This window comes from Mesorhizobium sp. L-8-10 (genome assembly GCF_016756635.1).
GTDB lineage: Bacteria > Pseudomonadota > Alphaproteobacteria > Rhizobiales > Rhizobiaceae.
This window is the reverse complement of record NZ_AP023263.1, coordinates 7,033,787-7,089,435: the sequence shown is the minus strand read 5'-3', so window position 1 is coordinate 7,089,435 and position 55,649 is coordinate 7,033,787. Positions and strand designations below refer to the sequence as shown.

At 64.5% G+C, this 55,649-nt stretch carries 52 protein-coding genes, 2 tRNA genes and 1 riboswitch (2 of these 55 running past the window's edge); of the genes, 19 read left to right on the top strand and 35 right to left on the bottom strand.

The window, feature by feature from the left end:
* Together JN280_RS33140 and JN280_RS33135 are read left to right on the top strand one after the other, a co-directional pair.
* Positions 1-519 carry the end of a nucleoid-associated protein gene (locus JN280_RS33140; RefSeq protein WP_202308554.1) on the top strand. 528 nt of this gene lie to the left of the window's left edge, so the window shows 519 of its 1,047 coding nt (coding positions 529-1,047); its start codon lies off the left edge, out of view; the stop codon is at positions 517-519.
* Positions 516-1,502 (top strand): GTP pyrophosphokinase, encoded by a 987-nt coding sequence (locus tag JN280_RS33135; protein WP_202308552.1) that lies wholly within the window; start codon positions 516-518, stop codon positions 1,500-1,502. The genes JN280_RS33140 and JN280_RS33135 overlap by 4 nt, the downstream gene beginning before the upstream one ends.
* Before the next feature lie 507 nt (positions 1,503-2,009).
* On the opposite strand, the gene JN280_RS33130 is transcribed toward JN280_RS33135, so the two are convergent.
* The 11 genes from JN280_RS33130 to JN280_RS33080 form a co-directional block, all read right to left on the bottom strand.
* On the bottom strand, positions 2,010-3,320 hold the full coding sequence (locus tag JN280_RS33130) for a tyrosine-type recombinase/integrase (protein ID WP_096458592.1): 1,311 nt from the start codon (positions 3,318-3,320) through the stop codon (positions 2,010-2,012).
* A 212-nt stretch (positions 3,321-3,532) separates the two neighbouring features.
* Positions 3,533-3,608: transfer RNA gene (locus JN280_RS33125), tRNA-Phe, on the bottom strand.
* A gap of 332 nt (positions 3,609-3,940) precedes the next feature.
* Positions 3,941-4,135 carry a DNA gyrase inhibitor YacG gene (gene yacG / locus JN280_RS33120; RefSeq protein ID WP_202308550.1) on the bottom strand — a complete coding sequence of 65 codons (195 nt, stop codon included), beginning with the start codon at positions 4,133-4,135 and terminating at the stop codon, positions 3,941-3,943.
* 3 nt (positions 4,136-4,138) lie between these two features.
* Positions 4,139-4,768, bottom strand: coding sequence for a Maf-like protein (locus tag JN280_RS33115; RefSeq protein ID WP_202308548.1), 630 nt, complete (start codon positions 4,766-4,768; stop codon positions 4,139-4,141).
* Positions 4,769-4,799: 31 nt separating this feature from the next.
* Positions 4,800-5,018 (bottom strand): translation initiation factor IF-1, encoded by a 219-nt coding sequence (gene infA / locus JN280_RS33110; RefSeq protein WP_149761977.1) that lies wholly within the window; start codon positions 5,016-5,018, stop codon positions 4,800-4,802.
* Positions 5,019-5,222: 204 nt separating this feature from the next.
* Positions 5,223-5,615, bottom strand: a complete 393-nt coding sequence (locus tag JN280_RS33105; RefSeq protein WP_202315203.1) for an arsenate-mycothiol transferase ArsC — start codon at positions 5,613-5,615, stop codon at positions 5,223-5,225.
* 50 nt (positions 5,616-5,665) lie between these two features.
* The gene (locus tag JN280_RS33100) at positions 5,666-6,151 is read right to left on the bottom strand and encodes a UPF0262 family protein (RefSeq protein ID WP_202308546.1); all 486 of its coding nucleotides are present in this window, start codon (positions 6,149-6,151) and stop codon (positions 5,666-5,668) included.
* 9 nt (positions 6,152-6,160) lie between these two features.
* Positions 6,161-7,453 (bottom strand): histidinol dehydrogenase, encoded by a 1,293-nt coding sequence (gene hisD / locus JN280_RS33095; RefSeq protein WP_202308544.1) that lies wholly within the window; start codon positions 7,451-7,453, stop codon positions 6,161-6,163.
* A gap of 9 nt (positions 7,454-7,462) precedes the next feature.
* Positions 7,463-7,897 (bottom strand): DUF2948 family protein, encoded by a 435-nt coding sequence (locus tag JN280_RS33090; RefSeq protein WP_202308542.1) that lies wholly within the window; start codon positions 7,895-7,897, stop codon positions 7,463-7,465.
* A gap of 91 nt (positions 7,898-7,988) precedes the next feature.
* On the bottom strand, positions 7,989-9,275 hold the full coding sequence (gene murA, locus JN280_RS33085; RefSeq protein ID WP_202308540.1) for a UDP-N-acetylglucosamine 1-carboxyvinyltransferase: 1,287 nt from the start codon (positions 9,273-9,275) through the stop codon (positions 7,989-7,991).
* A gap of 101 nt (positions 9,276-9,376) precedes the next feature.
* Positions 9,377-9,583, bottom strand: coding sequence for a hypothetical protein (locus JN280_RS33080; protein ID WP_202308538.1), 207 nt, complete (start codon positions 9,581-9,583; stop codon positions 9,377-9,379).
* Positions 9,584-9,741: 158 nt separating this feature from the next.
* Between JN280_RS33080 and JN280_RS33075 the strand changes: the two genes are divergently transcribed.
* Both JN280_RS33075 and JN280_RS33070 read left to right on the top strand, forming a co-directional pair.
* Positions 9,742-9,816, top strand: a tRNA-Thr gene (locus JN280_RS33075).
* Positions 9,817-10,304: 488 nt separating this feature from the next.
* Positions 10,305-11,225, top strand: coding sequence for a 3'-5' exonuclease (locus tag JN280_RS33070; RefSeq protein WP_202308536.1), 921 nt, complete (start codon positions 10,305-10,307; stop codon positions 11,223-11,225).
* On the opposite strand, the gene JN280_RS33065 is transcribed toward JN280_RS33070, so the two are convergent.
* The 9 genes from JN280_RS33065 to thiC all read right to left on the bottom strand — a co-directional run bounded on the left by JN280_RS33065 (position 11,210) and on the right by thiC (position 20,321).
* Positions 11,210-11,851 carry an SLATT domain-containing protein gene (locus JN280_RS33065; protein ID WP_202308533.1) on the bottom strand — a complete coding sequence of 214 codons (642 nt, stop codon included), beginning with the start codon at positions 11,849-11,851 and terminating at the stop codon, positions 11,210-11,212. The two genes, JN280_RS33070 and JN280_RS33065, sit on opposite strands and share 16 nt — an antisense overlap.
* A gap of 375 nt (positions 11,852-12,226) precedes the next feature.
* The gene (locus JN280_RS33060; protein WP_202304624.1) at positions 12,227-13,141 is read right to left on the bottom strand and encodes an IS5 family transposase; all 915 of its coding nucleotides are present in this window, start codon (positions 13,139-13,141) and stop codon (positions 12,227-12,229) included.
* A gap of 86 nt (positions 13,142-13,227) precedes the next feature.
* Complete coding sequence (locus JN280_RS33055; RefSeq protein ID WP_202308531.1) at positions 13,228-14,562, bottom strand: reverse transcriptase domain-containing protein; 1,335 nt, start codon at positions 14,560-14,562, stop codon at positions 13,228-13,230.
* Positions 14,563-15,224: 662 nt separating this feature from the next.
* Positions 15,225-15,986, bottom strand: coding sequence for a bifunctional hydroxymethylpyrimidine kinase/phosphomethylpyrimidine kinase (gene thiD, locus JN280_RS33050; protein WP_202308529.1), 762 nt, complete (start codon positions 15,984-15,986; stop codon positions 15,225-15,227).
* Positions 15,977-16,582, bottom strand: coding sequence for a thiamine phosphate synthase (locus tag JN280_RS33045; RefSeq protein WP_202308527.1), 606 nt, complete (start codon positions 16,580-16,582; stop codon positions 15,977-15,979). Before JN280_RS33045 ends, thiD begins: the two co-directional genes overlap by 10 nt.
* On the bottom strand, positions 16,579-17,352 hold the full coding sequence (locus tag JN280_RS33040) for a thiazole synthase (protein WP_202308525.1): 774 nt from the start codon (positions 17,350-17,352) through the stop codon (positions 16,579-16,581). The genes JN280_RS33045 and JN280_RS33040 overlap by 4 nt, the downstream gene beginning before the upstream one ends.
* 2 nt (positions 17,353-17,354) lie before the next feature.
* Complete coding sequence (thiS, locus tag JN280_RS33035; protein ID WP_202308523.1) at positions 17,355-17,552, bottom strand: sulfur carrier protein ThiS; 198 nt, start codon at positions 17,550-17,552, stop codon at positions 17,355-17,357.
* Positions 17,536-18,525: a glycine oxidase ThiO gene (thiO, locus tag JN280_RS33030; RefSeq protein ID WP_202308521.1), complete on the bottom strand. Its 990-nt coding sequence runs from the start codon at positions 18,523-18,525 to the stop codon at positions 17,536-17,538. The genes thiS and thiO overlap by 17 nt, the downstream gene beginning before the upstream one ends.
* Positions 18,522-20,321: a phosphomethylpyrimidine synthase ThiC gene (gene thiC / locus JN280_RS33025; protein WP_202308519.1), complete on the bottom strand. Its 1,800-nt coding sequence runs from the start codon at positions 20,319-20,321 to the stop codon at positions 18,522-18,524. Before thiC ends, thiO begins: the two co-directional genes overlap by 4 nt.
* A gap of 119 nt (positions 20,322-20,440) precedes the next feature.
* A riboswitch (TPP riboswitch) is annotated at positions 20,441-20,611 on the bottom strand.
* Between the two features lie 302 nt (positions 20,612-20,913).
* On the opposite strand from thiC, the gene JN280_RS33020 reads away from it, so the two are divergent.
* A complete protein-coding gene (locus JN280_RS33020) occupies positions 20,914-21,987 on the top strand; it encodes a D-alanine--D-alanine ligase family protein (RefSeq protein ID WP_202308517.1) in 1,074 nt (357 codons plus the stop codon).
* Positions 21,988-22,405: 418 nt separating this feature from the next.
* Here the strand turns inward: JN280_RS33020 and JN280_RS33015 are convergent, their stop codons facing one another.
* Positions 22,406-25,894, bottom strand: coding sequence for an indolepyruvate ferredoxin oxidoreductase family protein (locus JN280_RS33015; RefSeq protein WP_202308514.1), 3,489 nt, complete (start codon positions 25,892-25,894; stop codon positions 22,406-22,408).
* A gap of 10 nt (positions 25,895-25,904) precedes the next feature.
* Positions 25,905-27,302 carry an FAD-binding oxidoreductase gene (locus tag JN280_RS33010; RefSeq protein WP_202308512.1) on the bottom strand — a complete coding sequence of 466 codons (1,398 nt, stop codon included), beginning with the start codon at positions 27,300-27,302 and terminating at the stop codon, positions 25,905-25,907.
* Between the two features lie 164 nt (positions 27,303-27,466).
* On the opposite strand from JN280_RS33010, the gene JN280_RS33005 reads away from it, so the two are divergent.
* The 3 genes from JN280_RS33005 to JN280_RS32995 are packed head-to-tail and all read left to right on the top strand — an operon-like array spanning position 27,467 to position 30,076.
* Entirely contained in the window at positions 27,467-28,225 is a 759-nt protein-coding gene (locus JN280_RS33005) for a FadR/GntR family transcriptional regulator (RefSeq protein ID WP_202308510.1), read from the top strand.
* A gap of 37 nt (positions 28,226-28,262) precedes the next feature.
* The gene (locus JN280_RS33000) at positions 28,263-29,255 is read left to right on the top strand and encodes an MDR family oxidoreductase (RefSeq protein WP_202308508.1); all 993 of its coding nucleotides are present in this window, start codon (positions 28,263-28,265) and stop codon (positions 29,253-29,255) included.
* Positions 29,256-29,266: 11 nt separating this feature from the next.
* Complete coding sequence (locus JN280_RS32995) at positions 29,267-30,076, top strand: enoyl-CoA hydratase/isomerase family protein (RefSeq protein WP_202308506.1); 810 nt, start codon at positions 29,267-29,269, stop codon at positions 30,074-30,076.
* A gap of 255 nt (positions 30,077-30,331) precedes the next feature.
* On the opposite strand, the gene JN280_RS32990 is transcribed toward JN280_RS32995, so the two are convergent.
* Positions 30,332-32,032, bottom strand: coding sequence for an AMP-binding protein (locus JN280_RS32990; RefSeq protein WP_202308504.1), 1,701 nt, complete (start codon positions 32,030-32,032; stop codon positions 30,332-30,334).
* The gene (locus JN280_RS32985; protein WP_202308502.1) at positions 32,029-32,802 is read right to left on the bottom strand and encodes a FadR/GntR family transcriptional regulator; all 774 of its coding nucleotides are present in this window, start codon (positions 32,800-32,802) and stop codon (positions 32,029-32,031) included. The genes JN280_RS32990 and JN280_RS32985 overlap by 4 nt, the downstream gene beginning before the upstream one ends.
* A gap of 163 nt (positions 32,803-32,965) precedes the next feature.
* Between JN280_RS32985 and JN280_RS32980 the strand changes: the two genes are divergently transcribed.
* From JN280_RS32980 to JN280_RS32965, 4 genes are all read left to right on the top strand, one after another.
* Positions 32,966-34,000, top strand: a complete 1,035-nt coding sequence (locus JN280_RS32980) for an ABC transporter substrate-binding protein (RefSeq protein ID WP_202308500.1) — start codon at positions 32,966-32,968, stop codon at positions 33,998-34,000.
* Between the two features lie 154 nt (positions 34,001-34,154).
* Entirely contained in the window at positions 34,155-35,237 is a 1,083-nt protein-coding gene (locus JN280_RS32975; RefSeq protein ID WP_202308498.1) for an ABC transporter ATP-binding protein, read from the top strand.
* Entirely contained in the window at positions 35,234-36,115 is an 882-nt protein-coding gene (locus JN280_RS32970; RefSeq protein WP_244742426.1) for an ABC transporter permease, read from the top strand. The genes JN280_RS32975 and JN280_RS32970 overlap by 4 nt, the downstream gene beginning before the upstream one ends.
* Positions 36,112-36,918, top strand: coding sequence for an ABC transporter permease (locus tag JN280_RS32965; RefSeq protein ID WP_202308496.1), 807 nt, complete (start codon positions 36,112-36,114; stop codon positions 36,916-36,918). Before JN280_RS32970 ends, JN280_RS32965 begins: the two co-directional genes overlap by 4 nt.
* Before the next feature lie 261 nt (positions 36,919-37,179).
* Here JN280_RS32965 and JN280_RS32960 read toward each other — a convergent pair whose 3' ends face one another.
* The 6 genes from JN280_RS32960 to JN280_RS32935 all read right to left on the bottom strand — a co-directional run bounded on the left by JN280_RS32960 (position 37,180) and on the right by JN280_RS32935 (position 42,698).
* Entirely contained in the window at positions 37,180-37,932 is a 753-nt protein-coding gene (locus JN280_RS32960; RefSeq protein WP_202315199.1) for an amino acid ABC transporter ATP-binding protein, read from the bottom strand.
* 47 nt (positions 37,933-37,979) lie between these two features.
* A complete protein-coding gene (locus tag JN280_RS32955; protein ID WP_202308494.1) occupies positions 37,980-38,900 on the bottom strand; it encodes an amino acid ABC transporter permease in 921 nt (306 codons plus the stop codon).
* Between the two features lie 58 nt (positions 38,901-38,958).
* Positions 38,959-39,816: an ABC transporter substrate-binding protein gene (locus tag JN280_RS32950; protein ID WP_202308492.1), complete on the bottom strand. Its 858-nt coding sequence runs from the start codon at positions 39,814-39,816 to the stop codon at positions 38,959-38,961.
* A 168-nt stretch (positions 39,817-39,984) separates the two neighbouring features.
* The gene (locus JN280_RS32945; RefSeq protein WP_202308490.1) at positions 39,985-41,097 is read right to left on the bottom strand and encodes a pyridoxal phosphate-dependent aminotransferase; all 1,113 of its coding nucleotides are present in this window, start codon (positions 41,095-41,097) and stop codon (positions 39,985-39,987) included.
* Between the two features lie 24 nt (positions 41,098-41,121).
* Positions 41,122-41,736: a TetR/AcrR family transcriptional regulator gene (locus JN280_RS32940; RefSeq protein WP_202308488.1), complete on the bottom strand. Its 615-nt coding sequence runs from the start codon at positions 41,734-41,736 to the stop codon at positions 41,122-41,124.
* Positions 41,737-41,753: 17 nt separating this feature from the next.
* A complete protein-coding gene (locus tag JN280_RS32935) occupies positions 41,754-42,698 on the bottom strand; it encodes a nucleoside hydrolase (protein WP_202308486.1) in 945 nt (314 codons plus the stop codon).
* 131 nt (positions 42,699-42,829) lie between these two features.
* Here JN280_RS32935 and JN280_RS32930 point away from each other — a divergent pair, with 131 nt between their 5' ends.
* Positions 42,830-44,158, top strand: coding sequence for an NAD(P)/FAD-dependent oxidoreductase (locus JN280_RS32930; protein WP_202308484.1), 1,329 nt, complete (start codon positions 42,830-42,832; stop codon positions 44,156-44,158).
* 241 nt (positions 44,159-44,399) lie between these two features.
* Here JN280_RS32930 and JN280_RS32925 read toward each other — a convergent pair whose 3' ends face one another.
* A complete protein-coding gene (locus tag JN280_RS32925) occupies positions 44,400-46,451 on the bottom strand; it encodes a methyl-accepting chemotaxis protein (protein WP_202308482.1) in 2,052 nt (683 codons plus the stop codon).
* A gap of 246 nt (positions 46,452-46,697) precedes the next feature.
* Here JN280_RS32925 and JN280_RS32920 point away from each other — a divergent pair, with 246 nt between their 5' ends.
* The 3 genes from JN280_RS32920 to JN280_RS32910 all read left to right on the top strand — a co-directional run bounded on the left by JN280_RS32920 (position 46,698) and on the right by JN280_RS32910 (position 48,843).
* Complete coding sequence (locus tag JN280_RS32920) at positions 46,698-48,020, top strand: NAD(P)H-dependent oxidoreductase (RefSeq protein WP_202308480.1); 1,323 nt, start codon at positions 46,698-46,700, stop codon at positions 48,018-48,020.
* Positions 48,021-48,205: 185 nt separating this feature from the next.
* Positions 48,206-48,451, top strand: a complete 246-nt coding sequence (locus JN280_RS32915; RefSeq protein ID WP_202308478.1) for a type II toxin-antitoxin system VapB family antitoxin — start codon at positions 48,206-48,208, stop codon at positions 48,449-48,451.
* Entirely contained in the window at positions 48,451-48,843 is a 393-nt protein-coding gene (locus tag JN280_RS32910; protein ID WP_202308476.1) for a type II toxin-antitoxin system VapC family toxin, read from the top strand. The genes JN280_RS32915 and JN280_RS32910 overlap by 1 nt, the downstream gene beginning before the upstream one ends.
* A 13-nt stretch (positions 48,844-48,856) precedes the next feature.
* Here the strand turns inward: JN280_RS32910 and proC are convergent, their stop codons facing one another.
* Genes proC through JN280_RS32895 form a run of 3 tightly spaced genes read right to left on the bottom strand, consistent with a single transcriptional unit; the run spans position 48,857 to position 52,027 of the window.
* Entirely contained in the window at positions 48,857-49,672 is an 816-nt protein-coding gene (gene proC / locus JN280_RS32905; RefSeq protein ID WP_202308474.1) for a pyrroline-5-carboxylate reductase, read from the bottom strand.
* A gap of 59 nt (positions 49,673-49,731) precedes the next feature.
* The gene (locus tag JN280_RS32900; protein WP_202308472.1) at positions 49,732-51,060 is read right to left on the bottom strand and encodes an O-antigen ligase family protein; all 1,329 of its coding nucleotides are present in this window, start codon (positions 51,058-51,060) and stop codon (positions 49,732-49,734) included.
* Positions 51,029-52,027: a glycosyltransferase family 2 protein gene (locus tag JN280_RS32895; protein ID WP_202308470.1), complete on the bottom strand. Its 999-nt coding sequence runs from the start codon at positions 52,025-52,027 to the stop codon at positions 51,029-51,031. Before JN280_RS32895 ends, JN280_RS32900 begins: the two co-directional genes overlap by 32 nt.
* Before the next feature lie 191 nt (positions 52,028-52,218).
* Here JN280_RS32895 and JN280_RS32890 point away from each other — a divergent pair, with 191 nt between their 5' ends.
* The 3 genes from JN280_RS32890 to JN280_RS32880 are packed head-to-tail and all read left to right on the top strand — an operon-like array spanning position 52,219 to position 55,093.
* Complete coding sequence (locus tag JN280_RS32890) at positions 52,219-53,394, top strand: glycosyltransferase (protein ID WP_202308468.1); 1,176 nt, start codon at positions 52,219-52,221, stop codon at positions 53,392-53,394.
* Entirely contained in the window at positions 53,391-54,173 is a 783-nt protein-coding gene (locus JN280_RS32885; RefSeq protein ID WP_202308466.1) for a WecB/TagA/CpsF family glycosyltransferase, read from the top strand. The genes JN280_RS32890 and JN280_RS32885 overlap by 4 nt, the downstream gene beginning before the upstream one ends.
* Positions 54,170-55,093, top strand: coding sequence for a DUF6492 family protein (locus JN280_RS32880; protein WP_202308464.1), 924 nt, complete (start codon positions 54,170-54,172; stop codon positions 55,091-55,093). Before JN280_RS32885 ends, JN280_RS32880 begins: the two co-directional genes overlap by 4 nt.
* A gap of 5 nt (positions 55,094-55,098) precedes the next feature.
* On the opposite strand, the gene JN280_RS32875 is transcribed toward JN280_RS32880, so the two are convergent.
* Positions 55,099-55,649: the end of a lipopolysaccharide biosynthesis protein gene (locus tag JN280_RS32875; RefSeq protein ID WP_202308462.1), read on the bottom strand. It continues 739 nt past the right edge of the window; only the last 551 of its 1,290 coding nucleotides appear in the window; the start codon falls outside the window, past its right edge; it ends in the stop codon at positions 55,099-55,101.

Genomic DNA, 55,649 nt, shown 5'->3' with positions numbered 1-55,649 from the left:
AGCAATATCACCGCCGCCCGCCGAGAGAACGCGGCCGTATATTTCTACGACGGCTTTCTTGGCTGCGCCTTTCCTGAGAGCGGGAAATATGAAACCGCGAAGTTCTTCGACCTCACGAAGGAATTCGTTCGCACCTCGGTAAATGAGCGAGATCTCCGAAGGGACCTGGGCGACGCGCTGTTCGCCTTCGTCAAGGTAGATCAGGCACCCACGTTCACCTCGCAACAGTTCGGCGACACGTATCTGCCACCCGAATTGCGTGACCCGTTTAACAAGTTCCTCGAAGCCAAGAAATTCCCGACCAATAGAGCTGTGGTTCGGGACATCAGCGAGATGGGTGGAAGGTTGCGGCGCCGGAAGTACAAGTTCGGTCCAGACATCGAGTTCTCTGCGTCCCCGGACGCGATACGGAATGGCACCGTGACAATCGAGGATGTGCCGGCAGGCGATGTTTCCGAAGGTGAGGCTGCAAGCTGGACCAGGATCACGGTCCGCAGGCCAGTCACCGAACAGCTATGACCACCGAGCTCGAGATCCTGCGACGCTGGGAGGCGGAGCAGCAGTACTACGATGCCTGGGGTAGGTTCGTCATCCACGCGGTCATCGAGGGGCTCTCGACCCAAGTGGAGGCGCCGGACCTGTTCTTGCGCCTTCCGGTTAAGCAAAGGCTGAAGGAGAGCAAGTCGCTCATCCAAAAGGCACTCTATCGCGGCAAGGGCTACGCAAGCCCGTATGACGACATCGAGGACAAGGTGGGCATCCGCTTCGTCGTGCTCACATCCGACGAAATACCCGTTGTCGAGAAGGCGATCGCCGAATTCGGCGACAAGTACTGGTTCTGGGAAAAAGCCCGGGACTTCGCCAAGGAGCGAGCCCGAAAGCCTTGGGAGTTCGGATACCAGTCGGTCCACTACGTGGTTCGGGCAAAGGCAGGGGTCGTATTCGAAGGCGTCCCTATACCGCTGGACATTCCGTGCGAGATCCAGGTCCGCACGCTGCTGCAGCATGCCTTCAGCGAAGTCACCCACGACACAATCTACAAGCCGAGCGTCAAATCGACGCCTGAGATGATGCGGGCTGCGGCAAAGGCGATGGCGTTGATCGAAGCGACTGACGACTACTTCCGCCAAGTCGGCAACCTCATCGACGCATCGGTCAAGAGCGTCAAGGCTCTGATCGACGCCTTGTCCGTGTACTACCGAGACAAGATCGGTGTGGACGCGACTGTCACCACTCTCGACGGTGAGTTGATCGACGCGTACCTCCCACTGGCCGGCGAGAGCTCAATTGAAGACATCCTCCTTTGGCTGAACACCAAGGATTTCATCATGGAGCGCATCAAGGGCCGGCGAGAGGCCCAGACCCTGTTCGCCTTGCCCTCGATTTTGTTGCTCTACTTCGTGGTGGGCAATTTTCCGAGCATCGCCACCTCGCCAGGTTTACTGACCGATGAGGAACTCGGGCCGATATACTCCGACCTTGGCTTGGCCCTTCCGCAGTAGGCCACAAAGCAGTCCAAGGCGTCGACGCTCAAGTCAAGAGAGGTTGGCCTTGAGAAAAAATCGTCGCTCAGAACGGAACCTGCGCTGGAGCACCGGCTGATCAGTCGCCCATTTCCCGCTGAGAGACGCTCACCGAAGAGTTGTGTCGACAGAAGTTCGCCAAGCGTGACGTTGACGGGCGGCCACTATCTTGGTTCTCGAATTTGACGGCGAGTAACCACAATGAGGTCGCCTCCAGAACGGCAGCTTATCGCAAATCCTAGCCGAAGCCCGCCAGGCCGGTAACGGCCCTAAACCAGCCACGTTCGTCACGGGTTAATCGACCCTTCTTGTGGGACGACGAGACACCGCAGAGGGAATACTAGTCCTCCTCCTGGTCCTTAGGTTCGCCGGACCACAGGAGAGAATACGAAGGAAATGTGTGGCCAACTTATTGATTTCCTGTGGAAAACGATGACCCTCCGGCATGCAACATTGGTCGCCCAGTTTCGGTGTTTTCGACGGGGTTCAGTGTGATTTTCGGAGGTTGGAGGTTCGTCTCGTCGTTTGGCGAACCGTCGCTGTTGGCTTCCAAACTAGACCCTCGCGAGGATGTATGGACAGCAGGCTTGCCTCGTGTCCCTCGATTGAGATCACCCGCGAGTTTTTGCTCTCGAGTTCATCCAGATAATCGGCCCACCATCGCATCATTCTGACGCGCTCTTCCCAGTGCTCTGCCCGGGCGTAGGCGCGCCGAACGTCGTTGTTCTCAATGTGGGCCAGCTGCCGCTCTACGGCGTCCGGGTGCCACTTGCCGCATTCGTTTAGCAGAGTTGATGCCGTTGCTCGAAAACCGTGCGCGGTAGCTTCTTCCTTGCGGTAGCCCATACGGCGCAGGGCGGCGTTGAGCGTGTTGTCAGAAATCGGGCGCGAACCCGATCGAACACTAGGAAACAACAGCGATCCACCACCAGAGATTTCTCTAAGTGAGGTCAGGACGCTGACGGCCTGCGTGGAAAGAGGTACGCGGTGCGGCCGTCGCATCTTCATGCGTCCTTCAGGGATGCTCCACACCGAGCTTTCGAAATCGAACTCGTCCCATCCGGCCGCGCGCAGCTCGCCGGGGCGGGGAAATAGCAGGGCCATCAGCTTCAGAGCGGCTCGGGTTGTAGGCTGTCCGTCAAATGCATTAATCGCCCTCAGCAAGCCTCCCAAGGCCTTAGGATCGGTAACCGCGGCACGGGGCGTGACCGTCGGACCGACGAGTGCGCCCCTCAGGGCGATCGTCGGATCTACATCGGCGCGTGCGGTTGCGATTGCATATCGAAACACGCTGCCGATGGTGGAGCGCATTCGCCTGGCCGACTCGTATCGACCACGAACCTCCACGCTGCGGAGAGCGGCAAGAATTGTAGCCGGATCGATCTCCCGAACGCTTTTGTCCCCAAACGTTGGATAGGCAAAGTCGAGCAGCCATTTGACCTTGGTGATGGTCCGGTCGGCACGTCCCTCCTTCTTCAGCTTGTCGACATAGTCCTCCGCGATTGAGCGAAAGGTGTCCTCCGCCGAAGCCTTTTGCGACTTACGCTCCTGTGCGGGGTCGATGCCACGTAGGAGGAGACGTTTGGCGGTATCGCGCGCCTCGCGTGCCTCAGCGAGGGAGATGAGGGGATAGCTGCCCAACGCCAGAAGCTTCTGCTTGCCGCCAAAACGATAGGCGAGGCGCCATAGGCGAGATCCGGTAGGCTGCACCCAAAGCTGGAGCCCGCCACCGTCAGACAATTTCACGAGCTTGGAAGCGGGTCGGGCATTACGGCATTTTACGTCGGAAAGAGCCATTTTCGGGACCTCCATTTGGCTGCATCGATACCATCAGGATCTCCAATACCAGCGAAAATACCAGCCCCCCGCCTCGTTGGACCAACTGCGCCGAAATTCCACGAAACCCGACCACCCGCGCTTTGGGAACCGAAATCAGTAAGTATTTCAGCTAGTTGCCGAGACAGAAGCGTAGAGCCTTCGGCGAAAGAGACTGTCGGGAGAAGAGGGGATGGTGCCCAGGGGCGGAATCGAACCACCGACACGCGGATTTTCAGTCCGCTGCTCTACCAACTGAGCTACCTGGGCCTCTCACGGAAGGGGACCTTCCGGGTGTCGTGGGCGGTGGGCACCGCCCCGAAAGCGCGTGGGTTATAGCACGAGATTTCCGCCTGTCCAGCGCTTCGCGGCGAATTAAATGACAGTTTTCCAACGACGCTTGCGAGCTTCCCTGCAGGCGGGTCCGGCGTGCTGCGGCGCGGCCGGATCCAGGGCGGTCGACACCGGCAGCCGGTCGGGATGCAGGTGATGAATCGCCGGTTGCGGCGGACACGAAGAAGGAGATCGTTCGAAAAAGAGCAGTTCGCATTTGGATGACGGCATGCCCTGACGATGCGGGCTGGCGCCACAAAATGCCCGCGTCAGCCTTCCTTGCCGGGATCGGTGTTTTCTTCTTCCTCGGTCACGGGAATTGCGTAGGCTCCCGACAGCCAGCGATTGAGGTCGATATCCTTGCAGCGCTGCGAGCAGAAGGGATAGGTCTCGCGCGCCGAGGGCTTGCCGCATTCGGGGCAGGGGCGCTTCGCCCTCAGGGGGGTGACTTTGCCGCCGGTCATGGCTCAGTGCCTCGGCCCCGACAGCCAGTTGAAATGCACGGGGAAGCCTTCCCCGGTCAAAAGCCCGACCGTCTCGTAGAGCGGCAGGCCGACCACATTGGTGTAGGAGCCCACCAGCTTCACGACGAAGGCCCCGGCGAGCCCCTGGACGGCGTAGCCGCCGGCCTTGCCGCGCCACTCGCCGGAGGCGAGGTAGCTTTCCAGCTCCTGGCGCGACAGCCGCTTGAAGCGCACGCGGGTCTCCACCAGCCGCTGCCGGATCTTGCCGGCGGGGGTGACCAGGCACACGCCGGAATAGACGCGATGCGAACGTCCCGAAAGCAGTCGCAGGCAGTTCGACGCCTCGTCGACCATTTCGGCCTTGGGCAGGATGCGGCGGCCGACGGCCACCACCGTGTCGGCCGCAAGCACGAGCGCGTTCACGGCTTCCGGGTCGTCCTTCAGCGCGGCGGCGGCCTTCTCGGCCTTGGCGCGCGACAGACGCTTGGCGAGCGAGCGCGGATGCTCGGCCCGAAGCGGCGTCTCGTCGACATCGGCCGGAAAAAGCCGGTGCGGCTCTATGCCGGCCTGCTGCAGCAACTCGATCCGCCGGGGCGATCCTGAGGCGAGCACGAGCTTCGGGTAGATGCTCATCGGCGTCCCGTCGGGTTCCGGCGGCGCGGCGCTATTTGAAGCGGTAGGTGATGCGGCCCTTGCTCAGGTCATAGGGCGTCATTTCGACCAGGACCTTGTCGCCCGTGAGCACGCGGATGCGATTCTTGCGCATGCGGCCCGCCGTATGGGCGATGATCTCATGTTCGTTTTCAAGCTTCACCCGGAACATCGCATTGGGGAGCAGTTCCGTCACAATACCCGGAAACTCGAGGACTTCTTCCTTCGGCATTCGATACCTTTGGGTTGATTGGGCCTGGGGCAAGGCCCCGAAATTGCGCGGAACCTATATGATTATGGCGCGCTTGTGAACACGCTTGAACGTCGGTCGCACTGATAGAATCCTGCTGTCGTCCTGTCGATCGGTTTCAGCGTCGGATTCATCCCGAAACCGGAGCCGCTTTCGGCTCCGGTTTCCGCGTGTGCGGGGATGTCGTCAGCCGAATCGTGCCGCGATGCGCCGCTTCAGCCGCTCGCGAACGTCGCGATAGGCCGCCATGATATGGTCGCGCGTGCCGCTGACGATGGTGGGGTCCGGCATCGGCCAGTATTCCACGTCGACGGCCATAGAGCGGGTGAGCTCCAGCGCGGCATGATGCGCCTCGGGCGACAGGGTGACGATCAGGTCGAAATAGTGGTCTTCGAGATCGTCGACTGTGCGCGGCTGCCGCTCATGGAGCGACAGACCTTCCTCGGCCAGCACCATGTCGACGAACGGGTCGCGCTCGCCGGCGCGAATCCCGGCCGAGGCGACGAAGGTCGAGGCCGGCAGCGCGCGTCGCGCCAAGAGTTCGGCCATCGGCGAACGGACCGAATTCATGCCGCACATGAACAGGACCGAACTCGGTGTCGTCGTGGCCGGGCCGCTCACGTTGCCGGTCAGCCGCGCCAGTGCAGCACGCAGACCAGCGTGAACAGCCGGCGCGCGGTGTCGAAATCGATCTCGATCTTGCCGTCGAGCCGGTCCATCAGCGTCTGCGAGCCCTCGTTGTGGAGGCCCCTGCGGCCCATGTCGATCGCTTCGATCTGGCTCGGCGTGGAGGAGCGGATGGCAGCGTAATAGCTTTCGCAGATCAAATAGTAGTCCTTCACGATCCGCCGGAAGGGCGTGAGCGAGAGGATATGGGTCGCCACCGGATCGCCGCTTTCGCGCATGATCGCGAACACCAGGCGCGCATCGACCAGCGAGAGCTTGAGCTTGTAGGGACCGGGCCCGCCGTCGTTGACGGGCGCGAAGCTGTTCTCTTCGATCAGGTCGAAGATGGCGACCGCCCGCTCGTGCTCGACATCCGGGGTCGAGCGGCCGATCGATTCGTCGAGCTCGACGTCGATCAGCCTCTTCGTTCCGGTGGCGGGCCCGTGCATCGCGAAGGCCTACATGTTGAGGCGGATCGCGACGGATCGCCCGTGGGCGTCGAGGCCCTCGGCCTTGGCCAGCGCGATCGCGGCGGGAGCAAGTGCACGGAGTTGCTCGGGCCCGAGCTTCAGGATCGAGGTCCGCTTGACGAAGTCGAGCACCGACAGGCCCGACGAGAAGCGGGCGGATCGGGCCGTGGGCAGCACATGGTTGGAGCCGCCGACATAGTCGCCGATCACCTCGGGCGTGTGCCGGCCGACGAAGACCGCGCCGGCATTGCGGATATTCGCGAGGAACGCTTCCGCATCGTCGATGGCGAGCTCCAGATGTTCGGCCGCGATGCGGTCGACCAGAGGCGGCGCCTGGTCGAAGCTATCGACCAGGATGACGGCGCCGAAGTCGCGCCAGCTCGCTGCCGCCGTTTCCACGCGCGGCAACAGGTTCAACTGGCGCTCGACTGCCGACTCCACAGCGGCGCCGAAAGCCGCGTCGTCGGTGATCAGGATGGATTGGGCAGCCGTGTCGTGCTCGGCCTGGGCCAGCAGGTCGGCCGCGATCCATTCGGGATCGTTCGAGCCGTCCGCCACGACGAGCACCTCGGAGGGGCCAGCGATCATATCGATGCCGACGGTGCCGAACACCTGCCGCTTTGCCGCCGCGACATAGGCGTTGCCGGGACCGACGATCTTGGCGACCGGCCGGATCGTCTGCGTGCCATAGGCAAGGGCGGCGACCGCCTGGGCGCCGCCGACGCGATAGATCTCCGCGATGCCGGCGAGGTCGGCCGCGACCAGCACCAAAGGATTGATCCGGCCGTTGGGCGCCGGCACCACCATGACGATGCGCCCGACGCCGGCTACACGCGCCGGCACGGCATTCATGAGGACGGAACTCGGATAGCTCGCCGTTCCGCCCGGCACATAGAGGCCGACGGATTCGATCGCGGTCCAGCGCGAGCCGAGCTCGACGCCGATCGAGTCGACGTAACGATCGTCGGCCGGACGCTGGCGGGCGTGATGCGCCTCGATGCGGTCGCGGGCGAGTTTCAGGGCTTCGACCGTCGCGGGATCGGCATGGCCGTAGGCCGCCTCGACCTCGGCGCGCGTGACGGTGATGCCTGTTGCGGCGAGGTCGGCCTTGTCGAAACGCAGCGAATAATCGAGCAGCGCCGCGTCGCCTTCGGCGCGGACACGCGCGACGATCTCGCGCACCGTCTCGTCGACATCGACCGAAACCTCGCGCTTGGTGGCGAGGAATGCGGCAAAGCGGTTTTCGAAATCCGGCTCGGAAATTCTGATCGTGATCGCCATCTCTTGCCGTCAGGTCTTGTGGGCGGGACGGGATGATGCCTCCCAGGCGCCGCCGATATCGGTGAGCCGAGCCTCGATGCATTCGACATCGAGACGGATGGCGCCGCCGCCGGAAAAGACCAGCTCGACGACGCCGGCTGGTGCCTCGGCCGGGTCGAAGCGGACGGCCAGCAGCGACAGCACTTCGTCCGGCTTGTCGCGGGCGATGCCTGATGTGCGCACCGCCAACACGCGGTCGAAATGCAGAATGCAGCGCCGCCGCTCGTTGTGATGGCTGAACAGGCCGCCGCTCTCTTCCCAGGCGAAGCGGTTCATGGCGACGACGAAACGTTTCCGGTGCGCCAGGAATTCGAGGTCGGCCACCTTCATCACCGCGTCCTGCGCATGGGCGGACACGATCTTCAGATCCTCTTCGTCGAGGGCGATGAGCTTCAGCGCGTCCATCGGGCTTCCGTCGGGAGTTTCCTGTACGGCCCTCTGTTAGGCGGTCTCGGCGGACGGTGCAACAAGGTTGCGGGGCTGCAACCGGCCGGCGTTATCCCGAAATCCGCTCGATCGTCGCGCCGCAGCCGGAAAGCTTCTGTTCGAGACGCTCGAAGCCGCGGTCGAGATGGTAGACGCGGTTGACGATGGTCTCGCCCTCCGCGGCCAGCCCCGCGATGACCAGGGACACCGAGGCGCGCAGGTCTGTCGCCATGACGGGCGCGCCCTTGAGCCTGGTCACACCGTCGACGATCGCCGTCTGGCCCGCCAGCGTGATGTGGGCGCCGAGCCGGGCGAGTTCCTGCACATGCATGAAGCGGTTCTCGAAGATCGTCTCGGTGATGCGCGACTTGCCCCTGGCCATGGTCATCAGGCCCATGAACTGCGCCTGCAGGTCGGTCGGGAAGCCGGGAAAGGGGGCAGTGGTCACGTCCACCGGCGTGATGCCGGCGCCGTTGCGCTTGATGCGAACGCCGGAATTGACCGGAATGACGTCGGCGCCGGTCTGGCCGATCACGTCGAAGGCGCTCTGCAAGAGGTCGGCCCGCGCGCCTTCCAGGATCACGTCGCCGCCGGCCATGGCGACGGCCATGGCATAGGTGCCGGTCTCGATGCGATCGGGGATGACGGTGACGCGCGCGCCATGCAGGCTGTCGACGCCGTCGATGGTGATGGTCTCGGTGCCGGCGCCCAAAATCCTGGCGCCCATCGCGTTCAGGCATTCGGCGAGATTGACGATCTCCGGCTCGCGGGCGGCATTCTCCAGCACCGTCTCGCCCTGGGCGAGCGAAGCCGCCATCATCAGCACATGGGTGGCGCCGACCGAGACCTTCGGGAAACGATAGCGGTTGCCCCTGAGGCGCCTGGCCTTGGCGAGCACATAGCCGTTCTCGACGTCGATCTCCGCGCCCAGCGCCTGGAGGCCGTCGATGAAAAGGTCGACCGGGCGCGTGCCGATGGCGCAGCCTCCCGGCAGCGACACGCGGGCCTGGCCCATGCGCGCCAGGAGCGGGCCGACCACCCAGAAGCTCGCCCGCATCTTGGAAACGAGTTCATAGGGCGCGGTGGTGTCGACGATGTCGCGCGCCGTGAAATGAATGGTTCGGGCGTAGGCCGTGTTCTGCTCGACGCGCCGGCCGTTGACGGAATAGTCGACGCCGTGATTGCCGAGGATGCGGATCAACTGCTCCACATCGGCGAGGTGCGGCACATTGTCCAGCGTCAGCGTCTCCTCGGTGAGGAGGGAGGCGATCATCAGCGGCAGGGCGGCATTCTTGGCGCCCGAGATCGGAATGCTGCCGGTCAAGGCGTTGCCGCCGACAATCCTGATTCGGTCCATGGGTCCCCATCTCTCCCGGCTCGATAGCCGGCATTCAATCGGTTGAGTATAGGCGGCCCCTCTAAAGCATAGTGGGGCGCGGTTCAAGAAACTGCTTTGCGTCAGGCTTTCGCGGGTGTCGTGCCGCCGGCCTTCGTGTCTTCGGCCTTGTTGCCCGGATCTATTCCCTCCGGCCGCGAATCCGCCTCTCCGATGCGTCGCGAACGGGTCTGCGCCTTTCGTTTCTGAAGATTGGCCCGCAATTGCTCGGCCAGGCGCGCCTTGCGGTCGAGGCTCTTCTTGTCCTTGGCGGAATCGGCGTCTGGCATCGGTCGAGAATGGCAGGCAATGGTAAACGGTCTTGCAAGCCCGGGAAGAAGAGCCCGCGATTGTGGCCCTGGCATGGCCGCTCACGATCTGTGGAAACTCCGCGCACACATAACTTGCGCTTCCCGGAACGATGTGGCAGAAGGCGCCGCATTCGTCGGCTGCGGTAGCTCAGTGGTAGAGCACTCCCTTGGTAAGGGAGAGGTCGAGAGTTCAATCCTCTCTCGCAGCACCATCTCCCCGTATTTCTATAAGGGTCTCACGCGCGAATAGGTATTGCCGCCCCCAGATTCCAATGGTGTGGCATATATTTGGCACAAGGCGTTCATAGAAAGTTCTAGAAGGGCGCTTCCGCCCCGTGCAGCTTTCAATCTTGCGTTTCGGCGGGTGACGTGCCTTCTAACCATATATGGAAGCGCGCAAGGAAGAACGCATACGATTCTTGCGATACGTGGAGCGTGCCATCCGCGTGGGGGAGTTCTGGCGCCGCAACTCCAGTGGTGCCGAGGCAGCGATCCGCCGGCTCAAGAGACGGGCGGCAGTGACTGCGGCAGTAGTTCGGTACAGGACGAAATTGACGCCCGCATTGTGGCAGAACGCGCAGGAGCACAAATTCGCGGTTTTGTGGAAGCGCGACCCGGAGCGAGCGAAATTGTTCGACTGGCAACGACTCGGTTAGCAGAAAATAGGCGCGGCGACCTCATCGGATCGACGAAACAGCACATGAGCGGACCACGATCACATGCGAGCGCTGAAATAGCTGATCTAGAAGCAATAGCGGCCACATTGACGGAGAGCGGAGCCTATCGCGTCCTCCGAAGAATTGAGCCGCCCTCGCTGCGCGACCGGCCGCTGCATGAAGGTGAACGAACTGCAATACTAGTCGATACAGAAACGACCGGTCTTGAGGTTACTTCAGACGAGGTAGTCGAGATCGCAATGCTAGCTGTTTCCTACAACGAATTCGGAGAACTTGGCGAACCGTTAAGAACCTTTGAGGGGATGCAGGAGCCTTCAATACCTCTGCCTGAAACAGTGACCCGGATAACCGGCCTCACCAGTGAAGCTTTAGCTGGAGCCCGGATTGACGCGAACGCATTGACTAGTTTTGTCGAGAGAGCCGATCTAATCATCGCGCATAATGCCGCTTTCGATCGCCCAATGTGCGAGAAATTGAACCCCTCCTTTGCTAGGAAGCCCTGGGCCTGTTCTGCAACTGAGTTGCCTTGGTCGCAACTTGGTCACGAAAGCAGTAAACTGAAATACCTTCTACTTGAGAATGGTTACTTTTATCCGCCGCATCGGGCGCTTAACGATTGTTATGCGTTGCTTCAGCTACTCTCTTGCCACTTGGGACAAGAGGGCTCCGCTTTTAGGAAGCTCGTTGAGACAGCGAGGCTTCCGACCTTTCGCGTAGCCGTTCGAGCGCCGTTTGAACTCCGACGTGTCATGCGGCGGCGCGGGTATCGCTGGCAACCAGCAAATGATCCCTTGCTAGGAAGATGGGTGCGCTCGGTGGACCAAAAGACGATTGATGACGAACGCTCGTATCTGAGAGGCGAACTAGGCCTAACCCCCTCGGACATTACCGTGGAACGACTGACCGCATTTGGAAGGTTTAAAGGGTCTCAAAATTTTGCTTGATCAATAATGCGGAACGCCAACCAACCAGTAGTGGAAAGCACCATCAGAATCAGCGCAATCTGAAAGATTGCTGAGTAGGCGAGTGGAAAAAATCGTCTGACGGGCTTAATCAACGGGAACACGAACCGTTCAAAGCGATTTTGGGGTGTGATTTTCTCGAACGACCACAGGCGATAGTCAGAACTTGTATGGTTGACGCCGGCCTTGGCAACCAGCTCTTCGTAGTTAGACGCGATCTCAGCTATTCGAACAAGGTTTGGATTTGGTGAGGCAAGCTGGCGCTCCAATTCCCTCACCATTGGACTGATGTGCAGCGCGTTCTGAAGAAATTTCTCAGCGTGCACAGATCGTCCTGCTGCATACTCAAACAAGGAGATGACCAAAAGGGATATCGATGCAACAACAGACACTATGCTTAGTGCCTTGTTGTCGCTATGACTAAACGCATCCGGGTATAGCGCCGTCGCAAACGACCATCCTGTCAAATATATCGACAAAAAAGAAATCGTTATGATGGCATGCAGTTCTTTCCGCTTCTCGGTTTCAGCTGCAGTAAAGCGAACACCTCGCGTTTTAAGCATAATCTTCGTAAGGTGTTCAAAATAAGCTCTTTCTTGTTCAGTCATAGCCGTAGCCCATGCCAATAGCATCAACTCCACCTAGGCCATGTTGAGCCCAGCTCTTCCGGGCCCCGCGCCACGCGAGAAAAAAGCTGGGCAAGCGCGTCTCTGTGGCGATAGCCGGAAATTTATACCAAGTGCCGTCGAGCAACTGAGAATTGGTCAGCGCAGCAATTTTCTTGCCGAGGTGTTTACTAATCATACGAGTGCTTTTCTAAAGTTGGGGCGTCCCGCCCTTAGACGTTCTTCGCCCGTATGTGGCGGGCATCAGCGGCCCGTCGCCGCCGATCCGCGCAACTTTCTCCAGCCTATCGGCTCAGTTTCTGCTCACTTGCTCCCGATTTTGCCCTCGATTTCCTGATTTTGGACGCAGCCTTCCCCTCAGGCCGTGCCGGCCTTGACGAGAACGAGCGCCCGTTTGGCATTTATCGCGCAGGCGACAAGCTGCAGATGGCAGTGGTTGCGCGCCAGGCCGAGATAGCGAACCCGGGCCATGCCGTACCAGTTCTTCATCGTCGCGTTGGTCCGCTCGATGCCGGCCCGCACGCTGGCGGCGACCTTGTTCATCCACTTCTGCCAATTCGGCTGCTGCTTGCCCCGCTTGGCCTTGTAGGCAATCCGGTCCTTGATGCCTCGATCCGCCAGTTCGTCGCGCAGCGCCTGACTGTCATAGGCCTTGTCGGCGTAATAGGCCTCTTCGTCACCTTGAATGAGCACAGCGCCCATCTGGCTGTCATGCAGATCGGCCGAGCTCATCTCCGCCTGGCGTATCAGCCCGCTCTCCGCGTCGCCGGCGAGATGGGCCTTGTAGCCGAAATAGGTCTTGCCGTGCTTGTGCGTGAAGCCTGCATCCGGATCGCGCGCCGACACCTGGCCCTTCTCGTAGTCGGGCCTGGCCACCGCCGCCGAGATGATGGTGGCGTCAACCAGCGTGCCGCGCCTTACCAGAAGACCGCGCCCTTCCAACTGCCGGTTCAATTCGGCAAGCAGCTTATCTTGAAGCGCCAGTTCGACCAGCCTCTGGCGGAAGCGCCAGATCGACATGTGGTCCGGTGTCTTTTGATCGAGCGGAAACCCACAGAAGCGGCGGAACGACAGCCGGTCGGCCACCGCTTCTTCCGCCGCCGGATCGGACAGGCCGTACCATTGCTGCAAGAGCGCAATCTTGAACATTGCTATCGGCGGGTAGCCGGGCGCCCCCAGAGCATCGTTATGGATTTCCCGGAACAGCACCTCGAAAGCCGACCAATCGATCAACTTCTGCACTTCTTCCAGAAACTTGTTACCCCTGCTCACGTCACGCACCAATGCATCGGCGAGTGAAGGTTGCGCCAAGTTACGACGAGACATAGCCGAATCAATCCTAACTTTTCTCTATTGAATCATAGAGTTGGGACTTTTGAAAAGCGCTCCATACGACGGCGTTCGCGCAAAGCACGGTGTAGGATGTTCGCGAGCCACCCATCAAGAGATCTCACTTGGTCGCTTTGGTCGGCAAGGCAAAAATATGAAACCGCGCCAGAAAAATTGGTGACGTTGCGAGCGCCCGCCAAGTAGGCGTCGATAACTGCCTGGCTAAGCCCGCCGTAGATGAATCTCCGCAGTTCGTTGACACAGGTCACTAGGTCCCAATCATAGAACCCACGTCCGACTCGGTTGGCGGCAATACTCTTTGCGCGCCTCGGGTGAAGAAGGAGATGGTTAAAAATTATCCGCGCACAGCGTCTCTTTATAGCCCGGAGTGACTTGGCGCTGATCCTAAGGCCGCGAGGTGTAAACTCATAGCTCAGGAAATCGAAATGGTTGATACTTGCCATTTCCGATGGTGACTCAGAAAATAGACGTATTCCGCTTGATTTCGCCCGATTTATCTGAATGCCGCTCACTTTAGAGTACTTGAAGAAGACCTCGGCACAGCGAACGGCATCTTCATAGCTGTAGTTGACCACAACGCAATCGTCAGCAAAGCGTGCAAATGACCCGTTAAGGCTGCTAAGCTCTAGGTCCAGTGGGTGAGCTGCGATATTCGCGACAAACAGCGAAACACTATTACCTTGGGGCGTGCCTACATTCCTGGCTGAAAGGGTTCCATTTTCCTGGTACTGATGCCGCACTACAGATCCTAGAACTTGCCGTTCCATGATCGTCGTCAAAAATGGACCGCCAATCGTTAGAATTTCGTCAATGAACGAGTGATCAATGCTGTCGAAAAATTTGCTAAAGTCGTACTGGCTTATGAAAACTTTCTCACGTCGAAGCAACGATCGTAGTTTAATTACCGCATCAAGTGGGGTTTTCCCCTCCTGATATGCAAAGCTGCTGTCGGAGAAGAGCTTCGCGTTACGCTTGCGTAGGTTTGAAAAGAAAATCGCCGCAACTGCCGCATCTGGTACGCTGAAAACGTCTATCGAGCGGGTGCCGCCAGTTGGCTTTGCGTGTTTTACCCTGAGCGCGGGATTGGGTTCGTAAGTGCCATTTTGCAGACTGGTCCAGACTCCCTTCGCTAGGAATTTGGCGTGGTTGATACAGTAGCGCGGGTCAAAGTGCTTATGGAAACTCCATGACGAAGGCAGCGCGTGAAGTGCCGTTTTTCCTTTGACGCCCGTCCGTTTTTGGAACGATTTCCTATATTTGTGAAGGTAGTACTGCTTTTGCGAATAACGCCGTAAGCGCTTTTTCGCCTCTGCAACGATTGTCTTTTCTATTAAGCCCTGCATCCCCCACCCCTCCGGGGTCGCCAGCGAGCAGCCGTAGTCAGAGGCCGTTGCGAAGGTGGATGCCGGTTGGCACCTGCATCCTGCAAGGTGAAACTGCTACCCGCTGGCTAGTGCTTCTCGCACATAATCCTAGGTTGTCTTCAGGGAACGCGGCGGTCAAGAGCCCGATGAGCCTGAATGCAAACTGCGGGAATTGGTCCACAAAAAAGCATAGCAATGTTGCCAGGCGCGAAGTCGAGGCGAGAGGCGTTCCTGCTGTGCGTAATGCTCGCTTCGCTGGCGGCTCAATATTGAGCGTGAGCAGCAAGTTGCTGAAACTATGCTGCTCCAGCCTGCCCCTCCCTGCGGCCGGCTCTGCGTCGCCATAAGCATGCAAGACAATGCCCGTCGGACATGCGCGACGTTGCCGGTTCTCAGCGAGAACCGTCCTTTGGTGGCACAGATGTGCCGTAAGGGCACATATCGGAGAGGTTGTGCTGCGAACCAGCAACCGCCCCATGGCCCACAACCGTCGGCTTTCTGCCACAAAATCGCCTTCATGAGAGCCATCTGCGCCGGAAAGCAATCTGGCATGGACGATGCATAGGGCTGGATGCCGGCTACCGCCGGTCCTGGTGAAAGCCGGGAGAGTGGGGGCTCGTCGGGGAGGGGGCTGGGGTTTCCTACCTCGGCGAGCTTATCTTCCCACGCAACGCGTCGAAGACATGGAGCTTCGCGCGCCGAACAGCTTCCTCCAGCGCTTGGCCCTGAGCGAGATGCGCCGCGACCGAGCTGGCGAGCATGCAGCCCGTCCCGCGCATCGAGGCTTCCAGGCGCGGCGCGGCGAAGCGGAGCGGCGGCTCGCCCGGCCGCAACAGCAGGTCCGTAGACCTTTCACCCCCCGCGTGCCCACCCTTGATGAGCAGCGCCGGCACGCCGGCGTCGAACAGCAGTTGGGTCTGTCGCAGAAGCTCGGTTTCATCGGTCGCCTGCCGCGACCCCGTGAGCAAGGCGAGTTCCGGAAGGTTGGGCGTGACCAGACGGCAGAGCGGCATCAGCCTTTGCCGTAAGTGGCCAGCCGCATCCGGCGCGAGCAGAGCGCGGCCGGAGGTCGAGACCAGGACCGGATCGAGGACGACGGGCAGGCCGGGATGTTCTTCGAGCACATCGGCGACGATGCCAACCGTCTCCCCCGCGCCGAGCATGCCGATCTTGACCGCGGCGACCGGATTGGCGGCCAGCGCGGCCCGCATCTGGGCCGCGACGAGAGCGGGCGCGACCAGTTCCACGGCCTCGACGGCATCGTGAGTCTGGACCGTCACCGCAGTGATCGCGAGACAGGAGCGCAGCCCGAAGGCCGCGATCGTCTCGATGTCGCGGGCGATGCCGGCGCCGCCGCTGGAATCGGAGCCGGCGACGACGAGCACATGCGGCGTCATCGCCATGGCGCAGTGGCTTCGATCCAGGCCCGCGTGCGGGCCTCGGGGTCGGGATTGCGCGTGATGTCTGTAACGACGGCCGCGCTGTCGGCGCCTTGCGAGAACACGCCGGCGAGACGCTCGACGCTGAGGCCGCCGATCGCGACGAGCGGCACCGGCCCGACACGCGCTTTCCATTCGCCGATGCGGTCGAGCCCTTGCGGCGCCCATTTCATTGCCTTGAGCACGGTGGGATAGACGGGCCCCAGCGCGACATAGTCGGGCTCGGCGGCGAGAGCCGTGTCCAGTTCGGCATGGTCGTGCGTGCTGAGGCCGAGCTTCAGTCCGGCTCGGCCGATCGCCCCGACATCGGCCTCGGCGAGATCTTCCTGCCCGAGATGCACGAAATCGCAGCCTTCCTCGATCGCCAGCCGCCAGTAGTCGTTGACGATGAGCCGGCAGTTGTGGCGGGCGCAGGTCTCGCGTGCGGCGCGGATCTCGCGGCGCAGCGTCGGCTCGTCGCGATCCTTGATACGCAACTGCACGAGCCTGACGCCCAGCGGCACCAGCCGTTCGATCCAGACGGCGCTGTCGACGATGAGATAAAACGGGTCGAGCTTCATGAGAACACCGCCTTGCCGATGACGGGCGTCGAGGGGACTGCCACGTCGCGTGGCGCGAGAACGCCCGCCAGCCATGCCTCGTGGCCGGCCTCGATCGCCTTGGCGAAAGCGACCGCCATGGCGGCGGGGTCGCCGGCCTTGGCGACGGCCGTGTTCAGCAGCACGGCGTCGTAACCGAGCTCCATGACGGCGGCCGCATGCGAGGGCCGGCCGATGCCGGCGTCGACGATCAGCGGCACGTCGGGAAAGTGGCCGCGCAGGCTGCGCAAAGCGTCGACGTTCAGAGGCCCCCGCGCGGAGCCGATCGGCGCGCACCAGGGCATCAGCACCTTGCAGCCGGCTTCGAGCAGGCGTTCGGCCACTACGAGGTCGTCGGTGGTGTAGGGAAACACCACAAAGCCTTCGTCGGAGAGGATGCGCGCCGCCTCGACGAGGCCGAAGACGTCGGGCTGCAGTGTGTCGTGGTTGCCGATCACTTCGAGCTTGATCCAGTCGGTGGCGAAGACCTCCCGCGCCATTTTTGCCGTCGTCACCGCCTCCTTGACCGAATGGCAGCCGGCGGTGTTGGGCAGGACGCGGACGCCGAGCGAGCGGATCAGCGACCAGAACTGCTCGCCGCTCCTGCCGCCCGCCGCTTCCCGTCGCAGCGACACCGTGACGATCTCGGTGCGCGAACCCTTCACCGCTTCCGCCAGTATTGCGGGTGAGGGATAGAGGGCGGTGCCGAGCAGCAGGCGTGACGCGAGTTCGGTGCCGTAGAGACAAAGCATGGTCAGCCTCCCTTCATCGGCGACAGGATTTCGATGCGGTCGCCCTCCGCGATGGGGCAGGCCGCGCGCCGCGCGGCCGGCACCACCTCGCCGTTGAGGGCGGTCGCCAGCCAGTTGCCCTGATAGTCGAGCTCGGCGAGCACGGCGGCCAGCGTCGAGGCCGTGACGTCACGGCTCTCGCCGTTAATGGTGAGCTTCATGGACAGGCTCCTTGTTGCTGTCATGGTCGAGCATGAGGTCGGCCGCCTGACGCGCCATCGCCGGGGCGAGCAGGAAGCCGTGGCGGTAGAGGCCGTTGATGGCGATGTGGTTTCCCTTCCGCTCGACGCGGGGAAGATTGTCGGGAAAGGCCGGGCGCAAACCGACGCCGGCCTCGACGATTTCGGCCTCGGCGAAGGCCGGATGCAACGTGTAGGCGGCGTTGAGCAACTCCATCGCCGAGCGTGCGGTGACCGGCCCCGTGGCGTCGCTTTCGATCATGGTGGCGCCGACCATGAAGAGTCCGCCGGCACGAGGCACGACATAGACGGGAAAGCGCGGATGGAGGAGCCGCACCGGACGCGACAGCGAGACGTCGCGCGTTCGCAACAGAAGCATCTCGCCGCGCACGCTGCGCAGGGCGGGATTCGTCGCCTCCATGCCGGTGCAGTCGGCGACGAAGTCGGGCACACCGGGCATACGCACGGCGCCATAACCGAATGCAAAGTGCACGCCGGCCGCGGCGAGCTTCTCCGCGAGGGTGCGGAGCGCCCGGCGCGGGTCGAGATGGGCCTCTTGCGCGAAGAAGAGGCCGCGCCCGAACCGTCCGGCCAGATCCGGCTCGAGTGCCGCGACGCTGTCCCCGTCGAGGAGGCGGTGGCCCGTCGTTCGCGCCGCGAAGCGGTCGAGCTCGGCCGCGTCGCGAGACGGCGCGAGCACGAGCGTGCCTTGGCGCTCGACATGGCCGGGAAGGGCGGCGCCCCACCAGTCGGCCGCGAGCCGTCCAAGCGTCAGCACCGTTTCTTCCGCGCTTTCGCGCTCGCACCAGGGCGCAAGCATGCCGCCGGCCTGCCAGGAGGCGTTGCCGGCGATGCGCTCACGCCGCTCGACCACAGCCACCTCGGCGCCGCGCCCGACCAGTTCGAAGGCAAGCGTCAGGCCGGCGACACCCGCGCCCTTGACGGTTACCTTCATGGCACGCGCTCGGTCGCCGGCAAGTAGAGGTCGCCGCCGGCGCGGTATTTCTCGGCCATGGCCGCCATGCCTTCCGAGCGCACCTCGGCGCGGATGTCGTGCGAGATCCGCATCGAGCAGAATTTCGGCCCGCACATCGAGCAGAAATGCGCCAGCTTGTGCGCTTCCTTGGGCAGCGTCTCGTCGTGGAAGGCGCGCGCCGTATCGGGGTCGAGCGACAGGTTGAACTGGTCCTCCCAGCGGAATTCGAAGCGCGCCCGCGACAGCGCGTCGTCGCGGATCTTCGCCGCCGGGTGGCCCTTGGCGAGATCGGCCGCGTGGGCGGCGATCTTGTAGGTGATGACCCCGGTCTTGACGTCGTTGCGGTCGGGCAGGCCGAGATGCTCCTTGGGCGTGACGTAGCAGAGCATGGCGGTGCCGAACCAGCCGATCATGGCGGCGCCGATGCCGCTGGTGATGTGGTCGTAACCCGGCGCAATGTCGGTGGTGAGCGGCCCGAGCGTATAGAACGGCGCCTCGCCGCAGAGGGCGAGCTGCTTGTCCATATTCTGCTTGATCTTGTGCATCGGCACATGGCCGGGGCCTTCGATCATGACCTGGCAGTCTTTCGCCCAGGCGATGCGGGTAAGCTCGCCCAGCGTCTCCAGCTCGGCGAACTGGGCGGCGTCGTTGGCGTCGGCGATCGAGCCCGGGCGCAGGCCGTCGCCCAGCGAGAAGGCGACGTCATAGGCGCGGCAGATGTCGCAGATCTCCTCGAAATGCTCGTAGAGGAAGCTCTCCTTATGGTGGTGCAGGCACCATTTGGCCATGATCGAGCCGCCGCGGCTGACGATGCCGGTGACGCGGTCGGCGGTCAGCGGCACATAGGGCAGCCGCACGCCGGCATGGATGGTGAAATAGTCGACGCCCTGCTCGGCCTGTTCGATCAGCGTGTCGCGGAACACCTCCCAGGTCAGCGCCTCGGCGACGCCGCCGACCTTTTCCAGCGCTTGGTAGATCGGCACGGTGCCGATCGGCGCGGGCGCATTGCGCAGGATCCAGTCGCGGATGTTGTGGATGTTGCGGCCGGTCGACAGGTCCATCACCGTGTCGGCGCCCCAGCGGATCGCCCAGACCATCTTGTCCACCTCCTCGGCCATCGAGGAGGTGACGGCAGAGTTGCCGATATTGGCGTTGATCTTCACCAGGAAATTGCGGCCGATGATCATCGGCTCGCTTTCGGGGTGATTGATGTTGGCCGGAAGGATCGCCCTGCCGCGGGCGATCTCGTCGCGCACGAATTCCGGCGTGACGAAATCGGGGATCGCCGCACCGAAGCTCTCGCCGTCGCGCGCCGCCTTGTCGCGCAGCCGCTCGCGGCCGAGATTCTCGCGGATCGCCACGAACTCCATCTCCGGCGTGACGATGCCGGCGCGCGCATAGGCGAGCTGCGTGACGGCCCGGCCACCCGTCGCCCTCAGTGGCCGGTTTCGGACGGGAAACTCCGGCGTCAGCCGCTCGGCCGAAACGAAGCCATTGTCCTCGGGCTTGACGATGCGGCCGTCGTAACGCTCGACGTCGCGGCGTGCCACGATCCAGTCCTCGCGCAATCGCGGAAGGCCACGTTCGATTTCGGTTCGCGCGCTGGAATCCGTATAGGGACCGGACGAATCATAGACGATGACCGGCGGCTCGCCGGCGCTCGGATGCAGCGCGATCTCGCGCATCGGAACGCGCAGGTCCGGATGAAGCGTGCCTTCTCTGTGGATCTTGCGCGAGGCGGGCAGTTCGCCCGTTGTGACGGTTGGGGCAGTCATGGCGAGCCTCCTTTGCTCGATTGCAACGGAGACCCAGTTCGTGCCGAAAGGAGGAAGTGACGCTTCGCCCGAGGGGAATCGGGGCTTTGCCCTGATGCCGAGGTCGAATGAGAGCCGACCCGCGAAGCCTCGCACCGTCCCTACGCCAGTATGAACTGGATCAGGTTCAACGGGTCACTGCGCTGCCCGGACTCAAAGTCTCGGAGCGTCCTTTGCGCGTCCAAAGGAAGCGCGGCGCTCCAGGGCCAGCAGTATCTCAGCCCCTTGTCGGGACCCCCCTGGTGAGCTTTCAGCATGGAGGATGAATGTCGTCGCTGTCAACAGGGGCGAAATGGGTGCGCGGCCCGCGTAGCGATGCCTGGCAAGGGGGCCAGGCGGGATCGAAGGGCAAGCGCAACGAGGGCTGTCCCCTCACATCAGGCGGCGGCCGGCACCTTCGGGCCGACCGCTTGAAGAAAGCTGCCAGATCGCGACGAAATCGGCCGCGTCGACCTTCGGTCACGAAACGGCCGATGTTTCGCGGCCCTGTGACAGAATCGTCGATCGCCTGTAAGTCGAAGGCCGTTGGGCCGCGGAGCCGCTGAGGATGAGCATGACCAGGAAGACCAGAGTTGCTGTGCTGTTTGGTGGGCGGTCCGCCGAACATGAGGTGTCGTTGCTGTCGGCGGCCAATGTGGTGAAGGCCATCGACAAGGCGCGGTTCGAGATCGTGCCGATCGGCATCGGCCGTGACGGGCGCTGGCGGCTGGTCGAACTGGATGGCGACGCGCTGCCGTCAGAGGTGCCGGCAGAAGGCGCCGACATGGCTTTGCTCCCCGGCGGTAAGGGCCGAATGGTCGCCGTCGCGGCGGGCGGGGACGCGGTCGCTCTCCCGCCGGTCGATGTCGTTTTCCCCGTGCTCCACGGCCCCTTCGGCGAGGACGGGTCCGTGCAAGGCTATGCCGAGGTCGCCGACGTCGCCTATGTCGGCTGCGGGGTGCTTGCCTCGGCCGCGGCCATGGACAAGGACGTGGCGAAACGGCTGTTGCGGGAGGCGGGGGTGGCGGTCGCGCGGGCGATCACGCTGCGGCGCGGCGAAGCCGTGCCCTTCGACGCTGTCGCTGCGGAACTCGGCGCCCCCTTCTTCGTCAAGCCGGCCCGCCAGGGATCGTCGGTCGGCGTCGGCAAGGTGCGCGACGCCGGAAGCTTCGAGGCCGCGTTGAAGGAGGCGTTCCGCCACGACGACAAGGTTCTGGTGGAGGAATTCGTCGAGGCGCGCGAGATCGAATGCGCGGTGCTCGAGGGGGCCGACGGCAGCCTGACAGTTTCCAGGCCGGGCGAGATCATCACGGCCGCAAAGCACGGCTTCTATAGCTACGAAGCCAAATATGTCGATGCGGACGGCGCCATCGTGCGCGCACCCGCAGATGTCCCGGCCGAAGTCGGCGAAGCCGCGCGGACGATGGCCGCACGCGGTTTCCGGGCGCTTGGCTGCGAGGCCATGGCGCGGGTCGATTTCTTCCTCCGGCCGGATATGAGCCTCGTCCTCAACGAGATCAACACGATCCCCGGCTTCACCAATATCAGCATGTACGCCAAAGCCCTGGCGGCCGATGGCATGCCCTACGGCGCGCTGATCGAAGCGCTCATCGAGCATGCGCTGAAGAGGCACGCTGCTCGCGGTTGAGCGGGCGAGCTTGCTGGATGCCCTTCTGCGCTCCAGAGGGTGCGCAGACGTCTAACTAAGGAAACGTAACCGCTTCGCTTGCGTCGCCCCTCACTGTCCTGCCGGACGACCGGCCGGGTCCCCGCTGCTTCGCAGCGTTCCGGCGTTCGCTGGCCTTTCATCGTGCCACTGGCACGATGAATTCGCTCCGCGAACCGGTTGCTCACCCCCGCGAGCGGGGAGAGAGTCGATAGGGTCTACGCTTTCGCCCATCGCCGAGGATTCTGATTGGCGAAATCCGAGCGGCCGGCCTCTCTCTCCCCGCTCGCGGGGAGAGATGTCCGGCAGGACAGTGAGGGGCAGCCCAGGGGCGGTAGCACCGCACCGCCTTCGCCAGATTTTTATCGAAGCGATTCGGTTAGTTCTGGACGCCGCCTAACTAAGCCGCCTCGTCGAGCGGCGGCCGCTTGTCGAATGCTGAAAGCAGCGCCGCCCTGCGCTTCTCGAAGCGCTCGACGGCGGCGTGCTTGACGTGGCCGTAGCCGCGGATCTCTTCCGGCAACCGAGCGAGTTCCGTCGCTGCTGCGAGGTTGTCCGACGTCAGACGCGCCGAGAGTTCATCGACAAGGGCGAAATAGTCGACGATCAGGCGCCGTTCCCTACGGCGTTCGGCCGTCCGGCCGAACGGATCGAAGGCGGTGCCGCGCAGGCCCTTCAGGCGGGCGAGCAGCCAGAAGGCCGGCTCGATCCAGCGTCCGAAGGCCATCTTGGCGGGCCGCCCGGTACGTCCATCGATGCGGGCGAAGAGCGGCGGCGCCAGATTGTAGCTGATGCGATAGTCGCCCTCGAACTGCTCCGCCAACTGCCGGCGGATGGCCGGATCGCGGTGCAGCCGCGCCACCTCATATTCGTCCTTGTAGGCCATCAGCTTGAAGGCGGACTTCGCCACCGCCGTGGCGAAGTCCTCCTTGCCCGGTACGGCCTTCCTCTCGGCCTGCGTCGCCTTCTCGACCAGCGCGCGGTAGCGCCGGGCATAGGCGGCGTCCTGATAGGCGGTGAGGAATTCGACACGCCGCGCCACGATCTCGTCGAGGGTCCGGGCGGCCGGCGCGGCCTCCGTGATATCGCCCGCCTGCCGGCGAACGGCTTCAGCGTCGACCGCGAAGCGGCGGCCCCAGGCGAAGGCGCCGCGGTTCATGGCGACGCCGGCGCCGTTCAGGTCGATCGCCTTCTCGATTGCTGCCCGGCCGATGGGGATCAGCCCCTTCTGCCAGGCATGGCCGAGCAGGAACATGTTGGCGGCGATGGCGTCGCCGAACAGCGCTGTCGCGAGTTTCGTTGCCGGCAAGGTCTCGATCGCATCGTCGCTGCCCGCCTTGCGCAACCGGCGCAGGACCGCGCCTTCGCGGAAGTCGATCGTGGTGTCTTTCACGAAAGCGGCAGTCGGTGCCAGCCGGTCGTCGACTACTGCCCTTGTCCGTCCCTTGGCGAAGGCGGCAATGGACGACTGCGATGCCGCGACGACGAGGTCGAAGCCGAGCACGAGATCGGCTTCGCCTGGTCCGATGCGCACGGCGTTGATTTTGTCCGGATCCGCGGCAAGCCGGATATGGGACACGACCGCGCCGTTCTTCTGCGCCAACCCGGTCTGGTCGAGGGTGACAAGCGACAGGCCGTCGAGATGCGCGGCCTGCGAAAGGATCGCGCTCACCGTGATGACGCCGGTGCCGCCGATGCCGGTGAGCAGCATGCTGTAGGGCCGCTCGCCGATCGCGGGAAGCGTCGGCTCGGCCAGCCCCTGGTCGCCGTCGCTGCCGGCCTTGGCGCGCGGCTTGCGCAGGCGGCCGCCCTCGACGGTCAGGAAGCTCGGGCAGAAGCCCTTCATGCAGGAAAGATCGGTGTTGCAGCTCGACTGGTTGATCATGCGCTTGCGGCCGAACTCGGTCTCGCACGGCTCGATCGAGATGCAGTTCGACACGGCCGAACAGTCGCCGCAGCCCTCGCAGACCAGCTCGTTGATGAAGGCGCGTTTGGGCGAGACCGGATAGGTGCCGCGCTTGCGCCGGCGGCGTTTTTCGGCGGCGCACACCTGGTCGTAGATAAGGACCGTCACGCCCTGCGACTCACGCAGCTCCTTCTGCACGCGGTCGAGCTCGTCTCGATGATGGATCTCGACCGAGCGCGGCAGATCGCCGGCGAGAAGTTCGGGCCGTTCGGAGACGACGACGACCTGTCTCGCGCCTTCGGCCAGCACCTGGTCGACGATCGCCGGGACGGACAGCTCGCCGTCATGCCGCTGGCCGCCGGTCATGGCGACGGCGTCGTTGAACAGGATCTTGTAGGTGGCGTTGACCTTGGCGGCGATCGCGGCGCGGATCGCGAGCAGCCCGGAATGGAAATAGGTGCCGTCGCCCATATTGACGAAGATGTGCTTCTCGTCGGTGAAGGGTGACAGGCCGATCCAGGAGCCGCCTTCGCCGCCCATCTGGGTGAAGGTCGAGGTCTCCCGTTCCATGCCCACCACCATCATGTGGCACCCTATGCCCGTCGAGGCGCGGCTGCCCGAGGGCACGACGGTCGAGATGCTGTGCGGGCAGCCCGAGCAGAAATAGGGCTCGCGGCTCGGCATGCCGGGCTCGGCCGGAGCCGGGTCGCCGATCCCGGCGAGGTGCCGTGCCCGGCCGGCCAATTCAGCGTCCCGTTCGCCCAGCCACGAGAGAATGGCGCGGGCGACCGAAAGCGCACCGATCTCTCCGATCGAGGGCAGCAGCGGCGCTCCTTGGCGGTCCGTCTTGCCGAACACCTGGGGCCGGCGGTCGGACGGCAGGTTGAAGAGCTGCGATTTGATCTGGTCCTCGATGACCGGGCGCTTCTCCTCGACCACAAGGATCTGCTCCAGGCCGTCGGCGAAGGCGCGCAGCCCTTCCGGCTCGAGCGGCCACACCATGCCGACCTTGTAGAGGCGGATGCCGAGTGCTGCCGCCCCGCCTTCGTCGATGCCGAGCAGGGACAGGGCGCCAATAAGGTCGAGCCAGGATTTGCCTGTGGCGACGATGCCGAGCCGCGACGAGGGCGAGGCCCAGACCTGACGGTCGATTTGATTGGCGCGGGCGAAGGCGAGGACCGCCTGCAGCTTGGCTTCCAGCCGCCGCTCCATGGCGAGGTTGCCGTCAGGCCATCGCATGGACAGGCCGTCGGCCGGCAGCGGCAGATCCGGCGTCACGATCCGGAGCCGTTCGGGATCGAGGTCGACGGTCGCCGAGCATTCGACGATCTCGGTCTGGCATTTGAAGCCGACCCAGGCGCCGGAATAGCGGCTGAGCGCCCAGCCGAGCAGGCCATGGTCGATATATTCCCCGACGCCCGCCGGCGACAGCAGCGGCACCATGGCCGAGATCAGATTGTGCTCGCTCTGATGCGGCAGAGTGGAGGAGACGGCGCCATGGTCGTCGCCGACCAGGAGCAGCACGCCGCCATGCCTGTCTGTGCCGACTGCGTTGGCGTGGCGGATGACGTCCATCGTGCGGTCGACGCCGGGCCCCTTGCCGTACCACATGGAAAAGACGCCGTCATAACGCGCCCCGGGGAACAGCCCGGTCTGCTGCGTGCCCCACACGGCGGTCGCCGCCATGTCCTCGTTGAGGCCCGGCTGGAAGACGATGTGGTTCGCCGCGAGATATCTGCGGGCGCTGGCCATCTCGCGGTCGAAACCGGCGAGCGGCGAGCCGCGGTAACCGGAGACGTAGCCTGCCGTGTTGAGACCCGCGGCGAGATCGCGCTGCCGCTGCACCATGGGCAGGCGCACCAGAGCCTGCGTGCCCGATACAAGGATGCGACCGCGTTCGAGCGTGTAGCGCTCGTCGAGCGCCGACGGCATATCGACGGGCCGAGCCGTGCCGGTTCGTTCGGTGGATGTGGCTGCGGTCATGCCGGAGTTCTCAGGAGATGGCAGGCGGCATGTCGAAGATGCGGCCGGAATTGAGGATATCGTTGGGATCGAAGGTCGCCTTCAGGCGCCGCATCGCGGCGATCTGGGCTTCGCTGCGGGTCAGATGAAGATAGCGCTTCTTGTCCAGCCCTATGCCGTGCTCGGCCGAGATCGAGCCGCCGGCTTTCGCCACGCAGTCGAAGACCGCCTTGGCGACGCCGTCCGGCTTGTCGGTGACCACGATGTAGTGAAGGTTGCCGTCGCCCAGATGGCCGAAGATGTAGGCGCGCGCGGTGGGGTCGGCGCGTGCCTGGGCCTCCCGGGCAGCCTCCAGGAACGCCCCCATGCGCGGCAAGGGCAGGCTGACGTCGAGGCCGAGATTGGTGCCTTGAGCGAAGAGGAAGCGGTTGCAGTCGTCCCGCAGGTCCCAAAGCGCATGGAATTCGCGATCGGACTGGGACAGCACGGCGTCCTCCACGAGCCCGTCCTCGATCGCCTGGCCGAGGGCCTGGGCGAAGGCCTCTTCGTCGGCGCCGGGGGTCAATCCCTGGATGTCGGTGAGCACATAGACTGGCGCGCCAAGAGCGACCGGCGGGGTGAGGCCGAGTGCTGCGACCATGTCGCCGATCAGGGGCGCGAGGATGACCTCGAAACCGGCAAGCAGTTGTCCGAGCCTGCCACGCAGGAACCTCAGCAGGCTGAAAGCAGCGTCGAGCGAAGACAGCGAGCAGAAGGCGACGGCCTGGGTCACCGGCTTCGGGTGCAGCCTTAGGCAGGCCCGGGTCACGACGCCGAGCGTGCCTTCGCTTCCGATGAAGAGCTGGCCGAGATCGTAGCCGGAATTGTCCTTGGCGAGACCACCGAGCGACGAAAGCACGCTGCCATCCGCCAGCACCGCTTCGAGGCCCAGCACCTGCGCGCGGAAACTCCCGTAGCGCAGCACCCGGATGCCGCCGGCATTGGTGGCGATGTTGCCGCCGATCGTGGCGGTGCCGCGCGCGCCGATATCGACGCCGAACACGAAGCCCGCTGCCTCGGCGCGCTCCTGCACGATCTGCAGGGGCACACCCGCCTCGGCGATCACCGAGCCCGCCAAGGGTTCCACGTCCTGAAGCGAGGTCATGCGTTCGAGCGAGAGAACGGCTTCGCCCGGAAGGACCCTGGCCGCACCCGCAAGACCCGTCCGGCCACCCTGCACGACCAGAGGCTGGCGCGCCGCGTTGCAGGCCTTCAGGATCTCCACGACGTCGTCGGTGTTGCGCGGCCGCAGCACGAAGCCCGGGCGTATCCTCTCACCGCCCGAGAGGTCGTCAGAATATCGCTGGTCGATATCGTCGCCGACCAGCAGCGCGGCCCGGTCGAGCCGTGCGGCGAGATGGGAGAGAAGCTGGTCGTCGGGTCGCGCCATGATGCCGGGATGATCCGGAGGAAAGCGATCTCCGGACGCTGTCTGGCATCAGACTATTTCGCTTGCAATATTTGTCAAACTTATATTGTTTAGATGTCATTCCGGCTTCGGCTGGTGGCGCGGTTGGCGCCGATCTGCGGCACGATCGCACCGAGGGAGGACGAATGCCGATCGAATATCAGGATGTAGTCCGCACAGGCGTCGCCCGGCAGGTTGCCGACAAGATCCGCGCGGCCATCCTCGACGGCAGGCTCAAGATCGACGAGAGGCTCCCGACCGAGGAAGAGCTCGCCCGTAGCTTCGGCATATCCCGCCCGACCGTGCGCGAGGCGCTGAAGCGTCTGGCCGCGCAGAACCTCGTGCGTTCGCAGCGCGGCCCGAGCGGCGGCACCTTCGTCAGCCGTCCCGATCCGGAAGGCCTGTCCTCGGCGATCACGGGTGCTGCGACGCTGCTCGTCGGCGTCGGCGCCTTCGACATCGACGAGATCATCGGCGCCCGGCTGGAGACCGAGGCGATCTGCTGCCGGCTCGCCTGCGAGCGGCGCAGCGATGCCGATCTGAAGGCCATGCGGGCCGAAGTCGCCCTGCAGCGCAGTACGACGCCGACCGACGAGGAGTTCTGCGCCTCCGACGTGCGCTTCCACCGGTCGCTGGTGAAGGCCGCCGGAAACGGACCTCTCAGCCTGATGATGTATACTGTGGTCGAAGCGTTCATGCCGATCACCAACATGATCGTTTCGCAGGTCCGCGAGCGGAAGAAGGTTGCGGATTTCCACCAGCGGCTGGCCGACGCCATCGAGGCGCGCGACGCTGCCGGCGCGACGTCGGTGCTTTCCGAACTGCTCGCCTATCTGCGCGACAGCTATGCCGTCAGCCTGAAGCGGCTGGCCGAACGCGAGGCGAAGCGCGCCGCGCGCGGCTGACGCCGGCGATCAAGACAATGCACTCCTGGAGATGAACATGACCGAAGCTTTTTCCGCGATGATGGTGGAGGATGTCGACGGCAAGCCCCGCGCGGGCTTTCGCGAGATCACCAAGAAGGACCTGCCCGACCACGACGTGCTGGTCGAGGTGAGCTATTCGAGCCTCAACTACAAGGACGGGCTCGCCGTCTCCGGCAAGGGCCGCATCGCGCGGCGCCTGCCCATGGTGGCCGGCATCGATATATCAGGCACGGTGGTGGAATCGCGCTCCTCCGCCTGGGCGCCGGGCGACCGGGTCGTGGTCAATGGCTGGGGCCTGTCCGAAACCGAATGGGGCGGCTATACGCGCTTCCAGCGGCTCAAGCCCGAATGGCTCATACGCCTTCCCGATGCCTTCACCTTGAAGGAGGCCATGGCGATCGGCACCGCCGGCTATACGGCCGCGCTGTGCGTCAATGCGCTGGAGGACTGGGGCGTCATCCAGCCCGGCAAGGGCGAAGTGCTTGTGACGGGTGCTGCCGGTGGCGTCGGCTCGACCGCGGTCAGCCTGCTGTCCTCGAAGGGCTATGTGGTGGTCGCCTCGACCGGACGCGCCGAGACGCATGACTATCTGCGCGGGCTGGGGGCGACCTCGTTCCTCGACCGGGCCGAGCTCGCCGGCGAGGTGAGGCCGCTGCAGAAGGAGCGGTGGAGCGGCGCCGTCGATTCCGTCGGTTCCACGACGCTCGCCAATGTGCTCGCGCAGACCGTCTATGGCGGCGCGGTGGCGGCCTGCGGCCTCGCCGGCGGCAACGACCTGCCGGGCTCCGTCTTCCCGCACATCCTGCGCAGCGTGACCTTGATCGGCGTGGATTCCGTTCATGCGCCCACCGCCAAGCGCGAAAGGGCGTGGCGGACACTGGCCGACCACCTCGACCGCCAGAAGCTGGCGGCCATGACCGAGGTCCATCCGATGAAGGACCTGCCCGAGCTCGCCAAGAGCATCGTGGCCGGCGCCGTGCGCGGCCGCGTCGTCATCGAGATCGCCTGAGAGGGTCTGAAATGAGCAGCGAACTGGTACTCTGGGAAAAGGACGCCGAGGACGCCTTCGTCACCTTGACCCTCAACCGTCCCGACAAGATGAACGCCATGAACCAGGCGCTCGGCGACGCGCTGGAGGCGGCGATCAAGCGGGCCGTCAAGGATCCCGATGTGCGCTCGGTGATCATCACCGGGGCGGGGCGTGCCTTCACCTCCGGCTTCGATCTCGGCGGCGAGGATTTCGAGATGGACGCCGAGGGCTGGCGCGAGGACATCGGCGCGAACATGCGCCGCATGCAGCTCATCCGCGAGGCGCCGCTGCCGATCATCGCGGCGGTCAACGGTTATGCGCTGGCCGGCGGCCTCGAACTGATGATGTGCTGCGACATGGTGATCGCCGCCGAGGATGCCATGTTCGGGGAGCCCGAAGTTCGCCACGTATCGGCGCCGCCGACGCTGATGCTGCCCTGGACAGTTCCGATGATCCACGCCCGGCATCTGATGTATACCGGCGACCTCATCGACGGCCGCGAGGCCGAGCGCATCCATCTCGTCAACAAGGCCGTGCCGCGCGACCGGCTGAAGGCCGAAAGCGAGAAACTCGCCCGCAAATGCGCGCGCATGCCGGGTGCTGCGATCAAATTCGCCAAGGCGGCGCTGAACCATCAGCAGGAGACGGCCGGTCTCGGCAGCTCCTGGACCTACAATCGCGAGACCACCGCGATCCTCCATGCCTCCGAGGAGGGGAGGTACTGGATGCGTCTGCTCAAGGATCACTCGCTGAAGGAGTTCCTCGACATCCGCGAGAAGCCGTTCCGCGATCTGGATTGATCGGCAAGTTGTCCAAAGACCGCCTGCCGGCAGGACCCCTCATCCGTCCGCGCTTGCGCGCGGCCACCTTCTCCCACAAGGGGAGAAGGCCGGAGCCTGGCTTTGCCGTTACAGCAAATCACCAACGTCGGCGACTGGCGGAAGCGCTGTTGCAAGCCTTCCCTTCTCCCCTTGTGGGAGAAGGTGGCCGCGTGAAGCGCGGTCGGATGAGGGGTCCGCCGGCAGGCGGGCTGGCAACCAAGAATCTGGCAGGACCTACGCTTCCGGCAGGTATCTCCCGCCCGATTGGAGGGCATCGAACAGGGCCGCGTGGTTGCGCAGATAGCGCGATCGCACGATCTGGCCCTTGTCAGAGAGTTCGCCCTTCGTGCGGTCGGCAGGCGAGGCCGCTATGTCGAAACGCGCGATCCGGGTGGAACTGCCGCCGTTGCCGGCGTTCCACGTTCCGATGCGGGCGGCAAGCTGCGCCGTGAGATCGGGATCGTTTTTATATGCAGCAGCAGGGAACACCAGGGCCACAAGCTGATCTCGGTTCTCGCCCGAGATCACCACGTCGTCGGCCAGTGGCGCGCATTGAGCCAGGATTCCGGCTCGCAGCGGGCCGGTGCGCACCTTGATGCCGCTCGACAGCTTGAAATCCTCGGCCAGGCGCCCGTCGAAGGCGAAGACCGGGACGCCGTCCGAGCGTTTGCGCAGAACCGCGGCGTCGCCGGTACGGTAGAAGCCGTGCTCGTCGATCGGAAGTTCGCTCCTGCGGCCTTCGATCAGATAGCACGGCGCGACATTCGGGCCGCGAACGCGAAGCTCGGTGCGTCCGTCGGCCTCTACAAGGGCGATCTCGTGACCGGGCAGGGGATGGCCGAGCTCGCCCGGCCGCTCCAGCGGCGCCGGCGAGAGACAGATGGTGGATGCTGCTTCCGTCGCACCATAGCCGGACAGGATCTCGAAGCCGCCATGGGCATCACGGAAAGCCACCAGCCGCTGCCACAGCTCGGCATCGATGCCGGCCCCGGCGAAGAAGACGGCTTTCAATCCCCGAGTGGCTTTGCGGGCCGCCTCGGCATCGCCTTCCAGTCGGTCGAGAAGGAGACGCAGCCCGAGCGGGACCGCGACATGCATGGTCGGGCAGACCTCGGCCATCAGCTCCACGCTGGCCTCGATCGTGCCAGGACCCGGCGGCGCGTCGACATGCATCGTGCCGCCGTTCCAGATGACCTTGAAGATGTTGTCCAGTCCGCCGAAGACGTGGTGCCAGGGAAGCCAGTCGACCAGCACCGGCGGTGTGTCTGCGAGGAAGGGCCACATCGCGGCGATCGCGCCCTGGTTGGAGGAGATCATGGCACGGGTGATCGGCACGCCCTTTGGTACGCCGGTGCTCCCTGACGTGAAGAAGATCGCCGCCCAATCGTCGGACGAGGCTGCTTCGTTTTCGGCTTCGCCTGAATCCATCGTGGCATTGGCCAGGGCAGCCAAAGGCACCGCGCCGAGATTCTCGATGGCCGGATGGCCCGTGGGAGCGACGAGCAGCTTCGGCGCCGCGGCGGCCAGGAAAGGTTCGGTCGCCGGATTTTTTCCGCCGTCGCGGAAGGGGAAGGGCGGCAATGCACAGTGGACGAAGCCGCCGGCGAGGCAGGCGAGCTTGAGGATCAGTGCGTCGATGCCAGCCGGCGCGAGCGTCGCCACGCAGTTGCCCTTGCCGACGCCATAGGCGGAGGCGAGCCGATGCCGGACGGCGAGGGCGCGGGCGAGGGCCTGGCCATAAGTGAGCCCTCGTCTTCCTCCGGGGCCCGGCTCCGACAAAAGCAGCCGGTCCGGCGCCTGCAATGCCCATTCACGAAAACGGTGGAATATGTCTGGCAGGCTCGCGGGGAGAGGACCCGAGCTGCGATAGACGCGGCTGCCATCCGGCCGCAACGCCTCGACCAGATGTTGACCTTCGGCCGTGAGGGAGTTCATCGACCATCCTGTGTAAGGGCCTGCTTTCGCGGCTGCTCCGCCTGTCGGGCCGAAAGCGCCTTCTCATAGACGCTGGACTGATAGGCGATCAGCTCCTCGAAGGCGGCGGTCGCGGCCGCGGCGTCGCGGGCGCGGAGCGCATCGAGGATGTCCGAATGCAGCGACACCACGCGCCCCCGCTCCCGGAAGCGGAAGGAGATCATGTTGGTGGCGGGGATGAGCGAATCGTTGACCACGAGCATGATGAAGCGGAGCTCGTTGTTGCCCGTCGCCTGCGCGATGGCGTGGTGGAACGCGACGTCCAGCCGGCAGAATTCCTCATCCGATATGTCGACGCGCTCGAAAGCATCAAGCGTCGCCTCGATGCTGCGCAGGTCCTCCTCGGTGGCTCGCTGGGCTGCGAGCTGGACGCAGGTGCGGCCGAGCAGCAGGCGCGCTTCCACGATCTCCGACAGGCCGAAGACGCCGAGGCCGACGAACCAGGTCGTCATCTCCTGAAGCATGTGGCTGGCGGCCGTGAGCGAAGGAGCGTTGACGAAGACACCGCCATTGGGGCCGCGCTTGGAGCGCACCAGCTTCTTGGCGGCGAGGATCTTCAACGCCTCGCGCACCGTCGGCTGCGACACGCCGAAGCGTTTCGCGATCTCGGTCTCGGAGGGCAGCCGTTCCTCCACGCTCAGCGTGCCCTGCACGATCTCCTGCTGCAGAGCCGTCGCGATCTGATGCGCCAGGCTCTTCGTGGCTTGTATCTCGGCCGTTGCCTGCTCCATGCGTCTTCTCTCCCTCGCCGCGTTTTCGCTTATTTCAATATTACAATATCTAATTTGTTGACCACCTGATCAAAAGATGCAAGCCTTCGATCCAACCGGCGCATCTCCAGACTCTGGGATGCAGCCTAACAATAAGATGCAGTCGGGAACATGGAGATATCGGATGAGACTGACGAGACGTGAATTCTCGGTCGGCGCTGCCGCCGCTTTTGCCGCAATGGCCGGGACGCGCATGGCCGCCGCCCAGCAGTCGCTGGTCGTGCCGACCTATGGCGGGCTCTGGGCCAAGTTCTGGGAGGCCCAGCTCCTGCCGGGCTTCAGCGCGGCGACCGGCATAGAGCCGCGGCTCGACGTCGGCCTGGGCAAGGATTTCGTCGCCAAGATCCGGGCCGGCGGCGGCAGCTCGCCTTACAGCATCTTCATGGGCAACGAGAACATCGCTGCCATGCTGCGCGCCGAAGGCTTCTTCGAACCCTTCGATCTCGCCAAGGTGCCCAACGCCCAGAAGGTGTTTCCGCAATTCGTCAACAAGGATGCGGCCGGCATCCGGGCGATCGTCTCGCCGATCGGGCTCGCCTACCGCACCGACATGGTGAAGACGCCGCCGGCCTCCTGGCGCGACCTTTGGGAAAACCCGGAGTTCAAGGGGCGGATCGGGCTCTATCAGATCGGCAACACCGGCGCCGTCCTGTTCCTGCGCCTGGCCGCCGAACTCTTCGGCAGCTCGCCGGACGATTTCGAAACGGCCTTCGCCAAGATCAAGGAATTGCTGCCCTTCACCCAGGCTTCCTGGAGCGGCGAGGTGGCAACGGCCCTGATGCGCGGCGACGCCGTCGTGGCGCCGGTCGACTGGACCGAGATCATGGTGCTCCAGGACAAGGGCGCGCCGGTGGCGATCGTCGCGCCGAAGGAAGGGGTGCTTGCCTTCGAGCAATCCTTCAACCTGGTTGCCACGGGCGCCGAGAAGGACGCCGCGCACGCCTATCTGAACTATGTGCTCGACGCCAAGGTGCAGCAGGACATGGCGAGGGCCTTCTTCACCTCTCCCACGAACAGCGAGTCGGTCGTCGACGGCGAACTCGCCAAGCGCATCCCGATCGTCGGTCCGCGCATGAGCGAGATCAAGAGCTTCAACTGGGACAGCTATGTCGACAGGTCGGCCGAGATTGCCGACCGGTGGAACCGCGAGATGGCCTGACGGCCATATGCGAATGCGGGGAGACGTCCGTCTCCCCGCATTGGTTGGAGCATCTGCCCCGAGAGTGGGTGCCGGTTTCGGGCAAAATCCGATGCTCGAGCAAAACAGCCAAAGCGGCAGCGCCGATCTCATTGGCGCATTCCAGAGGGGAGCGATGACCGCGCTGACCATTGACCGTATCAACAAGCGATACGGCGACCTTCACATCCTCAAGGACATAACGATCCCGATCGCCCAGGGCGAGTTCGTCTCGCTGCTGGGTCCGAGCGGCTGCGGCAAGACCACCACGCTGCGCTGCATCGCCGGCTTCGAGCGTCCGGACAGTGGCCGTATCCTCTTCGGCGAGCGCGACGTCACGCGCGCGCTGCCCGAACAGCGGGACATCGGCATGGTGTTCCAGTCCTATGCGCTGTTTCCTCATATGACCGTGGCGGAAAATCTCGGCTTCGGCCTCGAGGTACGCAAGGTCGAGCCGGCCGAGCGCCGCCGGCGCATCGGTGACGTTCTCTCCATGGTGCGGCTCGAGGGTTACGAGAAACGCTTTCCGCGTGAGCTTTCCGGCGGCCAGCAACAGCGTGTCGCGCTTGCCCGCGCCCTGGTGATAGAGCCGTCGGTGCTGCTGCTCGACGAGCCGCTCGCCAATCTTGACGCCACGCTTCGCGACGAGATGCGTTTCTTCATCCGCGACCTGCAGCGGCGCGTCGGCATCACCGCCATCTATGTCACCCACGACCAGTCCGAGGCGATCGTCATGTCGGACAAGATCGTGGTGATGAGCGCCGGTTCCATCTCGCAGTTCGGCACGCCGCGCGACGTCTATGAGCGCCCCGCCTCGCGTTCGGTCGCCGATTTCATCGGGCGCTCCAACACGCTGCGCGGACACGTCGTGGAGGCAACAGGCGACGGCATTTACAGGATCGAGACATCATGCGGCGGCATCGGCGCGACGGGGCCGTCCGGGCTCGCCCGCGGCGTCGAGGTCAGCGTCATGATACGGCCCGAGAATATCCGCACGACGAACGGCGACGCCGCGCCGGCCGAAGGCGGCGCCGCGGACAACGTCCTGCGCGGCGCCGTCGTCAGCAGCGTCTATCAGGGCAGCGCCAACCAGCTGAAGGTCGAACTGAACGGCGGAGACCAGGTCGTGGTCGACGTGAGCGGCCGTGATGCCGTCGCGGCCGGCCAACGGGTAGCGCTGAGCTTTGCCGCCGGCGACACATGGCTGCTCGCGTCATGAGCGGGGCCGTGCCACGCGCCGACCGACGGGCGCTCGGCGCCGGCTCGGCATGGATGATCGTGCCCGCTCTGGTGCTGCTGATCGGCTTTTTCGCGCTGCCCTATCTTTCCATCATCACGATGAGCCTGCGCGAGGCCTCGACCCGGGCCGTCTATGGCGACGGCTTCACGCTCGCCCATTACACGTCGGCGCTCGCCGACCCCTATATCTGGGGCATCCTCGGCCGCACCGTCATGATCGGGATCACGGTCACCGTTCTTGCCCTGCTGCTCGGCTATCCCGTCGCTTATCATCTCGCCAATTCGCGCTCGCGCTGGACCAGCCTTCTCTACATCTTCGTGCTTTCGCCGCTGCTGGTCGGGCTGGTGGTGCGCACTTTCGCCTGGATGATCATCCTGTCGAACAACGGCGTCGCCAACCAGGCGCTGAAGGCGGTCGGCCTCGTCGACTTTCCCCTGCAACTGATGAACAACACGCTTGGCGTGACGATCGCTCTCACGCATGTCTTCCTGCCTTTCGTCATCCTGCCGCTGCTGGGCAATTTGCAGGCCATCAGCCCCGATCTGGCCCTGGCCTCGCGGTCGCTCGGCGCCTCGCGCGTACGCACCTTCCTGAAGGTCACGCTGCCGCTCAGCCTGCCGGGCATTCAGGCCGGCACCATCCTGGTATTCGTGCTGTCGATCAGCGCTTATGTCACCCCGGCCATGCTCGGCGGCACCAGCGGCCGGACCATGTCGGTGCTCGTCGTGCAGTATCTGGTCGACAACTTCCGCTGGCCGGCGGGCGCCGCACTCGCCATCATCATGGCGGCGGTCGCGGTCATCTTCGTCGGCCTCTATCTCAAGCTGACGGCGCGGGCGATGCGGAGGCTGCCATGAGCAGCGGTACTGAAAAGACCGTGCTCGACCGGGCGTTCACGGTGCTCGTGGCGGCGATCTACATCTTCCTGATGTTCCCGATCGTGCTCGTCGTGCTTCTGTCCTTCAATTCGGGCGAGTTCCTGGCCTTTCCGCTGGAAGGCTTCTCGCTGCGCTGGTTCGAGGCGCTGTTCTCCAATGCGCGGTTCCTCGACGCCACACTCTATTCGGTGCGGATCGCGGCGATCTCGATGCTCGTCAACGGTGTCATCGGAACGATTGCCGCCATCCATGTCGCGCGGCACGCAGGCGCCTGGCGCGACCAGATCCGCGTGGTCATGACCAGCCCGTTGCTGGTCCCCGAGATCCTGACCGCGATCGCGCTCCTCTTCTATTTCTACGAGATCGGGCTGGGCACGGACTATTCGATCGGCATCCAGGTCGGCCACGTCGTAGTGACCTTTCCCTACGTGTTTCTGAATGTCTCGTCGGCGCTGTTCAATTTCGACAGGTCGCAGGAAGAAGCCGCGCGCAGCCTCGGTGCCGGCGCCTGGATGACCTTCCGGCGTGTGACGTTGCCGGCGATCAAGCCCGGCATCATCACCGGCTGCCTGTTCGCCTTCGTCATCTCCTTCGACATCTTCAACATCTCGCTGCTGTTGAAGTCGCTCGGCACGAACACGCTGCCGCTGGAGCTGTTCGACTATCTGCGCTTCAACTTCGATCCGACGGCGGCGGCGATCGCCTCGCTCAGCATCTTCCTCACCTTCGCGGCGATATTTGTCATCGATCGCACGGTGGGTTTGAGGTCGCTGCGGTTCTGAGGGAAGCAGGCTCTGCTCGGTTGAGGGACTTGGAGCGTGGGAGTACCCCTCATCCGACCGCGCTTCGCGCGGCCACCTTCTCCCACAGGGGGAGAAGGGAACGCGCTGCAGCAGCGCTTCGGCCAATCTTCAACGCTGGTGATTTGCAGAGCCGGCCAAACCAGGCTCCGGCCTTCTCCCCTTGTGGGAGAAGGTGGCCTCGCCCGTAAGGGCGAGGTCGGATGAGGGGTGCCTAGGCGCCGAGCGTCGAAATCCTGCCCCTCACAGCACCCGCGACAAAAACTCCCGTGTGCGCGGCGATTGCGGGTTGGCGATCATCTCCTTGGGTCCACCGCGTTCCTCGACGACGCCCTTGTCCATGAAGATGAGCTGGTCGCCGACCTCGCGGGCGAAGCCGATCTCGTGGGTGACGACCACCATGGTCATGCCGCTTTCTGCGAGGTCGCGCATCACCAGCAGCACTTCGCCCACCAGTTCGGGGTCGAGTGCCGAGGTCGGTTCGTCGAAGAGCAGAACCTTGGGGTTCATGGCGAGCGCGCGGGCGATCGCGACGCGCTGCTGCTGTCCGCCGGAAAGCTGCCGCGGATAGAAGCCGGCCTTGTCAGCCAGGCCCACGCGTTCGAGCAGGGCGCGTGCCTTATCGACGGCCTCTCCACGCGGCATGCCCTTCACCATGATGGGCGCCTCGATAAGGTTCTCCAGCGCCGTCATGTGGGAGAACAGGTTGAACGACTGGAACACCATGCCGATGTCGGCGCGGCGCCGGCAGAGCAGGCTGTTCTTGACCTCGTAGAGCTTGCCGTCGCGAAGGTCGTAGCCGACGAATTCGCCGTCGACCAGCAGCACCCCGCCGCTCACTTCCTCGAGGTGGTTGATGCAGCGCAGGAAGGTGCTCTTGCCCGAGCCCGAAGGCCCGATGATGCAGGCCACGGAGCCGGCCGGCACGTTGAGATCGATGCCTTTGAGCACCTCGAGCGTTCCGAAGGATTTGCGCACGCCGCTCGCGAAGACCATGGAGTTTTCAGGGACGCCGAAGCGCGCCTGGTTTTCGGCTTTCGAGCTCATGCCGGTCGAGCCTCGCGGCGGAAACGGAAGGCGCGCTGCAGGATGCGGTTCATCGGCCGTCCCTGCTGCTGGTCGCTCCTTCCGTAGTACTGCTCGATGAAATGCTGGCCGATCGACAGGAGGGTGACCACGAAGAGGTACCAGAAGGCGACGACGATCAGCAGCGGTATGGTCTCGAAGGTGCGAGCATAGATGCTCTGGGCCGAATAGAGCAGGTCATCCACCGCGATGATGGTGACGAGCGAGGTCGTCTTCAGGAGATTGATGGTCTCGTTTCCGGTCGGCGGAACGATGAAGCGCATGGCCTGCGGGAGCGTGATGCGGCGCAGGATGAGCCCGCGGGTCATGCCCAGGCTGCCCGCCGCTTCCGTCTGGCCGCTCGGCACAGAATTGATGCCGGCACGCACGATCTCGGCCATGTAGCCAGCCTCGTGCAGCGAAAGCGCAATCACGGCCGAGACGAAGGGCGTCATGAAGTCGTTGGTCTTGACCGAGAAGAGAGTGCCGAGAAAGGGCAGGGTGAGCGAGAATTCCCGCACGACGAGCGACAGGTTGAACCAGAAGATCAGCTGGATGAGCGCAGGCGCGCCGCGGAAGAACCAGATGTAGCCGGCGGCGAAGCTGTTGAGGATGCGGCTCGGCGAAAGCCGCATGATGGCGACGACGGCGCCGATGACGATCGACAGCGCCATGATGATGACGGTGAGCAGGATCGTCTGCCCCAGCCCGCGCATGATGGACGGATGGAAAAGATACTTGCCGACGGTCGGCCAGTCGAAGGCCGGGTTCGTCGCCAGCGCCTCGACGATGACGAACAGCACCACGAGCGTGACCGCGGTTCCGATCCAAAGTCCGTAGTGGCGCACCGGAACGACGACGAGATCCTCGACCGATGCCTGGGGTTGCGCCTGGGTCATGCAACCATCCTCGAAATGGCCCGGGCCGGAGAAGCCTCCGCCCGGGCCGTATGTCACACTATTTGCGGATCTTGTCGGCGCTGTCGACGACGTAGGCTTCCTCGATCATCGCGCTGGTCATGCCGTATTTGGACATGATCGTCTCGTAGGTGCCGTTCTTGATCATCTCCTCCAGCGCGGCGCGAAGCATCTCGGCCGTGTCCTTGTCGCCCTTCGGAACGGCGATGCCGAGCGGCGCGACGTCATAGAGACCCGGAACGACGACGAGCTGGCCCTTGCTGGTCACCTCGAAATAGCCGGAGGCCGTGGCGTCGTCGAGGCGCGCATCGATGCGGTCGGAGAGCACGGCCTGGATGATGTCCTTGCCTTCGGGGAAGACACTCTTGGTGAGTTCGGGCAGGCCCTTCGTCTTGCATTCCTCGTTGAGCCGGTCGGCAATGAAATCCGACACCGCGCCGCCGATGACGCCGAGACGCTTGCCGCACAGATTGTTCTCGCCCTGGAAGCTCGGCGCCTTGTCGGGCGTGGTCGAAGCCACGATGCCGGACTTGATGAACATGACGAAATCGACCTGCTTCAGCCGGTCCTCGGTCGCCGCGAAGGTCTCCCAGGCGATCTTGAAGCGGCCCGCGGCGAGGCCGGGGATCATCGAAGGGAAGGGGATGCGCGTCACCTCGAGCTCGGCCCCGAGCATCTTGGCGGTTTCCTGGGCCAGCTCGATGTTGATGCCGACCTGCTCGCCCTTCTCGTCGATGAATTCGAAGGGCGCGTATTCCAGCGTGTTGGCGATGACCAGCTTGCCGGTGTCCTTCACTTCGGCCGACTTCGGCAACTCGGCGGCAGCGGCCATGCCGACGCTTCCGGCGAAAGCCGCGACGGCGAGCGCGACGCTGTGCAGTGATTTATGCTTCTTCATGTAATCCTCCTCATTGTTTCGATGATGCCGGAAGCCGTCGCCCCGGCGCTGTGGCCTGCATTATTCTCCGGTGCGCCGTTGCGACGATCCGTTCTGCCCGGCAATGCGCGCGCCGATGAATTCTGATATTTAAATGTACTATTTTTTTAGCCCTCATTCCTTGTCAACCTAAGCCCGTCGCGCGACCGGCGCGGCAGCGGCGACCTCGACGGCCAGCAGCGCGACGGCCTGGTCGAGATCGGTCCGGTCGGCGATCGAGATGCGCAGCCATTCCGGCAGGCCGTAGTCCTCGTTCGAGCGGATGACGAAACCCCGCCTGGCGAGCCGCGCCACCGTCGCCAGGGCCCAGCCGGGTTCGGCCACGGGCAGGCGCGCGAAGGCAAAGTTCGCGGCGCTGTCGACGACCTCGAAGCCGAGCCCGCGCAGTTGCGTTTCGAGATGCAAACGGCCCTCGGCCGTGCGCCTGCGCACCTCGCCGATGAAGCCCTGCTCGCCGATCGCGACGGTCGCCGCCGCCTGCGCCATGCCGTTCACATTGCCGATGCCGCGGACATTGTTGAGGGCAACGGCGACGTCGGCGTGGGCATAGGCCCAGCCCGCGCGGGCCGAGGCCATGCCATAGGCTTTCGAGAAGGTCCTCGTCACGACGACATTGGGATGGCGGTCGGCAATGGCGAAGGCAACGGCCGCTTCCGAGGGGTCGACATATTCCGCATAGGCGCAGTCCAGCACCAGCACGATGTGGGAGGGCAGTTCGCGGGCAAGCCGCGCCACCTCTTCCATCGGTACGGCCGTGCCGGTCGGATTGTTGGGATTGGCGAGGAAGACGACACGCGTGCGGGGCGTGACCGATGCCAGCAGCGCGTCGACATCGACGACGAAGCCGGGGCCGAGTGGCGCCTCCACCGCCGTGGCGCCGAGGCGATAGGCGACGATCGCGAATTGCAGGAAGGAATAGGCCGGGAACAGGATCTCGTCGCCGGCGCGGGCATAGACGCGGCCAACCGCGTCGAGCAGTTCCTCGGAGCCGTTGCCGCAGACGATGCGGGCCGGGTCGAGCCCGAACTCCCGCCCGATCGTGGCGCGCATGACCCCGCAGCCGGGGTCGGCGTAACGGTGAACGCTGACAGCACTGTCGCGAATGGCATCGACGACGCCCGGAGCCGGACCGATCCAGCTTTCGTTCAGCCCGAGATTGACGACACGCTCGGCCCGCGACGTGTCGACCGGCTTCACCACGGTCAAGGTGCGGGCGGAAAGATAGGGGACCGGCAGGGACATTTCTTCCTCTTGGTTCTGGTGCCGTCAGTTCTCGACGGCGCCGATAAGGATCTTCGAATAGATCGGCCGGAAGCGCTTACGCTCCGCGGGAGGTTCCTTGAAGTAGGTCGCGTAGTAGCCGATCTGCTGGAAGTAGGTGATGCGGGCCCGGATCAGCGCCTCGTCGGCGTCGTAGCCCATTGCCGCGAAGGCCTTGACGAGCAGGGCCATACGGAAGCCGTCCTGATCGCGGACCTCGCGTGCGATGGCGGTGGAACTGCGCGACCAGTCGCGGATCGCGAGATCGAGCTTCGGGCTGAAGGGATCCTCCCTGATCCACACGCCGGTCACGTCGTCGAAGAAGGCCGGCCCGTCGGTCACTTGGCTGTCGCCCAGCGCCTGGAACGGCCGGCAGTTGCGCAGGCGCCATTCCTCCAGCAGGCTCGCCAGCAGGTCCTTCAGGTTCCTGAAGTGGAAATAGAAGCTGCCGCGCGTCACCTTGAGCTGCTTGGAGAGCCGGTCGATCTTGACATTGGCGATGCCCTTGCGCTCCAGCGCGACGGTGGCGGCGGCGATCCAGTCGTCGCGCGACAACGTCTTGCGCGCCTCGGCGGAACGGCGCTTCGGCTTTCGCGGCTCGAAGGTGGATGCGACCGCCATCGCTCCTCAGCCCGCTCTCATGGCAGGTTCCCGAAACGCTCGAGCATGAGCGCGAAGAAGCCGTCGGCGTCGATGCGGCGAAGCACCTTGCAGTTCTTCCTGCGGCCGGTGACATGCCACCAGTCGACGATGGTCATGCCGATCGTTTCCGGCGACATCAGCTCGATGGTGACGTTGCACTGGCGCTGCTCATAGAGATGCGGCGCCAGCAGATAGCCGGTGACACAGGCGTCGTGGATCGGCCTGGCCTCGGTGGGGAATTTGTGGGAGCCGTATTGGCGATAGAAGTCCGCCATGTTGGCCGCCTCGACGGCCGAACGCGAGCCGAGCGCGCGCAGCGACTGCAGCCATTCGGGCGTCATCTGTGCCGTATAGGTGCAGTCGATCGACGCCATGGTGACCGGCGCGCCCGAATCGAACACCACGGCTGCCGCATGCGGGTCGACCCAGATGTTGAACTCGGCGGCGGGCGTCGCATTGCCGCCTTCGAAAAAGCCGCCGCCCATCAGCACCACTTCGCGGATGCGCGGAATGATGCGCGGCTCCATGACCATCGCCATGCCGAGATTGGTCATCGGCCCCAGCGTGCAGACCGTCAGCTCGCCTTCTGGAGCCGCCATCAGCGCCTCGACGAGGTAGTTGACCGCATGCTGTTGCTGGAGCGGCTGCGACGGCTCCGGTAAAGTGCAGCCGTCGATGCCGGTTGGGCCGTGCACATATTCGGCCGTCTTGAGCGCCTTCACCATGGGCCTGGAACAGCCTGCATAGACAGGCACGTCGGCGCGGCCGGCAAGCTCGGCGATCTGCAGCGCATTGCGCGAGGTGAGCGCGAGCGGCACGTTGCCGCCGACCGTCGTCAGCGCGACGACCTCGACTTCATCCGGCGAACCCAGCGCGAACAGGATCGCGAAGGCATCGTCCTGGCCTGGATCCGTGTCGATGATGATCTTGCGCGGCGCCATTCCAAATGCTCCTCACCGGCCCTCCTGCCGGGCCACTGCCATTGCAACGGTGACAAAAGATACAGTACTGTATGGTATTTTCAAGAGCGATTCCCGCAGGGCTGCGGCAACATCGGATTGGAGAGCAGGCGATGGGTCCACCGGTCGATCCGGTTCACGGCGACGACGTGCATCTCGACACCGCTGACGTCGTCATCATCGGCGGCGGCATCATCGGAGTGAGCACGGCGCTGTTCCTGGCGCGCAAGGGCCTGTCGGTCACCGTCTGCGAGAAGGGGCACGTCGCCGGCGAGCAGTCGAGCCGCAACTGGGGCTGGTGCCGCCGCATGGGTCGCGACCCGCGAGAACTGCCGCTGGTGGTCGAGGCGCTGCGCCTGTGGGGCGACATGGAGCAACTCGTCGGCGAGGACGTCGGTTTCCGCCGCACAGGCATCCTTTATCTGTGCCGGAACGACGGGGAGATCGCGCATCACGAGGAATGGCTGAAGCGCGCGGGCGATTTCGCGCTCGATACGCGGATGATCCGGGGCGAGGCCTTGGCCGCGCAACTGCCTGGGGCGCGAACGACCTTCAAGGCAGCACTCCACACGCCGAGCGACGGCCGGGCCGAACCGCAGAAGGCGGCACCTGCGATCGCCAGGGCGGCGCAGCGCGCCGGCGCGCGCATCCTGCTGCGCTGCGCCGTACGCGAGATCGACGTGGAGGGCGGCCGCGTGCGCGGCGTCGTCACCGAACAAGGGACGATCCGCGCCGGCACTGTCGTGGTCGCCGGCGGTGTCTGGTCGAGCCGGCTATGCCGCCAGATCGGCGTGAGGCTGCCGCAGCTTGCCGTGCGCGCTTCAGTCATGCGTACCGCACCGGTCGAAGGCGGGCCGGACGGCGCAGCCTGGACGGAAGGGTTCGCCTACCGCAAGCGGCTCGACGGCGGCTATACCATCGCCGACGGCACCACGAACCATCATGACATCGTGCCGGATACTTTCCGCTACTTCACCGATTTCCTGCCGATCCTGGCGCGCGAATGGCGTGGCATCGGCCTGCGTTTCGGCAAGGATTTCTTCAACGGGCCAGCGGGATTTGCTCAATCCTCCGGGCCGGGCGAAAGCATCTATGAACGGCACAGGACGCTCGATCCGGCGCCCGCCGTCGGACTGCTCGCCCAGGCGCGCGCCAGGATGGAGGATGTCTTTCCGGCGCTGAAGGGTGCCGCCATCCTGCAGCGCTGGGCCGGCTATATCGACGCTACGCCCGACGCCGTACCCGTCATCGCGCCGGTCGCCTCCATGCCGGGGCTCGTCATCGCCACGGGGTTCTCCGGCCACGGCTTCGGCATCGGGCCGGCCGCCGGACGGCTGGCGGCCGATCTGGTGATGGGCGACCGGCCGCTGGTCGACCCAACGGCCTTCCGCTACGAACGCTTCATCGACGGGACAAGGCCTCGCCCGACGACGGGAGTCTAAGCAGACCATTCCTTGGCAAGCCAACGCATGGTCTGCTTAGGCCTTTTGTTTGTCGCAGATTCTTGTCGGAAAACCGTGGGACGCTTTTCCGGAATCTGCTTGGCGCACCGCACTTTCATTCGGACGCGCTGGGAATGTTCCGGTGCTGTATACGCGTCGGCCCGAAGATCGTTTCCAATCTTCGGGCCGATAGGTGAACCGGCCGCCCAGGGGGCGGCCGGTGAAGACCAACAAAACAGGATCAGAACTCTTCCCAACCGTCGGGATCAGGCTCGGCGACCCGGACGGCCGACTGGCGATGACCGCTGGACGACGTCTTCAGCGCGACCACCGGCGCCGGCCGCGCGCGCTCGGGCGCACGCTGGGCGGCGACCGCTTCGCGGCCGAGCCGAAACTGCCCGACCAGACGCGCGAGCTGTTCGGCCTCCTGGGTCAGCGAGTGGCTTGCGGCGGTCGATTCCTCGACCATGGCGGCATTCTGCTGGGTGACCTGATCCATCTGGTTGATGGCGACATTGACTTCGCTCAATCCGACCGACTGCTCATGCGCCGAGGTTGCGATCTGGGTCACGATGCCCGCGATCTCGGCGACCTGGGCCATCATCTGCTCGAGCGCCGAGCCGGTCTGCCCGACGAGGTCGACACCCTTCTCGACCTGCTGGCCCGAGGCCGAGATCAGCTCCTTGATCTCCTTCGCGGCCTCGGCCGATCTCTGGGCGAGCGCCCGCACTTCGGATGCGACCACGGCGAAGCCCTTGCCGGCCTCGCCGGCACGCGCCGCCTCGACGCCGGCATTGAGTGCCAGAAGATTTGTCTGGAAGGCGATCTCGTCGATGACACCGATGATCTGGCTGATCTGCTGCGACGACTTCTCGATCTCGGCCATGGACGCGACGGCCTCGCGCACCACGACACCGGACTTCTCGGCATTGCCGCGCGCCTTGGTCGTCAGATCGGCCGCTTGCCGCGCAGACTCCGCCGTCTTCTTGACCGTTCCGGTGACCTCGCCGAGCGCGGCGGCGGTCTCCTCAAGGCTCGCGGCCTGCTGCTCGGTGCGCCGCGAAAGGTCGTCCGCCGCCTGGCTGATCTCGCCGGTGCCGGTGCGCATGCCGCCGATCGCGCCCGAGATCGTCGACATCGTCTCCTGCAACTGGGCGATCGCGTTGTTGAAGTCGTCCTTCAGCTTGCGGGATTTTGGCGCGAACTCCGCGGAGATCCGGTGGCTGAGGTCGCCGCGGGCGAGGCTGGCAAGCCCGTCGGCAAGCGCGGTGATGGCGACATGGTCCTCGGCTGCATCCCTTGCCTTTCGCGCGTCGTTGGCAGCGCGTTCGTCCTCGATCAACTGGCGCTGCCGTTCAGCCTCTTCGGCCGACTGCATGCCCGAGACGGCGTTCTTGAAGACCAGCAGCGACCTCGCCATGGCGCCGACCTCGTCGTCGCGGTCGCTCATGGGCACTTCGGTCGAAAGCTGGCCAGAGGAGAGAGCCGTCATGCAGCCCGTCAGCATCGTCACCGGCCTCATGACGCGGCGCTGCAGGATCGTGGCAGTGGCTATGACCGAGGCGAGCAGAAGCAGGCCAAGCCCTATCATGGCGAGGTTCGCCATGTGCACCTTCCCTTGGGCGCCCGCCACCTCGGCCGCGGTGCGGGTCTCGATGGCTTCGAAGAAGGCGTCCACCGGTTTCATGACCGAGGCCTTCGCCTCATGATAGCCGGCCGAGTAGAGCAGTTCCTGGGCGCGCCCCAGGTCCGGCGCGGTGCGGCCGGTCTCCTTGCCGGCGCCGTCGCGGACGATGCCCTTGACGGCGTCCATCGCCTGGACTTCCAAATTGACGAGTGCATCCGACCGCTTCTGGGCTTCCTGGAGAAGGTCAAGCTCGGCCTTGGTGAAGCCGGCATCGGCCATGGCTTGCAGCAGTGCTTTCTTTTCGCCAGCGGGGCGCGGCGTGTCACCTTTGTTCAAGATGAGATCCCAGTAGATGCGATGTGGCTGCTGAGGGCGCGCCATCTCGCCATTGCGCATCTTGATGACGTCGAAGTACCATTCCTCGTATTTCGGGTTGCCCGTCGCCGCATAGGTGCGGACGAGACGGGTGAGGTCGTCCGAGCTCTGCCGCAACTCGTCAGCCAGCAGATAGGACTCGTGCTGGACCCGATAGGCGCGCTCGGCATCGCTCTGCGCGCGACCCTGAAAGTAGAAAGCGCCGGCAAGTGCCGCGATGCACACGAAGTTCAAAGTGACAAGCATGGTGAAGATGCGCGCCAGAGGCGCGCGTTGGGAACGCACAGTCATTTTGGAAGGATCCCCCGACAGGTGTGACATCAGGGGAGATAGCGGTGAAGTATTTAATTAACCTTGAATATTACGCGGTCGTCTGCCTAAAATTTGTGCAACTGCGCAGCGTGCGCCAGCGCGAGGACAACCCCTCGTATAGTCGTTCCGCTTCGGGCATATTGTCCCATGTCGCGCGAGGGTTTGACGTCAGGTGCAAATCGTCTAGTACCTCGCCGGCATGAACAGCTTGATTGGACGCGGCCGATGACCAACGTCGCCTTGACCGGGCTCGCCCGGGACCTCGCACGGCGGGCGGACGAGGGCCGACCGGTCCGTGTCGGTGTCATCGGCTCCGGCGAGATGGGCACCGACCTGGTGACGCAGGGCATGCTGATGCGCGGTATCGAGGTCTGTGCCATCTCCACGCGCCGTCCGCACACCGCACGCGACGCCATCGCCATCGCCTATGGCGACGAGGCCATGGCTTTCGAAGCCGCGACGGCGTCCAGGGTGACCGAGGCGATCGAGGGCGGCCGGATCGCCATCACCTCCAACGAACTGCTGGTCACCAATCCGCTGGTCGACGTGGTGATCGACGCGACAGGCAAGCCCGGCGTCGCCGCCGATTTCGACCTGATGGCGATGGAAAACGGCAAGCATCTGGTGATGATGAATGTCGAGGCCGACGTCACCATCGGTCCCTATCTGAAGAAGCAGGCCGACCGGCTGGGCGTGGTCTATTCCGTAGGCGCCGGCGACGAGCCGTCAAGCTGCATGGAGTTGATAGAGTTCGCCTCCGCGCTGGGCTACACGATCGTTTCGGCCGGCAAGGGCAAGAACAATCCGCTGAACCACGACGCCGTGCCGGACCAGTATCGCGAGGAAGCGGAACGCCGCAACATGAACCCGCGCATGCTGGTCGAGTTCGTCGACGGTTCCAAGACCATGGTGGAGATGGCGGCGATCGCCAATGCCACCGGCCTCGTGCCCGACGTGCCGGGGATGCACGGGCCCAAGGCCGATCGTGACGACATGGTCAAAGTGCTGATCCCCCGCGAGGATGGCGGCATCCTGTCGAGGAAGGGTGTGGTCGACTACACGATCGGCAAGGGCGTGGCGCCGGGCGTCTTCGTCATCGTCGAGGCCACTCATCCGCGCGTCATCGAGCGCATGGACGACCTCCATGTGGGCAAGGGCCCGTACTACAGCTTCTTCCGTCCCTATCACCTCACCTCGCTGGAGGTGCCGCTGACGGCCGCGCGCATCGCCCTCTACGGCAAGCCCGACATGGTGCCTTTGCCGACTCCGGTGGCCGAAGTCTGCGCTGTCGCCAAGCGCGACCTGGCAGTGGGCGAGACCTTCGATGCTATCGGCGAGACCTGCTACCGCTCCTGGACCATGACGGTCGCCGATGCGCGTCGGCAGGGCGCCGTGCCGGTCGGGCTGCTCGAAGGCGGCAAGGTGCTGAAGCCGGTCAGGAAGGGCGAGTTGCTGACATCTGACAACGCCGCGCCCGATCCGACGACCAATCTCTTCCGGCTGCGCCGCAAGCAGGACGAGATGCTGTATGGGTCAAGCGCCTCCTGATCGACGCGTCGCTTCGCCCGCGATGCACCATGCGGGCTTACCTGCCGTTCTTGCAAGAAATTGATTGCCTACAGATCTGTGCGCGCGCAGAGCAGACACTGCGCATGCGCGAGAGGAGACCTTTACTGTCGCCGTCATGACAACTATCTTTCCCTGTATTGAAGCGCTGATGGCTGGGCAGAGATATGAACCTGCAGATAAGGGATCCGCGAGCTCATGAGCTGGCTCGCAGGCTTGCTGCGAAGCGCAAGATCTCGATGACAGAAGCAGTCATCGAGGCACTTCAGGCAGAGTTGAAGCGGGAAGACGTCGGCACGCCGCTGGCCGAGCGGCTCGCCGCACTGGCCGACGATCTGATGGCCAAGGCTGGCAAGGGCGGCGGGCGCGACATGAGCAAAGATGAAATCGACGAGATGTGGGGTCATCCCTGATGTTCGTCGACACTTCGGTGGTCGTCGCCATCCTCTCGGCCGAAGATGACGCAGCCTACTGGAGCGAGCGCATCGAGAACGCTGAAGCGCCGGTCACTTCGGCATTGGTGATACTCGAAGCGGCGATGCGGCTTTCGACGAAACTCAATGTCTGGCCGACGGATGCAGAGACGACGATCGCGGCCTTCCTTCGTGAAGCCGAGATTGATGTCATTCCGATCGACGGCAGTGATGCGAAGTTGGCCGTGCAGGCTTTTGCCAACTATGGCAAGGAACGAGGGCACCCGGCTCAACTCAATCTTGCCGATTGCCTTTCATATGCCTGCGCGAAGAATCGGGGCGTCTCGTTGCTCTATAAGGGCGACGATTTCTCACAAACCGACATGGCCTGAGGCAAAGCGGGCCCTACTTCCCCAACTCGATGGAGCGTTTGCGCGCCGCTTCGACCGCTTCCGTGACCAGCGTCTTCAGGCGATCCTGCCCCATCAGCACTGAAAGGGCTGCGGCCGTCGTGCCGTTAGGGCTGGTCACCTGTTCGCGCAGCCGGGCCGGGTCCTCGCGGCTTTCCGCCGCGAGCGTGGCGGCGCCGTAGACCGTCTGCATGGCCAGCAGCTTGGCGGTGGCCGTGGGCAGGCCGGCATTCTCCGCCGCGGCGGTAAGGCATTCGATGAAATGGAAGATGTAGGCGGGCCCCGATCCGGAAACCGCCGTCACCGCGTCCATCAGCGCCTCGTCGGCGATGACAGCCACCTCGCCGCTCGCCGAGAGAAGGTCGTTGACGAAGGCGCTGGTCGCTTCCGGCACGTGGCCATTGTCGACCACCACCATCATGCCCTTGCCGATCGCGGCCGGCGTGTTCGGCATGCATCGGATGATCGGCAGGTTCTTGCCGAGGATCTCCTCGAAGACGGCTATGCCCGTTCCGGCGGCGACGCTGAGGAAGGCGGTCTTGCCGTCCGCGAAACGCTTGTAGCCGGCCGAGACGTCGCGGATCGCCTGCGGCTTCACGGCGAAGATGACGAGATCGGGCGACACGCCTTGCGGAATATCTCCCGCGTCGGCCCCGACGGCCGCGCCGAGTGCTGAGGCGCGGCTGCGCAGTTCGGCATTGGGCTCGACCACCAGCACCTCGGCGGGCTGGAGCCTTGCCGATTGCAGCCAGCCCGAGAGCATGGCGTAGCCCATATTGCCGCAGCCGGCGAGAACAACCTTGATCGTCATCGATGCACCTCCGAAGCGGCTGAGATAGACCGTCTTGCCGCCCCGCGAAAGAGCGTTGCTCAAGACATTTGCGAGGTCCCTGAGGCGACAGGGAAACGGGCGGCGAGGCGCAGGCCGAGCACGCCGAAGACGAAGAACAGCCAGACGGGGTCGACGCGGCGGAAGAAGAAGGATTCCAGGAAGGCATTGAGCGCGGCGAACAGCGTGATCATCATGAAGAGATCGCCGAGATAGACGTTCTCCTTGCGTAGCGGGATCTTCATGTAGTCGCGCAGGGGCTCGATGAGGAAGGCGACGACCGCGATGACGAGCGCCGGCAGTCCCATGATGACGGCGATGTCGAGATAGCCGTTGTGGCCGTGGACGATGCCGCGGATATCCCAATCGCGGTCGAACGGCTGATCGGCCTCGGTGACGATCGGCGTGCCCCAGAAGCTCTCATAGCCGTATCCGGTCCAAGGCCGCCTGGCGATCATTTCTCCCGAAAACTCCCAGAGAGCCGTGCGGCCGGTATAGGTGAGGTCGGGGGCCAGTTGGTGGGCGAGCAGCTTCAGCGGCTCGATGAAGACGATACCCAGCGTCGCCAGCCCGGTGCCCGTGATCGCCAGCGCAAAAAGTACCGGCGTCATCAGGCGCATGCCGATCAAGCCGGGCAGGACGACGACCAGGATGGAGAGCGGCACCAGGCCCGCCGTCGTCTTGGAGCCGGTGTTCAGCATGAACAGCATAGCGGCACAGAACAGGAGCACGCCGCTGCGTCGCCAGCCTCGGCGCAAGAGGTAGATGCCCGCGAAGCTGAAGCAGGCCATGACAGGGCCGGCGATGTTCTTGTGCGAGAACACGCCGCGCCACAGGCCCGCATGTTCGGGCTCCAGCGAATCCGCCGTGTGCCTGGCTTCGTTGGGAAAGACCACGAGGCCGGCCAGACTGAGCCCGATGATGAAGAAGCCCGCGAAGGCGATTGATGTGGAGAAGGAATCCGCGTCTCTCGGCAGGGTCAGCACGGCGCAGATCGCAGCGATGCCGATCAGCGTGAAAGAGGCCGCCCGCACGGCCGAGGGCGGGTCGGCCGCATTGATCACCGACAGCGCCAGGAAACCGAGCAGCAGCAGCCACCACGGGCTGAGCAGAGCGGCCAGCCTGCGCCGGTCGGCAAGACAGAGCATCGAGAAGAGCGCTACCGCGCCCAGCGACCCGAAACCAAGCTGGTTGACGATGTCGCCGCCTGAAGCCGCGACATCGTCGGCGATGCCGGCGCCGGCCGGCTGGAACGGCCGGAACGACATGACGACCACGGTCAGCATCAAGGCGGCGAGCACGGTCGCGGCTTTCGCCGCCGAGAAGCGCGCGCGCGTCTCAGTTCTTCTCAGGCTGGCGGTACTGTTCATTGGCATAGCCGAATTCGGCGAGCACGCGGCCGAGCGCCACATGGATCGGATAAAGCGCGATCGCCGGTGATCCGGTCTTCAGCAGCCTGGCGAGGCCGCGAACGGGCGATGCGGCCAGGAGAAGAAGGCTCTTGGCCACGACGCGGGCGGCCCCGAACGGCGACCCGGCGCGCTTCTTCTTTTCGACCAGGGTCGAGATGACGCCGTTGCGCAGGCCCCGGGCCTGGACCCAGTCAGCTTCCAGCCGCCGGGCCGGGATCGTTTCGCGCAGCTTCGCCTCGTCGCACCATGCCAGCCGGAACCCGGCCTCGGCGGCGCGGCTGAGGAAATCGGAATCGCCGCCGCCCATGAAGTTGAAGCGCAGGTCGAGAAAGGGCTGTTCCATCCGGGTCAGCACCTCACGCGACATAAGCAGGTTACCGGACGAATAGAGCGCCTTGACCGGCCCGCTCTCTCGATAGGGCGGGGCGAATACCGGATGGGTGGCCCATTTCTCGGAAGCCGCGTCCGGGAATACAGGGACCTGCGGGCCGCCGACGATCGCGGCGTCGAGGCGCTCGGCGGCGCCGCAGAGCTGCTCGAGCCAGTCGTGATCGGCGATCTCGTCGTCGTCGATCACGGCGATGTAGCGAAAGCGCGGGAACTCGGCGAGCGCGGTGCGCCAGCCGGCATTGTAGGCGCTGCAATTGCCGCGTTGATGCGCGACGATCAGGAGACCGGGCAGATCGCCACGCTCGAACAGCGGCGTTGCCGCCCGCGCTCCCGCGAGGCCCTCGGCGTCGTTCTCTATGAGGACGATGGCGAAGCGGCGCGCCGTCTTCTGATTCCGGATGGAGGCGAGCGTCGTCAGCACCTGATCCGGACGACGGAACGTCGGCACGGTGACCACCACCTCGACCGCCTCTGTGTCGAGGTCGGGCGAGCGGGCCACGATCGAAACCGTTCCGTCAGTCGATATGGGATTCATCTGCTGGTCGCGCCTGTCGAGCTCGCCTCGCGGCGACAATAGCACGACGCTTCGTTTAGGATGCGTTAAACACCTTTTCATGAACAACCGTTGCTACCGGTTGACTTCCATCCTAGGTTGCCGGGCCGAGCATCGCGTTTAATCGACGGTTCACTGGCCTTTGCTACCGGAGTCGCACGGGACAGGGTCCAATGCATCTGGTTTTCGCCACTTCGATCGTACCTGACGGCGCGCCGTCGACAGGTTACGAGATCGCCAATGCCGCCATCATCGGCGCGCTGCGCCGCGTTGGCGTGCGCGTCACCGTACTCGGCTTCATTTGGCCGGGCAGGCAGCCGGCCGATCCCCAAGACACGGTGGTGCTGGGGGCTGTCGACGTGCGCACCGACACCGCGTCCGTGCCGCGCAAGCTCGCCTGGCTCGCCGGCGCGATGCGCTCCGGCCTGACCTTCTCGTCGGTCAAGCTCAGGGTCGTCTCCCACGAAGCCGTGCGGGCCGCCCTGAAAGGCATCGGCCCGGTCGACGGTTACATCCTGAACTCCGTGCAGTTCGCCGCGGCTTTCGAAGGGGTCTTCGACGATCGACCGTCGATCTTCGTGGCGCACAATGTCGAGCATCGCTCGGCCGAGGAGAACGCCGCCGCCTCCGGCAGCCTGTTCCAGCGCCTGCTGTTCTCACGCGAAGCTCGGCTCCTGAAGGAAATCGAGGACCGGCTCTGCCGCAGGGCGCGCTTCGTCTTGACGCTCGCCGAGGAGGACCGCGCAGCGCTCGGCGTGGCCGACGCATCGAAATCCGCTTTCCTGCCGCTCGTCACCCGTGACCGGTTGCCCCCGCCGCCGGCGCCACGCGCCATCGACTGCGACGCCGCGCTGATCGGCACCTGGACCTGGCAACCGAACCGCATCGGCCTCGACTGGTTCCTGAACGAGGTCGTCCCGCATCTGAACCCGGACTTTCGCATCCGCATCGCCGGCAGCATCGGCGGAAACGTTTCCAGCCCCCATCCCGGCGTGAGTTTCGTGGGCAGGGTGCCGGATGCTACCGAATTCGTCAGGTCGGGCGCGGTCGTGCCGCTGATCAGCACGGCCGGCAGCGGCGTGCAGTTGAAGACGATCGAGACCTTTGAACTCGGCCTGCCGTCCGTGGCAACCAGCCGGTCGCTTCGCGGCATCGACCGTCCGCCGGCCAACTGCGTCGTCGCCGACGAGCCAGAGGCCTTCGCCAGAGCTCTGGAGGAGGCGGTGTCCTTGCCGCTCCGTGACCTCGACGGACGCGGCTTCTTCGAAAGCCGTCGCGAGGCGCTCGATCACCAGATCGCGCTCGGGCTTCAGGCGCTCGACCCGGCAGCACCGAAGGTCCCCGCATGAACCTCCATGCCACGAGCGACGCCCTGGTTGCGCTGCCCGAACGCGACATACTGGGTGTCCAGGTGACCAGCGTCGATTGGAACGACGCCATAACCCTGCTGTGCCGGCTGGCGCAGGAGAGGACCTTCACCAAGATAGGGTTCCTCAATGCCCACAGCGCCAACATGGCCTATGTGGTTCCGGAATTTGCGGACGCGCTCGCCGATTTCGTCGTGCTGCCGGACGGCTTTGGCGTCGACATTGCCGGCCGTCTCCTCCATGGCGCGCCTTTCCCGGCGAATCTGAATGGGACCGACTTCGTTCCGGCCGTCCTGCAGGCCATGGATCCGCCGCAGAAGGTCGGCCTGCTAGGCGCCGAACGCGCCAATGTCGAAGCGGCCGCGAACAAGCTGTCGAGGCTCGCGCCGCATCACAGCTATGTCGTGATCGACGACGGCTTCTTCAGCCCCGACGAGGAGACCGGTGTCGTCGAACGCGTCGCCACGATCCGCCCCGACATATTGCTGGTCGCCATGGGCGTGCCGCGCCAGGAACTGTGGATCCATCGTCGGGTGACGGAAGACCACTGCACCATGGCGATCGGCGTCGGCGCCCTGTTCGATTTCCTGAGCGGGGCTGTGCCGCGCGCGCCCTACTGGATGAGGCGGAGCCGGCTCGAATGGCTGTTCAGGCTGGTCTTCGAACCCGGCCGGCTTTGGCGCCGCTACATCCTGGGCAACCCGCTGTTTCTCATGCGCGTGCTGCGGCAGAAGCTCCGGCAGCCGGAAACCGCTGCATGAGCAGCCTCCCCGTTTCTGTCGAGAAGGTCGGGCCGGGCGCCCTACCGGTGGAACAGAGCAACGCGATCGTCACGGCCAGCTATGCACCCGACTTCGAACGCTGCCGGCTGTTGTGCGAGACGATGGACCGCTTCGTCTCCGGCTTCTCGAAACATTATCTGCTGGTCGAGCGTGGCGACGTCGCGCTGTTCCGCGCCCTGGAAACGCCGCATCGTCTGGTCGTCGACGAGCGCGATCTCCTCCCGTCCTGGCTGCATTGCATGCCCGACCCGACGAGCCTCTTCCGGCGGCGCGTCTGGGTCAGCACGAAGACCAAGCCGCTGCGCGGCTGGCACGTGCAGCAGTTGCGCCGCATCGCGATTGCCGGGCATGCGCCGGAGGCGGTGCTGGTCTATGTCGATTCCGACGTCGCCTTCCTGAAGCCTTTCGATTGCTCGGCCTTCAGCCGCGACGGCCGGGTGCGGCTTTTCCGCCGCAACGATGTCCTGGACGAGGCCGACAGGCGCGAGCACGTGACATGGTCGCGCAATGCCGCTGCCGCGCTCGGCATCGCCGCGCCCGCGGTGTCACCGCACGACTACATCGCCACCTTGATCGCGTGGCGTCGCGCCACCGTCGCCGGCATGTGCCGGCGCATCGAAGACCAGACCGGGCGACACTGGGCCTCGGCGCTCGGCCTTCAGCGCCGCTTCTCCGAATGTATGCTTTATGGGCGCTATGTCGATGAGGTGATCGGCGGCGAGGGCCATTTCCCGGGATCGGAGGAATTCTGCCGCGTCCATTGGACCGGCAGCCCGATGTCCGATGCCGAATTCCAGGCTTTCATCGATGGCATGGCGCCCGAGCAGGTGGCGATCGGCATGCAGTCCTTCATCGGCACCGATCTTGGCCGCGTCCGCAGGCTGCTCGCGATGCTCTGATCAGGTCAGTGGCGTTTCGCCGGCCTGCCGAGCGCGGAGTAGGTGAGCACGGCCGAGAGCAGGTAGAGGGCAGCAAACGCGCCATTCAGCCACAGCACCAGTTCGGCGGTATCCGCGACCCGGTTCAGCAGCCAGATCAGGAGCAGGGCCTTGGCCCCGGCCAGCAGCGCCAGGTTGACGGCGCGCAGGGCGGTCTGGCCGCGCGCGAAGAGAAGTTCGGCCTGATATTCGACGAGGTTGCGCAGGCCAGGAACGAACAACGCCAATCCGACAAGGGGGGCCGCTTCGGCCACGTTGCGGCCGAGCGCGTTGGGAAAGAAATGGAGAAGCAGCGCCAGCGCCAGCAGCGCAACGGTCGAAACGAGGAAGACGCCGCCCTCGATGCCGGCCCGGACAGTCCGGCGTGCCAGCATGTCGGGCGCGCGCATCATCTTCTGGACCAGCATCATGCTGAAAGTGCGGATCGGGATCGCGGTGAGGTCGACCAGCCGCATGACGATGGCATAGATGCCGGCGAGGTGCGGCCCACCATAAGCAAGCACCACCAGCTTGTCGA

What these genes read in the sequence shown, in the direction of transcription:
- JN280_RS32940 (WP_202308488.1), bottom strand. Translation starts at nt 41,736, where the DNA reads ATGGCGGTCGCATCCACCTTCGAGCCGCGAAAGCCGAAGCGCCGTTCC.
- JN280_RS33090 (WP_202308542.1), bottom strand. Translation starts at nt 7,897, where the DNA reads ATGGACGCGCTGAAGCTCATCGCCCTCGACGAAGAGGATCTGAAGATC.
- JN280_RS32970 (WP_244742426.1), top strand. Translation starts at nt 35,234, where the DNA reads ATGAGCGGGGCCGTGCCACGCGCCGACCGACGGGCGCTCGGCGCCGGC.
- JN280_RS32895 (WP_202308470.1), bottom strand. Translation starts at nt 52,027, where the DNA reads ATGAATCCCATATCGACTGACGGAACGGTTTCGATCGTGGCCCGCTCG.
- thiS (WP_202308523.1), bottom strand. Translation starts at nt 17,552, where the DNA reads ATGAAGCTCACCATTAACGGCGAGAGCCGTGACGTCACGGCCTCGACG.
- JN280_RS33000 (WP_202308508.1), top strand. Translation starts at nt 28,263, where the DNA reads ATGACCGAAGCTTTTTCCGCGATGATGGTGGAGGATGTCGACGGCAAG.
- JN280_RS32955 (WP_202308494.1), bottom strand. Translation starts at nt 38,900, where the DNA reads ATGACCCAGGCGCAACCCCAGGCATCGGTCGAGGATCTCGTCGTCGTT.
- JN280_RS33015 (WP_202308514.1), bottom strand. Translation starts at nt 25,894, where the DNA reads ATGACCGCAGCCACATCCACCGAACGAACCGGCACGGCTCGGCCCGTC.
- JN280_RS32960 (WP_202315199.1), bottom strand. Translation starts at nt 37,932, where the DNA reads ATGGTCTTCGCGAGCGGCGTGCGCAAATCCTTCGGAACGCTCGAGGTG.
- JN280_RS33115 (WP_202308548.1), bottom strand. Translation starts at nt 4,768, where the DNA reads ATGAGCATCTACCCGAAGCTCGTGCTCGCCTCAGGATCGCCCCGGCGG.
- JN280_RS32975 (WP_202308498.1), top strand. Translation starts at nt 34,155, where the DNA reads ATGACCGCGCTGACCATTGACCGTATCAACAAGCGATACGGCGACCTT.
- JN280_RS32890 (WP_202308468.1), top strand. Translation starts at nt 52,219, where the DNA reads ATGCATCTGGTTTTCGCCACTTCGATCGTACCTGACGGCGCGCCGTCG.
- JN280_RS33055 (WP_202308531.1), bottom strand. Translation starts at nt 14,562, where the DNA reads ATGCAGGGCTTAATAGAAAAGACAATCGTTGCAGAGGCGAAAAAGCGC.
- JN280_RS32920 (WP_202308480.1), top strand. Translation starts at nt 46,698, where the DNA reads ATGACCAACGTCGCCTTGACCGGGCTCGCCCGGGACCTCGCACGGCGG.
- proC (WP_202308474.1), bottom strand. Translation starts at nt 49,672, where the DNA reads ATGACGATCAAGGTTGTTCTCGCCGGCTGCGGCAATATGGGCTACGCC.
- JN280_RS33105 (WP_202315203.1), bottom strand. Translation starts at nt 5,615, where the DNA reads ATGTGCGGCATGAATTCGGTCCGTTCGCCGATGGCCGAACTCTTGGCG.
- JN280_RS32935 (WP_202308486.1), bottom strand. Translation starts at nt 42,698, where the DNA reads ATGGCGCCGCGCAAGATCATCATCGACACGGATCCAGGCCAGGACGAT.
- JN280_RS32990 (WP_202308504.1), bottom strand. Translation starts at nt 32,032, where the DNA reads ATGAACTCCCTCACGGCCGAAGGTCAACATCTGGTCGAGGCGTTGCGG.
- JN280_RS32985 (WP_202308502.1), bottom strand. Translation starts at nt 32,802, where the DNA reads ATGGAGCAGGCAACGGCCGAGATACAAGCCACGAAGAGCCTGGCGCAT.
- JN280_RS32880 (WP_202308464.1), top strand. Translation starts at nt 54,170, where the DNA reads ATGAGCAGCCTCCCCGTTTCTGTCGAGAAGGTCGGGCCGGGCGCCCTA.
- JN280_RS32945 (WP_202308490.1), bottom strand. Translation starts at nt 41,097, where the DNA reads ATGTCCCTGCCGGTCCCCTATCTTTCCGCCCGCACCTTGACCGTGGTG.
- JN280_RS33130 (WP_096458592.1), bottom strand. Translation starts at nt 3,320, where the DNA reads ATGGCTCTTTCCGACGTAAAATGCCGTAATGCCCGACCCGCTTCCAAG.
- JN280_RS33070 (WP_202308536.1), top strand. Translation starts at nt 10,305, where the DNA reads ATGAGCGGACCACGATCACATGCGAGCGCTGAAATAGCTGATCTAGAA.
- thiO (WP_202308521.1), bottom strand. Translation starts at nt 18,525, where the DNA reads ATGAAGGTAACCGTCAAGGGCGCGGGTGTCGCCGGCCTGACGCTTGCC.
- thiC (WP_202308519.1), bottom strand. Translation starts at nt 20,321, where the DNA reads ATGACTGCCCCAACCGTCACAACGGGCGAACTGCCCGCCTCGCGCAAG.
- murA (WP_202308540.1), bottom strand. Translation starts at nt 9,275, where the DNA reads ATGGACCGAATCAGGATTGTCGGCGGCAACGCCTTGACCGGCAGCATT.
- JN280_RS33020 (WP_202308517.1), top strand. Translation starts at nt 20,914, where the DNA reads ATGACCAGGAAGACCAGAGTTGCTGTGCTGTTTGGTGGGCGGTCCGCC.
- JN280_RS32995 (WP_202308506.1), top strand. Translation starts at nt 29,267, where the DNA reads ATGAGCAGCGAACTGGTACTCTGGGAAAAGGACGCCGAGGACGCCTTC.
- JN280_RS32980 (WP_202308500.1), top strand. Translation starts at nt 32,966, where the DNA reads ATGAGACTGACGAGACGTGAATTCTCGGTCGGCGCTGCCGCCGCTTTT.
- JN280_RS33040 (WP_202308525.1), bottom strand. Translation starts at nt 17,352, where the DNA reads ATGCTTTGTCTCTACGGCACCGAACTCGCGTCACGCCTGCTGCTCGGC.
- JN280_RS33045 (WP_202308527.1), bottom strand. Translation starts at nt 16,582, where the DNA reads ATGAAGCTCGACCCGTTTTATCTCATCGTCGACAGCGCCGTCTGGATC.
- JN280_RS32925 (WP_202308482.1), bottom strand. Translation starts at nt 46,451, where the DNA reads ATGACTGTGCGTTCCCAACGCGCGCCTCTGGCGCGCATCTTCACCATG.
- JN280_RS32900 (WP_202308472.1), bottom strand. Translation starts at nt 51,060, where the DNA reads ATGAACAGTACCGCCAGCCTGAGAAGAACTGAGACGCGCGCGCGCTTC.
- JN280_RS32915 (WP_202308478.1), top strand. Translation starts at nt 48,206, where the DNA reads ATGAACCTGCAGATAAGGGATCCGCGAGCTCATGAGCTGGCTCGCAGG.
- JN280_RS33010 (WP_202308512.1), bottom strand. Translation starts at nt 27,302, where the DNA reads ATGGCGCGACCCGACGACCAGCTTCTCTCCCATCTCGCCGCACGGCTC.
- JN280_RS33080 (WP_202308538.1), bottom strand. Translation starts at nt 9,583, where the DNA reads ATGCCAGACGCCGATTCCGCCAAGGACAAGAAGAGCCTCGACCGCAAG.
- JN280_RS33135 (WP_202308552.1), top strand. Translation starts at nt 516, where the DNA reads ATGACCACCGAGCTCGAGATCCTGCGACGCTGGGAGGCGGAGCAGCAG.
- JN280_RS33005 (WP_202308510.1), top strand. Translation starts at nt 27,467, where the DNA reads ATGCCGATCGAATATCAGGATGTAGTCCGCACAGGCGTCGCCCGGCAG.
- infA (WP_149761977.1), bottom strand. Translation starts at nt 5,018, where the DNA reads ATGCCGAAGGAAGAAGTCCTCGAGTTTCCGGGTATTGTGACGGAACTG.
- JN280_RS32885 (WP_202308466.1), top strand. Translation starts at nt 53,391, where the DNA reads ATGAACCTCCATGCCACGAGCGACGCCCTGGTTGCGCTGCCCGAACGC.
- JN280_RS32930 (WP_202308484.1), top strand. Translation starts at nt 42,830, where the DNA reads ATGGGTCCACCGGTCGATCCGGTTCACGGCGACGACGTGCATCTCGAC.
- JN280_RS32965 (WP_202308496.1), top strand. Translation starts at nt 36,112, where the DNA reads ATGAGCAGCGGTACTGAAAAGACCGTGCTCGACCGGGCGTTCACGGTG.
- JN280_RS32950 (WP_202308492.1), bottom strand. Translation starts at nt 39,816, where the DNA reads ATGAAGAAGCATAAATCACTGCACAGCGTCGCGCTCGCCGTCGCGGCT.
- hisD (WP_202308544.1), bottom strand. Translation starts at nt 7,453, where the DNA reads ATGGCGATCACGATCAGAATTTCCGAGCCGGATTTCGAAAACCGCTTT.
- yacG (WP_202308550.1), bottom strand. Translation starts at nt 4,135, where the DNA reads ATGACCGGCGGCAAAGTCACCCCCCTGAGGGCGAAGCGCCCCTGCCCC.
- JN280_RS33065 (WP_202308533.1), bottom strand. Translation starts at nt 11,851, where the DNA reads ATGACTGAACAAGAAAGAGCTTATTTTGAACACCTTACGAAGATTATG.
- JN280_RS33100 (WP_202308546.1), bottom strand. Translation starts at nt 6,151, where the DNA reads ATGCACGGGCCCGCCACCGGAACGAAGAGGCTGATCGACGTCGAGCTC.
- JN280_RS32910 (WP_202308476.1), top strand. Translation starts at nt 48,451, where the DNA reads ATGTTCGTCGACACTTCGGTGGTCGTCGCCATCCTCTCGGCCGAAGAT.
- thiD (WP_202308529.1), bottom strand. Translation starts at nt 15,986, where the DNA reads ATGGCGATGACGCCGCATGTGCTCGTCGTCGCCGGCTCCGATTCCAGC.